General features: G+C 72.3%; 47 protein-coding genes, 1 tRNA gene and 1 pseudogene (1 of these 49 running past the window's edge). 31 read left to right on the top strand and 18 right to left on the bottom strand.

The genetic code is table 11. The features are described 5' to 3' along the window. Window positions 1-219 precede the first annotated feature (219 nt). The 6 genes from IEZ01_RS30005 (at window position 220) to IEZ01_RS30030 (ending at window position 7,047) form a co-directional block, all read left to right on the top strand. Window positions 220-1,413 (top strand): ROK family transcriptional regulator, encoded by a 1,194-nt coding sequence (locus tag IEZ01_RS30005; protein ID WP_189204864.1) that lies wholly within the window; start codon window positions 220-222, stop codon window positions 1,411-1,413. Between the two features lie 76 nt (window positions 1,414-1,489). Next, window positions 1,490-2,827 carry an ABC transporter substrate-binding protein gene (locus IEZ01_RS30010; protein WP_019886354.1) on the top strand — a complete coding sequence of 446 codons (1,338 nt, stop codon included), beginning with the start codon at window positions 1,490-1,492 and terminating at the stop codon, window positions 2,825-2,827. Next, a complete protein-coding gene (locus tag IEZ01_RS30015) occupies window positions 2,827-3,798 on the top strand; it encodes a carbohydrate ABC transporter permease (RefSeq protein WP_019886356.1) in 972 nt (323 codons plus the stop codon). Before IEZ01_RS30010 ends, IEZ01_RS30015 begins: the two co-directional genes overlap by 1 nt. 3 nt (window positions 3,799-3,801) lie before the next feature. Next, window positions 3,802-4,704, top strand: coding sequence for a carbohydrate ABC transporter permease (locus IEZ01_RS30020; RefSeq protein WP_019886358.1), 903 nt, complete (start codon window positions 3,802-3,804; stop codon window positions 4,702-4,704). A 25-nt stretch (window positions 4,705-4,729) separates the two neighbouring features. Beyond that, window positions 4,730-5,995 (top strand): 6-phospho-beta-glucosidase, encoded by a 1,266-nt coding sequence (locus IEZ01_RS30025; RefSeq protein WP_189204866.1) that lies wholly within the window; start codon window positions 4,730-4,732, stop codon window positions 5,993-5,995. A gap of 56 nt (window positions 5,996-6,051) precedes the next feature. Next, entirely contained in the window at window positions 6,052-7,047 is a 996-nt protein-coding gene (locus tag IEZ01_RS30030) for an N-acetylglucosamine kinase (protein ID WP_189204868.1), read from the top strand. Window positions 7,048-7,255: 208 nt separating this feature from the next. On the opposite strand, the gene IEZ01_RS30035 is transcribed toward IEZ01_RS30030, so the two are convergent. After that, window positions 7,256-7,477: a hypothetical protein gene (locus tag IEZ01_RS30035; protein WP_019886364.1), complete on the bottom strand. Its 222-nt coding sequence runs from the start codon at window positions 7,475-7,477 to the stop codon at window positions 7,256-7,258. On the opposite strand from IEZ01_RS30035, the gene IEZ01_RS30040 reads away from it, so the two are divergent. The 10 genes from IEZ01_RS30040 (at window position 7,377) to IEZ01_RS30085 (ending at window position 20,299) form a co-directional block, all read left to right on the top strand. Next, window positions 7,377-8,759, top strand: coding sequence for a GlnX family signal transduction membrane protein (locus IEZ01_RS30040; protein WP_052185638.1), 1,383 nt, complete (start codon window positions 7,377-7,379; stop codon window positions 8,757-8,759). The two genes, IEZ01_RS30035 and IEZ01_RS30040, sit on opposite strands and share 101 nt — an antisense overlap. Before the next feature lie 155 nt (window positions 8,760-8,914). After that, entirely contained in the window at window positions 8,915-9,868 is a 954-nt protein-coding gene (locus tag IEZ01_RS30045; RefSeq protein WP_229833292.1) for a glutamate ABC transporter substrate-binding protein, read from the top strand. Window positions 9,869-9,920: 52 nt separating this feature from the next. After that, on the top strand, window positions 9,921-11,264 hold the full coding sequence (locus tag IEZ01_RS30050) for a coiled-coil domain-containing protein (RefSeq protein ID WP_019886367.1): 1,344 nt from the start codon (window positions 9,921-9,923) through the stop codon (window positions 11,262-11,264). A gap of 41 nt (window positions 11,265-11,305) precedes the next feature. Next, entirely contained in the window at window positions 11,306-13,807 is a 2,502-nt protein-coding gene (locus IEZ01_RS30055) for a serine/threonine-protein kinase (RefSeq protein ID WP_373287683.1), read from the top strand. A 3-nt stretch (window positions 13,808-13,810) separates the two neighbouring features. Then, window positions 13,811-15,112: a PP2C family protein-serine/threonine phosphatase gene (locus IEZ01_RS30060; RefSeq protein WP_189204872.1), complete on the top strand. Its 1,302-nt coding sequence runs from the start codon at window positions 13,811-13,813 to the stop codon at window positions 15,110-15,112. Window positions 15,113-15,188: 76 nt separating this feature from the next. Beyond that, the gene (locus tag IEZ01_RS30065; RefSeq protein WP_189204873.1) at window positions 15,189-16,511 is read left to right on the top strand and encodes a vWA domain-containing protein; all 1,323 of its coding nucleotides are present in this window, start codon (window positions 15,189-15,191) and stop codon (window positions 16,509-16,511) included. Window positions 16,512-16,579: 68 nt separating this feature from the next. Further along, entirely contained in the window at window positions 16,580-17,788 is a 1,209-nt protein-coding gene (locus tag IEZ01_RS30070) for an FHA domain-containing protein (protein WP_189204875.1), read from the top strand. Between the two features lie 54 nt (window positions 17,789-17,842). Then, on the top strand, window positions 17,843-18,712 hold the full coding sequence (locus tag IEZ01_RS30075) for an IS5 family transposase (protein WP_189204877.1): 870 nt from the start codon (window positions 17,843-17,845) through the stop codon (window positions 18,710-18,712). 73 nt (window positions 18,713-18,785) lie between these two features. Beyond that, entirely contained in the window at window positions 18,786-19,082 is a 297-nt protein-coding gene (locus IEZ01_RS30080) for a hypothetical protein (RefSeq protein ID WP_189204879.1), read from the top strand. Window positions 19,083-19,177: 95 nt separating this feature from the next. Beyond that, a complete protein-coding gene (locus IEZ01_RS30085; RefSeq protein WP_308427256.1) occupies window positions 19,178-20,299 on the top strand; it encodes an IS630 family transposase in 1,122 nt (373 codons plus the stop codon). 29 nt (window positions 20,300-20,328) lie between these two features. On the opposite strand, the gene IEZ01_RS30090 is transcribed toward IEZ01_RS30085, so the two are convergent. Beyond that, on the bottom strand, window positions 20,329-20,970 hold the full coding sequence (locus tag IEZ01_RS30090; RefSeq protein WP_189204883.1) for a hypothetical protein: 642 nt from the start codon (window positions 20,968-20,970) through the stop codon (window positions 20,329-20,331). 89 nt (window positions 20,971-21,059) lie between these two features. Next, window positions 21,060-22,049 (bottom strand): methyltransferase domain-containing protein, encoded by a 990-nt coding sequence (locus IEZ01_RS30095; protein WP_189204885.1) that lies wholly within the window; start codon window positions 22,047-22,049, stop codon window positions 21,060-21,062. A gap of 118 nt (window positions 22,050-22,167) precedes the next feature. On the opposite strand from IEZ01_RS30095, the gene IEZ01_RS30100 reads away from it, so the two are divergent. From IEZ01_RS30100 to IEZ01_RS30105, 3 genes and pseudogenes are all read left to right on the top strand, one after another. After that, complete coding sequence (locus IEZ01_RS30100; RefSeq protein ID WP_019886379.1) at window positions 22,168-22,572, top strand: globin; 405 nt, start codon at window positions 22,168-22,170, stop codon at window positions 22,570-22,572. Between the two features lie 214 nt (window positions 22,573-22,786). After that, window positions 22,787-23,129: pseudogene (locus IEZ01_RS35335) on the top strand (FtsX-like permease family protein); the annotation flags it as partial. Next, a complete protein-coding gene (locus IEZ01_RS30105) occupies window positions 23,126-24,106 on the top strand; it encodes an ABC transporter ATP-binding protein (RefSeq protein ID WP_189204888.1) in 981 nt (326 codons plus the stop codon). The pseudogene IEZ01_RS35335 and the gene IEZ01_RS30105, both read left to right, overlap by 4 nt. Before the next feature lie 288 nt (window positions 24,107-24,394). Here the strand turns inward: IEZ01_RS30105 and IEZ01_RS30110 are convergent, their stop codons facing one another. The 7 genes from IEZ01_RS30110 to IEZ01_RS30140 all read right to left on the bottom strand — a co-directional run bounded on the left by IEZ01_RS30110 (window position 24,395) and on the right by IEZ01_RS30140 (window position 33,251). Continuing rightward, window positions 24,395-25,057, bottom strand: a complete 663-nt coding sequence (locus IEZ01_RS30110; RefSeq protein WP_019886385.1) for a DUF8010 domain-containing protein — start codon at window positions 25,055-25,057, stop codon at window positions 24,395-24,397. Further along, window positions 25,054-25,521 carry an acyl-CoA thioesterase gene (locus tag IEZ01_RS30115; RefSeq protein ID WP_019886387.1) on the bottom strand — a complete coding sequence of 156 codons (468 nt, stop codon included), beginning with the start codon at window positions 25,519-25,521 and terminating at the stop codon, window positions 25,054-25,056. The genes IEZ01_RS30110 and IEZ01_RS30115 overlap by 4 nt, the downstream gene beginning before the upstream one ends. Window positions 25,522-25,523: 2 nt before the next feature. Beyond that, window positions 25,524-27,188, bottom strand: a complete 1,665-nt coding sequence (gene ettA / locus IEZ01_RS30120) for an energy-dependent translational throttle protein EttA (protein ID WP_019886389.1) — start codon at window positions 27,186-27,188, stop codon at window positions 25,524-25,526. A 335-nt stretch (window positions 27,189-27,523) separates the two neighbouring features. Then, on the bottom strand, window positions 27,524-28,930 hold the full coding sequence (locus IEZ01_RS30125) for an LAETG motif-containing sortase-dependent surface protein (protein ID WP_189204890.1): 1,407 nt from the start codon (window positions 28,928-28,930) through the stop codon (window positions 27,524-27,526). 270 nt (window positions 28,931-29,200) lie between these two features. Beyond that, on the bottom strand, window positions 29,201-29,683 hold the full coding sequence (locus IEZ01_RS30130; RefSeq protein ID WP_019886393.1) for a single-stranded DNA-binding protein: 483 nt from the start codon (window positions 29,681-29,683) through the stop codon (window positions 29,201-29,203). A 254-nt stretch (window positions 29,684-29,937) separates the two neighbouring features. Continuing rightward, window positions 29,938-31,659, bottom strand: a complete 1,722-nt coding sequence (locus tag IEZ01_RS30135; RefSeq protein WP_019886395.1) for a GTPase — start codon at window positions 31,657-31,659, stop codon at window positions 29,938-29,940. Beyond that, window positions 31,656-33,251 (bottom strand): dynamin family protein, encoded by a 1,596-nt coding sequence (locus IEZ01_RS30140; RefSeq protein ID WP_019886402.1) that lies wholly within the window; start codon window positions 33,249-33,251, stop codon window positions 31,656-31,658. Before IEZ01_RS30140 ends, IEZ01_RS30135 begins: the two co-directional genes overlap by 4 nt. Window positions 33,252-33,565: 314 nt before the next feature. Between IEZ01_RS30140 and IEZ01_RS30145 the strand changes: the two genes are divergently transcribed. After that, window positions 33,566-33,638 (top strand) — tRNA-Arg (locus IEZ01_RS30145). Window positions 33,639-33,715: 77 nt separating this feature from the next. Here IEZ01_RS30145 and IEZ01_RS30150 read toward each other — a convergent pair. From IEZ01_RS30150 to IEZ01_RS30160, 3 genes are all read right to left on the bottom strand, one after another. After that, window positions 33,716-35,035, bottom strand: coding sequence for a polysialyltransferase family glycosyltransferase (locus tag IEZ01_RS30150; protein ID WP_040875129.1), 1,320 nt, complete (start codon window positions 35,033-35,035; stop codon window positions 33,716-33,718). Window positions 35,036-35,038: 3 nt separating this feature from the next. Further along, window positions 35,039-36,004 carry a glycosyltransferase family 2 protein gene (locus IEZ01_RS30155; RefSeq protein ID WP_028797537.1) on the bottom strand — a complete coding sequence of 322 codons (966 nt, stop codon included), beginning with the start codon at window positions 36,002-36,004 and terminating at the stop codon, window positions 35,039-35,041. An 81-nt stretch (window positions 36,005-36,085) separates the two neighbouring features. After that, window positions 36,086-39,139, bottom strand: a complete 3,054-nt coding sequence (locus tag IEZ01_RS30160) for a YfhO family protein (protein WP_189204892.1) — start codon at window positions 39,137-39,139, stop codon at window positions 36,086-36,088. A 210-nt stretch (window positions 39,140-39,349) separates the two neighbouring features. On the opposite strand from IEZ01_RS30160, the gene IEZ01_RS30165 reads away from it, so the two are divergent. The 4 genes from IEZ01_RS30165 to IEZ01_RS30180 all read left to right on the top strand — a co-directional run bounded on the left by IEZ01_RS30165 (window position 39,350) and on the right by IEZ01_RS30180 (window position 46,197). Beyond that, on the top strand, window positions 39,350-40,429 hold the full coding sequence (locus IEZ01_RS30165; protein WP_189204894.1) for a peptidoglycan recognition protein family protein: 1,080 nt from the start codon (window positions 39,350-39,352) through the stop codon (window positions 40,427-40,429). A gap of 137 nt (window positions 40,430-40,566) precedes the next feature. Continuing rightward, window positions 40,567-41,646 carry a magnesium and cobalt transport protein CorA gene (locus IEZ01_RS30170; protein ID WP_028797538.1) on the top strand — a complete coding sequence of 360 codons (1,080 nt, stop codon included), beginning with the start codon at window positions 40,567-40,569 and terminating at the stop codon, window positions 41,644-41,646. Between the two features lie 294 nt (window positions 41,647-41,940). Beyond that, window positions 41,941-44,754 (top strand): helix-turn-helix transcriptional regulator, encoded by a 2,814-nt coding sequence (locus tag IEZ01_RS30175; RefSeq protein ID WP_229833290.1) that lies wholly within the window; start codon window positions 41,941-41,943, stop codon window positions 44,752-44,754. Between the two features lie 408 nt (window positions 44,755-45,162). Next, window positions 45,163-46,197 (top strand): AfsR/SARP family transcriptional regulator, encoded by a 1,035-nt coding sequence (locus tag IEZ01_RS30180; protein ID WP_189204896.1) that lies wholly within the window; start codon window positions 45,163-45,165, stop codon window positions 46,195-46,197. 10 nt (window positions 46,198-46,207) lie between these two features. Here IEZ01_RS30180 and IEZ01_RS30185 read toward each other — a convergent pair whose 3' ends face one another. Then, entirely contained in the window at window positions 46,208-47,101 is an 894-nt protein-coding gene (locus tag IEZ01_RS30185; RefSeq protein ID WP_019886413.1) for an ROK family protein, read from the bottom strand. A 120-nt stretch (window positions 47,102-47,221) separates the two neighbouring features. Here IEZ01_RS30185 and IEZ01_RS30190 point away from each other — a divergent pair, with 120 nt between their 5' ends. Then, window positions 47,222-47,470 carry a hypothetical protein gene (locus tag IEZ01_RS30190; RefSeq protein ID WP_019886415.1) on the top strand — a complete coding sequence of 83 codons (249 nt, stop codon included), beginning with the start codon at window positions 47,222-47,224 and terminating at the stop codon, window positions 47,468-47,470. Beyond that, window positions 47,467-48,207 carry a 4'-phosphopantetheinyl transferase family protein gene (locus IEZ01_RS30195; protein ID WP_019886417.1) on the top strand — a complete coding sequence of 247 codons (741 nt, stop codon included), beginning with the start codon at window positions 47,467-47,469 and terminating at the stop codon, window positions 48,205-48,207. The genes IEZ01_RS30190 and IEZ01_RS30195 overlap by 4 nt, the downstream gene beginning before the upstream one ends. A 49-nt stretch (window positions 48,208-48,256) precedes the next feature. On the opposite strand, the gene IEZ01_RS30200 is transcribed toward IEZ01_RS30195, so the two are convergent. Beyond that, a complete protein-coding gene (locus IEZ01_RS30200; protein ID WP_189204905.1) occupies window positions 48,257-49,012 on the bottom strand; it encodes a thioesterase II family protein in 756 nt (251 codons plus the stop codon). A 177-nt stretch (window positions 49,013-49,189) separates the two neighbouring features. Then, a complete protein-coding gene (locus tag IEZ01_RS30205) occupies window positions 49,190-49,630 on the bottom strand; it encodes a type II 3-dehydroquinate dehydratase (RefSeq protein ID WP_019886420.1) in 441 nt (146 codons plus the stop codon). Between the two features lie 272 nt (window positions 49,631-49,902). Here IEZ01_RS30205 and IEZ01_RS30210 point away from each other — a divergent pair, with 272 nt between their 5' ends. The 4 genes from IEZ01_RS30210 to IEZ01_RS35765 all read left to right on the top strand — a co-directional run bounded on the left by IEZ01_RS30210 (window position 49,903) and on the right by IEZ01_RS35765 (window position 54,234). Continuing rightward, complete coding sequence (locus IEZ01_RS30210) at window positions 49,903-51,066, top strand: DegT/DnrJ/EryC1/StrS family aminotransferase (protein WP_019886422.1); 1,164 nt, start codon at window positions 49,903-49,905, stop codon at window positions 51,064-51,066. Next, window positions 51,063-52,361 carry a Gfo/Idh/MocA family protein gene (locus tag IEZ01_RS30215; protein WP_189204897.1) on the top strand — a complete coding sequence of 433 codons (1,299 nt, stop codon included), beginning with the start codon at window positions 51,063-51,065 and terminating at the stop codon, window positions 52,359-52,361. The genes IEZ01_RS30210 and IEZ01_RS30215 overlap by 4 nt, the downstream gene beginning before the upstream one ends. 10 nt (window positions 52,362-52,371) lie before the next feature. Beyond that, window positions 52,372-53,043 carry an HAD-IA family hydrolase gene (locus tag IEZ01_RS30220; RefSeq protein WP_019886424.1) on the top strand — a complete coding sequence of 224 codons (672 nt, stop codon included), beginning with the start codon at window positions 52,372-52,374 and terminating at the stop codon, window positions 53,041-53,043. 297 nt (window positions 53,044-53,340) lie between these two features. Beyond that, the gene (locus IEZ01_RS35765) at window positions 53,341-54,234 is read left to right on the top strand and encodes an LppU/SCO3897 family protein (protein WP_019886425.1); all 894 of its coding nucleotides are present in this window, start codon (window positions 53,341-53,343) and stop codon (window positions 54,232-54,234) included. A 78-nt stretch (window positions 54,235-54,312) separates the two neighbouring features. Here the strand turns inward: IEZ01_RS35765 and IEZ01_RS30230 are convergent, their stop codons facing one another. Further along, on the bottom strand, window positions 54,313-55,365 hold the full coding sequence (locus IEZ01_RS30230; RefSeq protein ID WP_019886426.1) for a 3-dehydroquinate synthase family protein: 1,053 nt from the start codon (window positions 55,363-55,365) through the stop codon (window positions 54,313-54,315). A 31-nt stretch (window positions 55,366-55,396) separates the two neighbouring features. Beyond that, a complete protein-coding gene (locus IEZ01_RS30235) occupies window positions 55,397-56,203 on the bottom strand; it encodes a lantibiotic dehydratase C-terminal domain-containing protein (protein WP_019886427.1) in 807 nt (268 codons plus the stop codon). 295 nt (window positions 56,204-56,498) lie between these two features. Here IEZ01_RS30235 and IEZ01_RS30240 point away from each other — a divergent pair. After that, window positions 56,499-57,671: part of a type I polyketide synthase coding region (locus IEZ01_RS30240; RefSeq protein WP_189204899.1), annotated on the top strand (this coding region is incomplete at its 3' end). 4,519 nt of the annotated region lie beyond the right edge of the window; the window shows 1,173 of its 5,692 annotated nt.

A 57,671-nucleotide genomic window follows, 5' to 3' on the forward strand; every position in this document is an offset into this window, starting at 1 on the left:
GCGCAGCTGCGGTGGGTGACGGCGGGGGCGGGACCCCGCCCAAATCCCCCGCCGGACTCTCGGCCGGAAACCGCCGGAGCAACGCTTTGATTGCCGCGGCGGCGCCGCCCCTCCCCCGCCTATTGACGCTCCCGTCCCCCACGCCCTACCTTTCGTCCAGCCAATAGGAAACTTTCCTAACAGTGCATGCGTGGCAGCAGTAAGGCAGGTGCATCCGTCATGACCCCCGGCACCCCGCGCGTCTTGCGGGCCATGAACGATCGGGCCGCGCTTGATCTGCTGCTGGAGCATGGGCCGTTGTCGCGGACGCGGATCGGGAAGCTCACCGGGCTGTCCAAGCCGACCGCCTCGCAGTTGCTCGCGCGGCTGGAGGCGGCCGGGCTCGTCGTGGCGACCGGGACCAGTGAGGGGCGGCCCGGGCCGAGTGCGCAGTTGTACGCGGTCAACGCGCGGGCCGCGTACGCCGCCGGGCTCGATGTGAATCCGCGGCGGATTCTGGCCGCCGTCGCCGATGTGACCGGCGAGACCGTCGGGGAGTTCGAGCTCAGGACGCCCGGGCGGCGGGCCGACGGGGTGGTGCGGCAGGTGGTCGAGGCGCTCGACGGGGCCGTCAAGGCCGCCGGGATCACCCGCGGCGAGGTGCACCGGCTGGTCGTCGGGACGCCGGGGGCCTTCGATCCGTCCACCGGGCGGCTGCGGTACGCCAGCCATCTGCCCGGCTGGCACGCGCCCACACTCCTGGAGGAGATCGCCGCCGTCCTGCCCATGCCGGTCGAGTACGAGAACGACGTCAACCTCGTGGCCGTCGCCGAGCAGCGGCTCGGCGCCGCCCGCGGGCACGAGGACTTCGTACTGCTGTGGAACGAGGAGGGTCTGGGCGCCGCGCTCGTGCTCGGGGGGCGGCTGCACCGGGGGTTCACCGGCGGTGCCGGTGAGGTCGGTTTCCTGCCGGTGCCGGGGACCCCGCTCGTACGGCAGGTGAGCAAGGCCGGCAGCGGCGGCTTCCAGGAGCTGGCCGGTGCGCAGGCCGTCGGCCGGATCGCCCGGGAGCTGGGGATCGGCGACGTGCCGCAGGGCCCGCACGCCGAGACCGCCGCGGAACTCCTCGCCCGGGCCTCGCGGGCGGAGTCGGGCCCGTACGCCCAGCTGCTCGGCATCTTCGGTACTGGGCTCGCGACCGGTCTCGCCTCCATGGTCGCCGTCCTCGACCCCGAACTCGTCGTGCTCTCCGGCGGGGCGATCGTGGCCGGCGGGGAACCCCTGCGCGCCCGCGTCCAGGCCGAGCTGTCCGAGCTCGCCGCGTCCCGGCCGCGGCTCGTCCTCGGCGGCGTACAGCACCAGCCCGTCCTGCGCGGCGCGCTGGAGAGCGCCCTCGCCGCCACCCGCGACGAAGTCTTCGACACCTCGCGCTAGACACCACAACACAAAGGCAACGCACGGCATCACACGGCACCGCCCATCCCCCGCCCCCGTCACAGGGAGAACCGTCATGCCCGTACGCACCCGCAGAGCCGCCGCCGCTCTCGCCTCGGCCGCTGCCATGGCCCTGTTCACCGCCGCCTGTACGGGGTCGGGCGCCGGCGGCGCGAGTGATGATCCGAAGGCGAGGACGACCCTGACCTTCTGGCACGGCTGGTCCGCCCCCGGCGAGGTCAAGGCGATCGAGGCGAATGTCCGCTCCTTCGAGAAGAAGTTCCCCCACATCAGGGTGAACATCGTCAAGAACATCACCGACGACAAGCTCAACCAGGCGCTGCGCGCGGGTGGTTCGAACGCTCCGGATGTCGTCTCGTCCTTCACCACCGACAACGTGGGCCGCTTCTGCACCACCGGCGCGCTCGCGGATCTGAAGCCGTTCCTGGAGAAGTCGAAGATCGACCCGGCCACGACCTTCCTGCCGCAGATGGCGAAGTACACCGAGCACGACGGCAAGCGCTGCGCGGTGCCGCTGCTCGGCGACGCGTACGGCCTCTACTACAACAAGAAGGCCTTCGCCGAGGCCGGGATCACCGCCCCGCCGAAGACACTCTCCGAGTTCGACGCCGTCGCCAAGAAGCTCACCAAGACCAAGGGCGACAGCTACGAACAGCTCGGCTTCATGCCCAACTTCCAAGGCTACGAGACCACCTTCGAGCACTACGCCACACAGTTCGGCGTCCAGTACTTCGACGCCGACGGCAAGTCCAACCTGGCCCGGGACCCCGCCGCGAAGGCCCTGTTCACCTGGCAGAAGAACCTCGCCGCCCAGCTCGGCGGCTTCAGGAAGCTGGAGAAGTTCCGCACCGGCCTCGGCGACGAATGGGGCCCCAAGCACCCCTTCCACACCGGCCAGGTCGCCATGCAGCTCGACGGCGAGTGGCGCGGCAAGATGGCCAAGGACGCCGGGCTGCCGTTCGAGATCGGCGCGGCGCCGCTGCCCGTACCGGACGACCAGGCCGGCGAGTACGGCAAGGGCTACCTCTCCGGCACGATCCTCGGCATCGCCAACACCAGCAAGAAGCAGAACGCGGCCTGGGAGCTGGTGAAGTACCTCTCCACCGACACCGACGCGGTCGTCTCCTTCGCCAACGCCATCCACAACGTGCCCTCGACGGTGGCGGCCCTGAACTCGCCGAAGCTGAACAGCGATCCGCTCTACCGCACGTTCGTGAAGATCGCCCAGCACCCGAAGAGCGCCCACGCGCCCTCCTCCGTCAACGGCGGAGCGTTCCTGCTCACCGCGCAGGACCTCGGGGTGCGCCACGAGGCGGGCCGTGAGCCGGACCTGGACGCCGGGCTGAGGAAGGCCGACGCGCAGGTCGACAAGGACAACGAGCAGGCGCGCTGATGACCGCCGTCCACCCCCGGCCCGCGTCGGCGGGCGGCCCGGGTCAGCGGGCCAGGCGAGCCCGGTCGGCGCTGCGGACCCTGGGTTTCCTCTCGCCCTGGCTGATCGGGTTCTGCGTCTTCTTCGCGTACCCGCTCGTGTCGACCGTCTACTTCTCCTTCATGAGGTACGACGGGTTCGCCCCGCCCACCTGGGTCGGGCTGAAGAACTGGACGTACGTCTTCGCCGACTACCCCTTCTTCTGGCCCGCGCTGCGCAACACGCTGTGGCTGGTGGTGGTGATGGTGGCCCTGAGAGTCGTCTTCGGACTCGGGGTCGGGCTGCTCATCACCAAGATCAAGACGGGGGCGGGTCTCTTCCGGACCCTGTTCTACCTGCCGTATCTCGCGCCGCCGGTCGCCGCCACGGTGGCCTTCGTCTTCCTGCTCAATCCTGGTACGGGACCGGTCAACACGCTCCTGGCCCGGGCCGGGCTGCCCGAGCCGGGCTGGTTCAACGACCCCGCCTGGTCCAAGCCGTCGCTGACGCTGCTCGCGCTGTGGTGCATCGGCGATCTGATGGTCATCTTCATGGCCGCGCTGCTGGACGTGCCGAAGGAGCAGTACGAGGCGGCAGAGCTGGACGGCGCCGGGCCCTGGCAGCGGTTCCGCCACGTCACCCTGCCGAACATCTCGCCGATCGTGCTGTTCGCGGCGGTAACCGGCGTGATCGCGACGATGCAGTACTACACCGAGCCGCTGGTGGCGGCGAAGGTGGCGAGCGGGGTGATCGGCGGCTCCGGCCAGCAGTTCGAGCCCGGCTATCCGGACCGGTCCACCCTGACCGTGCCCCAGACCGTCTACAACCTCGGCTTCCAGCGCTTCGACACCGGCGCGGCCTCGGTCGTGGCACTGGTGCTGTTCGCACTCGCGATGGTGTTCACGGCCCTTCTGATGCGCCGGCGCTCCGGCTTCATGCCGGCGGAGGACTGACCCATGACATCCATGACCGGCCTGACCCTCTCCGCTCCGAAGGAGCGCGCCGAGGCCGCCGGCGCCCGGCGCTCCGCGCGGCGCCGCGCCGCCCTGGAGTGGATCGCGGTCCACTCCCTGGCCGTCGCCGCCGCGCTCTTCTTCATCCTGCCGTTCGTCTTCGTGTTCCTGACCGCCGTGATGAGCGACGACCAGGCCCTCACCCGCGACCTGTGGCCGCGTACCTGGGAGTGGGGGAACTTCGCGACCGTCTGGAACACCCCTGGCTTCCTCACCTGGTGGCGCAACACCCTGCTGTACGCGGGCCTGGGCACCGTCCTCGCGGTCGCCTCCAGCCTGCCCGTCGCCTACGCCCTGGCCAAGTTCCGCTTCCGCGGCCGGAATCTGGCGATGATGCTTGTCATCGCGATGATGATGCTGCCTCCGCAGGTCGTCGTCGTGCCCATGTATCTCTTCTGGGCCAAGCAGCTCGATCTCGCGGGCACCCTCTGGCCGCTGATCATTCCGTTCGCCTTCGGGAACGCCTTCACCATCTTCCTGCTGCGGCAGTTCCTCCTGACGATCCCCAAGGAGTACACCGAGGCGGCCCGGATCGACGGCTGCGGGGAGCTGCGCACGCTGGTGCGGATCGTGCTGCCGATGGCGAAGCCGGCGATCGCGGCGGTGGCCCTCTTCCACTTCTTCTACTGCTGGAACGACTACTTCGGGCCGCAGATCTACGCATCCGAGAACCCGGCCGCCTGGACGCTCAGCTACGGGCTGGAGTCGTTCAAGGGCGCCCACCAGACCGACTGGAACCTCACCATGGCCGCGACCGTGCTGGTCATGGCGCCGGTGATCATCGTCTTCTTCTTCGCGCAGAAGGCCTTCATCGAGGGCGTCACCCTGACCGGAGTGAAGGGCTAGCGAAGGGCTAGGGAGTTAGGAAGTCATGAAGCTCACTGTCGTGGGGGGCGGCTCCACCTACACCCCCGAACTGATCGACGGGTTCGCGCGGCTGCGCGAGACCCTGCCCGTCACCGAACTGGTCCTCGTAGACCCGGCCGCCGACCGTCTGGAGCTCGTCGGGGGGCTCGCCCGGCGGATCTTCGCCAGGCAGGGCCACGACGGCCGTGTCGTCACCACGAGCGACCTCGACGCGGGCGTGGCCGGCGCCGACGCGGTCCTCCTCCAGCTGCGGGTGGGCGGACAGGCCGCCCGTGAACAGGACGAGACCTGGCCGCTGGAGTGCGGCTGCGTCGGCCAGGAGACCACCGGCGCCGGCGGTCTCGCCAAGGCGCTGCGGACCGTGCCGGTGGTGCTCGACATCGCCGAGCGGGTCCGGCGGGCCAACCCCGACGCCTGGATCATCGACTTCACCAACCCGGTGGGGATCGTGACCCGGGCGCTGCTCCAGGCCGGGCACAAGGCTGTCGGGCTGTGCAACGTGGCCATCGGCTTCCAGCGGAAGTTCGCGGCCCTCCTCGACGTCACCCCCGGCGAGGTGCACCTCGACCATGTGGGGCTGAACCATCTGACCTGGGAGCTGGGCGCACGGCTCGGCGGGCCGGGCGGAGAGAACGTCCTGCCGAAGCTGCTCGCCGAACACGGGGACACCGTCGCGGACGATCTGCGGATGCCGCGTGCGCTCGTCGACCGGCTCGGTGTCGTCCCTTCGTACTACCTGCGCTACTTCTACTGCCACGACGAGGTCGTACGGGAGCTGCGGAGCAAGCCCTCGCGGGCGGCCGAGGTCGCGGCGATGGAGAAGCGGCTCCTGGAGATGTACGGGGACCCGGCACTGGACGAGAAGCCCGCGCTGCTCGGCAAGCGCGGCGGGGCCTTCTACTCGGAGGCGGCGGTGGACCTGGCCGCGGCCCTGCTGGGCGGCGCCGGATCGCCGTACCAGGTGGTGAACACGTACAACAACGGCACGCTGCCCTTCCTGCCGGACGACGCCGTGATCGAGGTCCAGGCGGCGGTGGGCGGCGACGGGGCCGCGCCGCTGGCCGTGCCGGCGCTCGATCCGCTGTACGCCGGGCTGGTCGCCCAGGTCACGACGTACGAGGACCTGGCGCTGGAGGCGGCGCTGCGCGGCGGCCGTGAGCGGGTGTTCCGGGCGCTGCTCGCGCATCCGCTGGTGGGGCAGTACGCCTACGCCGAGCAGCTCACCGACCGGCTGATCGCGCACAACCGGGACCATCTGGCGTGGGCGTGAACGCGCCGGGAGCCGAGTCGGGGGCCGCATCGCGACACGCATCTGGCGCCCTTCCGGTGCTCGCGATCGACGCGGGCAACAGCAAGACCGACGTCGCCGTCGTCGCCCCGGACGGGACCGTGCTCGGCGAGGCCAGGGGCGGCGGGTTCCAGCCGCCGACGGTCGGAGTGGCGGCGGCCGTCGGCGCGCTGGCCGAGACAGTGCAGCGGGCGGCCGCGGCGGCGGGGGTGTCCGGAACGGGCGGGGCGTCGGGGCCGGGCAGGGCGGTGCGGTTCGCGCACGTCTCCGCGTGCCTGGCCAACGCCGACTTCCCGGTGGAGGAGCAGGAGTTGGCGGCCGCGCTCGGCGCCAGGGGGTGGGGCGGGTCGGTCTCGGTCCGCAACGACACCTTCGCGATCCTGCGGGCCGGTGTGGACGAGCCGCGCGGGGTCGCGGTGGTGTGCGGGGCGGGGATCAACTGCGTCGGCATGCTGCCGGACGGCCGCACGGCCCGCTTCCCGTCCGTCGGCGCGATCTCCGGCGACTGGGGCGGGGGCGGCGGACTGGCCGAGGAAGCGCTGTGGTTCGCGGCGCGCGCGGAGGACGGGCGGGGCGAGCCGACGGAGCTGGCGCGCGCCCTGCCCGCGCATTTCGGTCTCGCGTCGATGTACGCGCTGATCGAGGCGTTGCATCTGGGCCGGATCCCGTTCGCGCGGCGGCACGAGCTGACGCCGGTGCTGTTCCGTACGAGCGCGGCCGGTGACCCGGTCGCCCGCTCGCTGGTGGAGCGGCAGGCGGAGGAGGTCGTCGCCCTGGCCTCCGTGGCGCTCGGGCGGCTCGGGCTCCTCGACGAGGAGGTGCCCGTCCTGCTCGGCGGGAGCGTGCTGGCGGCTCGGCACCGGCAGTTGGACGCGCGGATCGCCGAACTCCTCGCGGCGAAGGCCCCGAAGGCGGTGGTACGTGTCGTGACGGCCCCGCCGGTGCTCGGCGCGGCGCTGCTGGGGCTCGACCAGGTGGGCGCGCCGGCCGCGGCCCGGGCGGCGCTGCGGGCGCACTACGGCGAGACGGGGTGAGAGTCGGGTCCCGCAGCCTCGAACATGGAACCGATCCGGCTCGGGCGGCGTATACACAGTGGGGGTTCGGCCGTGCCGGGGGGTACGAAAGGAACAAGATCGCGTCATTTCCGGTGTGGTCGACGGTTCCTGCGGCCATACTGCTGGCCGGGTAGTCGTCCCCCGAGCCGCCGGGGGGCGGGCCGACGTCCAGCGACCGAGGGGGAGGTCACGTGACACACCCGCCGAACGGGCACACCGCCTCGGCGCCGACGCAGCCGTACGTGCCACCGCAGCCCGCCACGCCACCGTCCGGGGCCACGCCGTCCGTGGCGACACCTGCCGCCTCAGTGCCGTCGTCACCGCCGTCACCGTCGGCGCCGTCCGGACCCGGGTCACCGCCCGGCGGGCCGGTGCCGCCCGGCGGGCGGGGGGCGTGGGCCGTGGGCAAGGAGCGGCTGCGCGCGGCGGCGACGACCGAGCCGGGCCGGCTCCAGATCCTCGGCGCCGTCCTGGCCGTGCTCGTCGTGGTGTTCGGCGCCGTCACCGCCTTCGAGATCTCCGACCGGGCGTCCTCCGCCGACGACGTGGTCAGCCGAAGTCAGCCGCTGAGCGCCGACGCGGCGAGCATCTACCGCTCGCTGGCGGACGCCGACACGGCCGCCGCGAGCGGCTTCCTGGCAGGCGCGCAGGAGCCGGCCGAGGTCCACAAGCGGTACACCGACGACATCGCGACGGCGTCCCGGCTGCTGGTCAAGGCAGCGACGAACACGGACGGTTCGAGCGAGTCCGCCCGCGAGATAGCGACGCTCAACGAACAGCTGCCGCGCTACACGGGCCTGGTGGAGCGGGCCCGGGCGGCCAACCGCCAGGGCCTGCCGCTGGGCGGCGCCTATCTGCGGTACGCCAACCAGCAGATGACGACGCAGCTGCTGCCGGCCGCCGAGCGGCTGTACGAGGCCGAGACGAAGCGGCTGCACGAGGACGACACGTCGGCGCGGGCCTGGCCGTGGCTCTCCCTCGCGGTCGGCGTGATCGCGCTGGGCGCCCTGGTGTGGGCCCAGCGGCGCACGTACCTGCGGACCAACCGGGTCTTCAACCACGGGCTGCTCGCCGCGACCGCCGCCTCGACGGTCGTGCTGCTGTGGCTGGCCGTCGGGCACACGGTGGCCCGCGCCGAGCTGAACGACGCCCGGGAGCACGGCCAGAACTCGCTCCAGGTGCTCAACGACGCGCGGATCAACTCCCTGAAGGCGCGGGCGAACGAGAACCTGACGCTGGTGGCGCGGGGCGCGGTCCTCACGGACGACGGCAAGAAGGACAAGTACGAGACGGACTACAGCACGGGCATGGGCAAGCTGGACACGGCGCTCGCCCAGGCCCGGGAGCTCGCCGACGACGACGCGGGGCGCGATCCGCTGGCGGAGGCGGCGGACCGGGTCGCGCAGTGGAAGCAGCGCCACGCGGGCGCGCGCGCCACGGACGACGCGGGAGACTACGACGGCGCCCTGGCCAAGGTCATCGGCGCCCAGGACTCCACCGGGCAGTCCTTCGACCAGGTGGACGCGGCGCTGGAGAAGGCACTCGCCCATGAGCAGCGGGAGTTCACACGTTCCGCCGGTGACGGCCGGGGCGCGCTGAGCGGGCTTCCCGTGGGGGCGGCCGTGCTCGCGGTGGTGGCCGCCGCGGGGGCCGTCATGGGCATCAACCGCAGGCTGTCGGAGTACCGGTGAGAGGAGGAGAGATGACCGACGACGCAGGCGTCCACGGGGCGGACGTGCCCGCGGGCGGGCCCGCGCGGGGCCCGGCCACGGCTGGCAGGGTCCGCTCCCGTCCGCTCGCCCGGTGGCGGGCCGTGCGGCTGAAGGGCTGGGGCGGCGTCGGGGCGATGGCCGCGGCGTGCGCGGTGACCGCCTCGCTCACCCTGCTGCCGCTGGCCCGCTCCGGCGCGGACCACGCGCTCGTGTCCGGGCCCGGTACGGGTACGGCCGTGCCGGTGCGGGCGGACACGTGCCAGGCGCCGGAGAAGTCGCTGGCGCCGTCGACGGCCGACGGGCCGTCCATCGCCGCCATCAAGGCGCGCGGCAAGCTGATCGTCGGCGTCGACCAGAACAGCTACCGCTGGGGTTACCGCAATCCGACCACGCGGACCCTGGAGGGCTTCGACATCGATCTGGCGCGGGCGATCGCCACCGACATCCTCGGCTCCCCCGACAAGATCATCTTCCGGGCGATCCCCACCAACCAGCGCATCGCCGCCCTGGAGGGCGACAAGGTCGACCTCGTCGTGCGCACGATGACGATCAACTGCAAGCGCATCCAGCAGGTGGCCTTCTCCACCGCCTACTTCCAGGCCGGTCAGCAGGTCCTCGCCCCCAAGGACTCGTCGGTGAAGGGCTACGACTCCTCGCTGTCCGGCAAGCGGGTCTGCTCGGCGGAGGGTTCGACGGCGTACGAGGCCTTGGAGCGCAACTCGTTCGGGGCGACCTTCAGGGACGAGGGTGACGGCACCCAGGCCGACGCGGACCGCTTCACGGTGCCCAATCAGCTGGACTGTCTGGTCCGGCTCCAGTTGGGCGAGGTCGACGCGATCGTGACGGACAACGCCCTGGCCGCGGGCCAGGCCGCCCAGGACCCGGCGGTGGAGCTCAAGGGCCGGCCCTTCACGACCGAGTACTACGGCGTCGCCGCCAAGCTGGGCAACGACGATCTGGTCCGCCGGGTCAATCACGTGCTCGTCCAGTACCGCAAGGGTCCTTGGATGGCCGCGTACGACAAGTGGCTGCGCAAGGACCTGCCCGGGATACCGGGGCCGCCCGCGCCGCAGTACAAGGACGGCTGACCGGCCCGCGAGGGTGACGGCACCAAGGACAGCAAGAGCGGAGAGGTGATCGATGGGCGTCGCGGGACCCCCCGGGCCGGTGATGGACCGGGACGAGGTGGACCGTGCGCTGGCGCGGCTCGGCGCGGAGCACAAGGCGGTCGAGGACTCGCTCCTCGCGCTGCAGGACCACGCCGGGCGCAGACTCCTCGAAGGCGCCGAGCTGACCGGCACCACCAAGGAACGCTGGGCCGCCACCGAGCAGACCATCACCCTCCTCTGGTCGTACTTCGACGCCTACACCGACGCCCTGGAGGCCGCGCGGGAGCTGCGGTCCCGGCGGCGCTGGCCCTCGCGCGAGGACCTGGCGGAGCTGACCGACCGGCTGCGCGGCGAGTCGGTGCTCGTCCCGGGCACACCCGCGGACCCGGCCCGGCCGCTGGCCGAGCGGTTCACGCTGGAACGCCTGGTGGCTCGGATGAACGAGCTGTACGCGTCCTCGCTCGACATGGTGGTGGCGGCGGACGCGGTGTGGTCGGCGCTGCCCGCGCGGATCGACCTGCTCGCCGCCGAGCTGGGCCGTACGCGCTCGCTCGCCCACTCGGTGGGGGTGCGCCCCGGCGAGCACCCCTCGGGGGACGACCTGGAGTCGATCACCCACGAACTGGGCACGCTGCGGGCCCAGGTGATCTCCGATCCGCTCGCCTTCTGGCGGCCCGCGGCGGGCGCCTCGGCGCCCGGTGGCGGCCGGCCCGACACGGACCGCTACGACCGGGCGGCACGCGCCCTGGAGGACGTACGGCGGGAGATCGAGGCGGTCCTTGCCGTGCGGCAGGACTCCGAGGACCGGCTGCTGCGGCTGCGGGACGTGCTCTCGCGGGCCGACCGGACGCTCGCCGAGGCGCGGGCCGCGCGCGGTGAGGTGCTCGCGAAGATCGCGGCGTCCGAGGTGCCCGCGGTGAGCGGGCCTCCGGTGACGCTCCAAGAGCGGCTGGCAACCGCGGCGGAGTACCGCCGGCACGCGCAGTGGCACCGTCTCTCGCCGCTGCTGGAGTCGCTGGAGCGGGAGGCGGAGGACGAACTGCTGCGCGCGCGTGACTCGTTGACGGCGGTCACGGCTCCGCTGGCGGTCCGCGCGGAGTTGCGGGGCCGGCTGGACGCGTACAAGGCGAAGGTGGCCCGGCACGGCCTGGCGGAGGACCTGCTGCTGATCGAGCGGTACGACGTGGCCCGCCGGATGCTGTGGAGCGCGCCGTGCGATCTGCGCGCGGCCGAGCAGGCGGTGCTGCGGTTCCAGCACGCGGCGGCGGAGGCCCTGTCCGGGCCGGCGGACGGGCGTCCGCGGCCGGGGTCCGGCGGGTTCCGGGGCGCGGGGCAGGGCGAGGGCGGTTCCGGCGACGGTTGGGGGAGTCAGTGAGCACATGCCAGCGGCCCTCGTGCGAGGGCTCGTACGAGGACATGGGCGGCGGCGAGCTGTACTGCGACACCTGCGGTCTCGCCCCGGTGGTGGCGCCGGGCGGTCTCCTGCAGTCACTGCCGACCGGGATCACCGGCGGCGGGAAGAGCAGCACCAGCGGCTCGGCGCGCAGCGGTTCGCACGCCTCCGCGCGGTCGTCGCGGTCCTCGACGTCGCGGCGGTCGGTGTCGGGGCGGCTGTCGCGTTCCCTGTCGGGCGCCACGACCGGCCGGTCGGTGTCGGTCCGTTCGACCGGGTCGACGGCGAAGGGGAGCCGGGCCAGACTCGGCGCGGGTCTGGTGACCGTGCCGGAGGTGCCGCGTCCCGACCCGCGTTCGGCTGTGATGGCCCATGCCGAGGTCCCCGAGCGGAAGCGTTTCTGCTCGCGTTCGGACTGCGGCGCGCCGGTCGGTCGCGCGCGCGGCGACCGGCCGGGCCGCACGGAGGGCTTCTGCACCAAGTGCGGCCATCCGTACTCGTTCGTCCCCAAGCTGCGCGCGGGCGACGTCGTGCACGGGCAGTACGAGGTCGCGGGCTGCCTGGCCCACGGCGGACTCGGCTGGATCTACCTCGCCATCGACCGGGCCGTCGCCGACCGCTGGGTGGTGCTCAAGGGCCTGCTGGACACCGGCGACCAGGACGCCATGGCCGCGGCGATCTCCGAGCGCCGCTTCCTCGCCGAGATCGAGCACTCCAACATCGTCCGCATCTACAACTTCGTCGAACACCTCGACCAGCGCACGGGCTCCCTCGACGGCTACATCGTCATGGAGTACGTCGGCGGCAAGTCCCTGAAGGAGATCGCCAACGAGCGCCGGGACCCGACGGGCAAGCGCGATCCGCTCCCGGTCGAGCAGGCCTGCGCGTACGGCATCGAGGCGCTGGAGGCGCTCGGGCATCTGCACAGCCGCAATCTGCTCTACTGCGACTTCAAGGTCGACAACGCCATCCAGAGCCAGGACGAGCTCAAGCTGATCGACATGGGCGCGGTCCGCCGGGCCGACGACGACGAGTCGGCGATCTTCGGCACGGTCGGCTACCAGGCCCCCGAGGTGGCGGAGGCCGGCCCGTCGGTCGCCTCCGACCTCTACACCGTGGCACGCACCCTGGCCGTGCTCACCTTCGACTTCCAGGGCTACACCAACGTCTTCGTGGACTCCCTGCCGGACCCGGACAACATCGAGGTGTTCCGCACCTACGAGTCCTTCTACCGGCTGCTCGTGCGCGCGACGGATCCGGATCCGGCCCGCCGGTTCGCCTCCGCGCAGGAGATGGCGGAGCAGCTGACGGGCGTGCTGCGGGAGGTCGTCGCCCTGCAGACGGGCCGGCCGCGTCCCGCCCTGTCGACGCTGTTCGGCACCGAACTGCGGGTGACGGACACGGAGTTGTTCGGCGAGCCGGACGAGGAGGTGTCCCGGCTCGGGGTGCGTACGGCACCGGGCTCCCTGAAGGCGCTCCGGGCCGCCCGGAGGCCCGCTGCCCTGGACCCCGCCCACGCTTCGGGGACCCCCGGCCCGGCCCACGACCCCGCCCACACCTCCGCGCTCGTCGCGGCCGGCGCCGCCACCTCCGCGCCGCTGCTCGCGCCGCTCGACGCGCGCGCCACGGCGCTGGCCCTGCCGGTGCCGCACGTCGACCCGAACGACCCGAACGCCGGCTTCCTCGCCGGCCTGCTGGCCGCCGCGCCGACCGAGCTGATCAGCGCGCTGCAGGCGGCGCCCGCCGACTCCCTGGAGCGGCGCCTGCGCGAGCTGCGGGCCCGCCTGGACATGGGCGAACCGGCCGTCGCCGCCGAGGCGTTGGCCGCCCTGGAGGCGAAGCACGCCGACGACTGGCGGGTGGTGTGGTACCGCGGCGTGGCCGCTCTCGCCACCGGCGACCACGAGAGCGCCGCGCTCTCCTTCGACGCGGTCTACGACGCCTTCCCGGGCGAGCCGGCCCCCAAGCTGGCGCTCGGCGTCTGCGCCGAGGTCCTGGGCCAGCTGGACAACGCCGCCGAGTACTACCGGCTGGTCTGGTCGACCGACCCCTCCTACGTGAGTGCCGCGTTCGGTCTCGCCCGCGTCCAGCTGGCCGCCGGCGACCGCCCCGGGGCCGTACGGACGCTGGAGTCGGTGCCGGAGGCGTCGATCCACTACACGGCTGCCCGGGTGGCGGCCGTACGGGCCAGGCTGCGCCGGCGCGAGCCGCACGAGCCGCTGATCGACGACCTGACGGCGGCCGCCGCACAGGTGTCCGCGCTCCAGGGGTTCGGCCTGGACGCGGTGCGCCGGGAGCGGTTGTCGACCGAGGTCCTCGGCACGGCCCTGGACTGGGTACTCTCCGGTAGTCCCGGAGCACGGCCCGCACAGACTCCGCTGCTCGGCAGTGAGCTGGACGAGCGCGGACTGCGCTTCGGCCTTGAACGCTCGTACCGGGTGCTCGCCCGGCTCGCTCAACGCGGCGAGGAGAGGATCGAACTGGTGGAACGGGCAAACCGTTTCCGCCCCCGGACGTGGGTGTGAGTGATGTCCCAGATGGACCAGCTGTCAGCCCGGTCGACCTGCCCCAACTGCGCGGAGCCGGTGGAGTCGGGCGACTTGTTCTGCGGCGCGTGCGGCTGCGACCTGTCGGCCGTGGCCCCGGCGGCGCCGGACCGCCCGACACTGGCCATCGGTACGCCGGTGCCGCCCCCCGCGATGCCGGGGTGGCCGGCGGCGGAGGAGCGCGCGAGCGGGGAGCCGTCGGCCCAGTCGGCGGGTGATCTGCCCGGTACGGACTCCGGCGGCCGCGACCTCCAGGCACCCGTCCGCCACGACACCCCGGCCGGGGCGGCGGACGGCGACTATCCGCTCGCCGCGCCGGACCCCCGGACCGCCGAGCACTCCCCCGCCGTGCCGCCCGGCGCGAAGCTCTGTGTCGCCTGCCGGGCCGGCCGGGTCGACGGGGACGGCTACTGCGAGAACTGCGGCCACGCCCAGCCGCGCGAGCGCGACCACATCGAGGAGGAGCTCGGCCAGGTCGCCGCCGTCAGCGACCGGGGGCTGCGCCACCACCGCAACGAGGACGCGTTCGCGGTCTCCTCCACCGCGCTGCCCGACGGCTCGCCCGCGGTCGTGGCGGTGGTCTGCGACGGGGTGTCCTCGGCGACCCGCCCCGACGAGGCGTCGGCGGCCGCCGCGAGCGCCGCCAACGAGTCCCTGCTCGCCGCGCTGCCCCTGGGCACCCACCCCCAGCAGGCGATGCACGACGCGATCCTGGCCGCGGGCGAGGCGGTCAACGCGCTCGCCGAGGAGTCCGGGGCCAGGGAGCACGATCCGCACCAGAACTCCCCCGCGTGCACGATCGTCGCGTCGGTCGTGGCGGGCGGGCTCCTGATCGTCGGCTGGATCGGCGACAGCCGTGCCTACTGGGTGCCCGACGACCGGTCCGCCCCGCCCGCCCGGCTCACCGAGGACGACTCCTGGGCCGCGCAGATGGTCGCGACGGGCCTGATGAGCGAGGCGGAGGCGTACGCGGACGAGCGGGCGCACGCCATCACCGGCTGGCTGGGGGCCGACGCGTACGAACTCGACCCGCACACGGCGGCGTTCAAGCCGGACCGGCCCGGTGTGGTCGTGGTCTGCACGGACGGGCTGTGGAACTACGCCGAGGCCCCGGAGGAGATGGCCCGGGTGCTGGCCCCGGACGCGGCTGTCCGGCCGCTGGGCGCCGCCCAGGTGCTGGTTGGCCACGCCCTGGACGGCGGCGGCCACGACAACGTAACGGTGGCGCTGCTGCCGTTCGCCGTGCCGCCGCAAGGGGCAGGATCGCCGTACCGCACGTCCTGAGCCCGAGTCACGCCCCTGAGTCCCGCTTCGTCCCTTTGCCACTGTCTGTTGTGTGAAGCACCGAGGAGCCGATCAGATGGCGAACTTCTCCAAGTCGAACGTGCCGCAGTTCTCCGTCGACGTGTACCAGAACGCCTATCTGCCCGAGGGCGGGCGTGAGGTGAACGCCATCGTCACGGTCACCTCGACCGGCGGCGGCACGAGCGGCGGAGTGTCGGCGCCGGGCGCCGCCGCAGTGGTGATCATGGTCGACTGCTCGGGCTCGATGGACTATCCGCCGACGAAGATGCGCAACGCGCGCGACGCCACGGCCGCCGCCGTGGACACCCTGCGCGACGGGGTCGCCTTCGCCGTGGTCGCCGGGACGCATGTGGCCAAGGAGATCTATCCGGGCGACGGCTCGCTCGCCGTCGCCGACGCCCGTACGCGCGCGGAGGCCAAGGAGGCGCTGCGCCGGCTGAGCGCGGGCGGCGGTACGGCGATCGGCACCTGGCTGCGGCTCGCCGACCGGCTGCTCGCCTCGGCGGACGTCGCCATCCGGCACGGCATCCTGCTCACCGACGGCCGCAACGAACACGAGTCACCGCAGGACCTGCGGGCCGCGCTGGACGCCTGTGCCGGACGGTTCACCTGTGACGCGCGGGGTGTGGGGACGGACTGGGAGGTCAAGGAGGTCACCGGTATCGCCTCGGCGCTGCTCGGCACGGCCGACATCGTCGCCGACCCGGCCGGTCTCGCCGCGGACTTCACGCGGATGATGGAGGACGCGATGGGCAAGGAGGTCGCGGACGTGGCCCTTCGCCTGTGGACACCGCTGGGCGCGGAGATCGCGTTCGTGAAGCAGGTGGCGCCGACGGTCGAGGAGCTGACCGGGCGGCGTACGGAGGCGGGGCCGCGGGCGGGCGACTATCCGACCGGTTCCTGGGGGGACGAGTCCCGCGACTACCACCTCTGCGTCCGGGTCCCGCAGGCCGCCGTGGGCCAGGAGATGCTGGCGGCCCGGGTGTCCCTGGTCCGTCCGGACCCCTCGGGCGGGGCCCCGCAGGCACTGTCCCAGGGGCTCGTACGGGCCGTGTGGACCGACGACATGGCCGCGTCGACCTCGATCAATCCGCAGGTCGCGCACTACACGGGCCAGGCCGAACTGGCACAGGTCATCCAACAGGGGCTGGATGCGCGCAAGTCGGGCGATTTCGATGACGCCACGGCGAAACTGGGGCGGGCGGTGCAGCTCGCGGCGGCTTCGGGGAACGAAGACACTGCGAAACTGCTTTCGAAGGTGGTGGACGTCGTGGACGCGGCGACCGGTACTGTGCGGCTGAAGGCGAAAGTCGCGGAAGCGGACGAGATGACTCTCGAGACGCGCTCCACCAAGACGGTTCGCGTCAAGAAGCAGTAGCAAGCTCCAAGCAGTAGCTGTGACGGTCCGGCCGCGACGGCCGGACACCGAGAGGGGGATGCACCGACATGCCGACCTGCCCGAACGGACACCAGTCGGTTTCCGACGACTGGTGCGAGGTCTGCGGCCACCGTATGGCCGGGGCGGGCGGCCCTGCGGGTGCCGTGCCGCCGCCTCCCCCTCCGCCGCCCGGCTACGGCTACCCCGGTCCGGGCAGCGGCTACCCGGGCCCCGGGGACCCGGACGCCACCGCCCAGGCGGAGCTCTGCCCTCAGTGCCGCACCCCGCGCGAGGCCATGGCGCCGTTCTGCGAGGAGTGCCGCTGGAACTTCCTCACCAACACGGCCACGTCGTACGCGCCGACGCCTCCCCAGCACCCGGGTCCGGGCGGCCCCGGCGGTCCGGGGGGTCCGCCGCCGGGGCTGAACCTGCCGCCGGGCTTCCAGGCGCAGCAGCCGCCGCGTCCGCCGGACTCGTTCGAGTACCAGAGCTCGCGGCCCTCGCAGATGAACCGCCCGGCCGAGCCGCTGTCCGGCCCTTCGGGCCGCCAGGGCCCCCCGCCGGGCATGGGCCAGGGCGGTCCCGGCATGGGCCCCGGCGGTCCCGGCCAGGGTCAGGGTCCCGGTGGTCCGGGGCGGCCCGGTTCTCAGGCGTCGCACATGCCTCCGCCGCCGCAGGCATTCCAGCGCGGTGGGCCGCCCCCGGCGCCGTTCCTCCAGCAACCGGGTCCGTCCGCGCCGCCGCAGCACCACCAGCAGCAGCCCCCGCAGCAGGGTGGCGGTGACGACGACTGGATGCTGCCGCCGCCGTCGCACGCCCAGGCCCCGCAGGGGCAGGGGCACGCCCCGCAGCCGCCGCAGTACCAGTCCCCCGTGGGCTGGACGGCGGTGGTCGCGCCGGACCGTGACTACTTCATGGCGATGATGCAGCGCAGCGGCCCCGAGGCCGCGGGCCTGAACCTGCCCGCGTACTCCCCGGAGCAGCAGGTGCCGCTCACCGGCGAGCAGATCACCATCGGCCGCCGCCGGCACTCCACCGGCGAGTCGCCCGACATCGATCTGTCGGTGCCCCCGGAGGACCCGGGCGTCTCGCACCAGCACGCGATGCTGGTGCAGTCGCCGGACGGTTCCTGGGCGGTGGTGGACCAGAACTCCACCAACGGCACCACGATCAACGGCGGTGAGGACCCGATCCAGCCCTTCGTCCCCCACCCGCTCCACGAGGGCGACCGGGTGCACGTGGGCGCCTGGACGACGATCACCATCCGGCGCGGCTAGGCCGTGTTTTAACTCGGGCTCCGGTTCACGCCTCCATACCGCGATGATCATGTTGTGGGGCGTGGGGATCTTTCTGATGAGCAGTGGTCGGTGTTGGAGTCGTTGCTGCCTGCGGCGGGTGTGAGTCGTAGGCAGCCGAGTCGGCGGCGGTTGATCGACGGAGTGCGCTGGCGGGTTCGAACCGGGGTGCCGTGGCGGGATCTTCCCGATGAGTACGGCCCCTGGCAGACCGTCTACGGGCTGTTCCGCCGCTGGCAGCGCGGGGGTGTCTGGGCCCGGCTGTTGACGCTGTTGCAGGCGCGGGCTGACGCGGCCGGGCTGATCACGTGGGAGGTGAACGTCGACTCCACCGTCTGCCGGGCCCATCAGCATGCCGCCGGTGCCCGCCGGGACGGGGCGGGGCAGAAGGAACCACCCGGCGGACTCGGCGTCGAGCCGGACGATCACGGGCTCGGCCGGTCCAGGGGCGGATTCACCACGAAGATCCATCTGGCCTGCGAGCAGGGCCAGAAACCGCTGTCTCTGCTGGTCACGGCAGGGCAGCGGGGCGACAGCCCCCAGTTCGAGCCGGTCCATGAAGCCATCAAGGTGCCCAGGCCCGGCAGCGGTCGGCCCAGGCGCAGACCGCTGCGGGTGCGGGGTGACAAGGCGTACTCGTCCCGCGCGAACCGGGCCTACCTGCGCAGGCGCGGGATCCGGTGCACCATCCCGGAACCGGCCGACCAGATCCGCAACCGCAAGCGCCGCGGGCGGTCCGGTGGCCGTCCGCCGGCCTTCGACCGGGAGGACTACAAGTCCCGCCACGCTGTTGAGTGCGGGATCAGCAGGCTCAAGCAGCATCGCGCGGTGGCCACCCGCTATGACAAGCTCGCCGTCCGGTTCGAGGCCACCGTCCAGATCGCGGCGATCCACCAGTGGCTGTGAACCACCGGCCCGACGGGGCGTTCGTGCCATCCTGGCCGTCAGCTCGATCAGCACACGCATAAGGGGAGGGCCCGTGGCCGCCGAGTACTACTGCGCCGACAGCGAGAACGGCGACCACATCGACGACCCCTCCGAGGACGCCTTGTTCATGCTGATCGGCGACCTGGACGGGACGGGCAACACCTTCGTCGTCATCCAGCCCGACGAAGACGACCCTGCCTGGTTCGCCTCCGTCGCAGTCCTGGACGAGGGCGGATACGAAGTCGTCCGCCGCGACACCACCCGCCGCGAACACGACGTCATCGTCGAGACCGACCGCGACCGCATCGCGGGCGACCTCACCAAATGGCTAGCCGCCCGCGCTTCCTAAAACACGGCCTAGTGCTCTGACCACATTGGTTCGCCGGGTTGGTGGTCGGGGCGGTTGGATGTTGCGTGACGTCCGATCCGAGTGCTGGGGGTGCGGTGGCTGAGCCTGTCCGCGTGCGCAGGTTGACCGACCAGGAGGGGCAGAAGCTGCAGCAGATCGTGCGTCGGGGCAGCACCAGTTCGGTCCGCTTCCGACGCGCGATGATGCTGCTGGCGTCGGCCGGCGGGAACCGGGTCCCGGTGATCGCCCAGCTGGTGCAGGCCGACGAGGACACCGTCCGGGATGTGATCCACCGGTTCAACGAGATCGGCCTGGCCTGTCTGGACCCTCGGTGGGCGGGAGGCCGTCCCCGCCTGCTCAGTCCTGACGACGAGGACTTCGTTGTCCAGACGGCCACCACCCGCCCGACCAAGCTCGGCCAGCCCTTCACTCGCTGTTCCATCCGCAAACTGCTGGCCCACCTGCGGAAAGTCCATGGGCGGGTCATCCGCATCGGCCGCGAGGCGTTACGCCGTCTGCTCGCCCGCCGCGGCATCACCTTCCAGCGCACCAAGACGTGGAAGGAGTCCCCGGACCCCGACCGCGAAGCAAAGCTGGACCGGATCGAGGAGGTCCTGGACCGCTTCCCGGACCGGGTCTTCGCGTTCGACGAGTTCGGCCCGCTCGGCATCCGCCCCACCGGCGGTGCGGGCTGGGCCCCGGCCAGTCACCCCGAGCGGCACCCGGCGACCAACCACCGCACGCATGGCGTCAGGTACTTCCACGGCTGCTATTCGGTCGGTGACGACACGCTCTGGGGCGTCAACCGTCGGAAGAAGGGCGCCGCGAACACGCTGGCCGCGCTCAGATCGGTCCGCGCCGCCCGACCGGACGGCGCCCCCATCTACGTCATCCTGGACAACCTGTCCGCCCACAAGGGCGAGACGATCCGCCGCTGGGCGAAGAAGAACCGCGTCGAGCTGTGCTTCACGCCGACATACGCGTCCTGGGCCAACCCAATCGAAGCGCACTTCGGGCCGCTGCGGCAGTTCACCATCGCCAACTCCAACCACCGCAACCACACCGTGCAGACCCGGGCCCTGCACGCCTATCTGCGCTGGCGCAACGCGAATGCCCGTCATCCCGACGTGCTGGCAGCCCAGCGCCGCGAGCGCGCTCGTATCCGCAGCGAGAAGGGCATCCGTTGGGGCGGACGTCCCCTCGCCGATGCCGCTTGACCAGCCCGGCGACCTTGCCCGGCCGGGTCCTAGCAGTAGCCGTCCACCCTGGTGCCGGCTGGAGCGAGGTTGGGCCAGGGCTGTCCTGCTCTGTCGGAGGCAGCGGACCGTAGGAGGTCAAGAATCGTGCACCCCGGGTAGCCCCGAAAACTCGCGTAGGTGCCCCGGTAGTAGCAGCTCCAGTAGCTCACGACCCGCCGTTGAGTGCGCGCGAAGAAAGCAGGGTTGTCCACGAGGAACTGCCCGTAAGCGAGGTGGCCGCAGGTGCCGGGCGTGGCGAGATCACGGAGCTCATCACAGATGACGACCAGGATCTCCAAGACGTACTCGCCAACCAGCTGCACGACGAAGGGGACGACCCATGGGTCCGTGGAACCAACGATCTTCTCCAGGTGGCGCTGCCTGACCATGCCGTCGCAGTGCCTTGAGTACAGGCAGTGCAGAAGCTGTTGCTGGCGCGACGAAAGCGACGCCACCCTGTCAGCTGGCGGCTCGTCGTTGTAGAGACGCCCTGGGATCAAAACCCGCTGGCCCTCGACAGCGACCGAGAACGAGGCATGCGGCTGGAGCCGAGAATCAGGCATCACCGCCAGGACTGCCTCGGCAGCGCTTGCAAGCTCGGCTGGGAACGCCGTGATCAATGGATTGCTGCGGTCGGAAAGCGGCTGCACGAGCCGAGCATAGGCGGATGCCTCGGCCAGGTAGCTGGCATTAATGGCCCCACACCCGCCCAACCCGGCGAAGGTATGCGGTCAGAGCACTAGCGCCAGTCCGGCTGGAGCGTCCCGAGGGGCCAGACGTAGGGCCCTTCGGGATCGTCCAGCCATGCCCACTGGCGGCCGCCGCTGACGGTCACCCCGTACCGCTCGCGCCGTGGCCGCCGCTCGCGCTGCCAGAGCGAGAGCGCCTCGTGCGGATCGAGGCTGCCGGCGGTCAGTTCGAGCAGGAAGGCGAAGAGGTCGTTCTGCGCGGCCCGCCGGGGCAGCCCGCTCGGCCGGCGGCGCGGGGCCGGCGGGGTCGCCCCGCGCAGCGCCACGAAGTACGCCGGGCCGGGCAGGAAGCGTCCCTCGGCGTGGTCGGCGTCCCGGACCCGCAGCAGGATCAGCCCGGTGGACAGCGGAGCGAGGATCAGGGCGCCCCGGGAGCACTGTCGCAGCCAGGCGGGCGGTACGGACGGCAGCGTGCAGGTCGCGATGATCCGGTCGAAGGGGGCGCGCTCGGGGCAGCCGCGCGCCCCGTCGCCGGTGTGGACGGCGGGGCGGTAGCCGGCCGCCGCGCAGTGGGCGCGCGCCGACTCGGTGATCTCCGGGTCCAGGTCGACGGTGGTCACCCGCTCCTCGCCGAGCCGGTGGCACAGGAGCGCGGCGTTGTAGCCGGTACCGGCGCCGATCTCCAGGACGCGCTGCCCGTCCCGTACGTCGAGCGCGTCCAGCATCTCCGCCATCAGCGAGGGCTGGCTGCTGGAGGAGATCAGCTGGCCGTCGCGGACGCGGGTGGCCAGCGGGATGTCGCGGTAGGCGCCGCGCAGCCACCGCTCGCGCCGCGCGGGGTCGGGGTCCTCCCGCCAGAGCCGTTCGTAGCCGCCGGTCCCGGCGACGAAGTAGTACGGCACGAAGAGATGGCGTGGCACGTCCTCGAAGGCGGCCCGCCAGGCCGGGTCGGAGAGCACCCCGGTCCTGGCGATCTCGGTCACCAGTGCCTGCCGCGCCCGCGCGCCGTCCTCGGCGAATACGTCCTGCTGTGGCCCCATGCCTCCACTCTCCTGCGCGGGGCGGGGCCTGGCGAGCATGGCGCGCACCTGACAGGGTCGTTCCGGCCGGAGTCCTGGTCCGCCGGTCCTAGGCCGGCCCGTCTGAGACGATGTAACCGTGAACAAGATTCCGCGCGGCACGCTTCAGGAGCAGACCTTCTACGAGCAGGTCGGTGGCGAGGAGACCTTCCGGCGTCTCGTCCGCCGCTTCTACCAGGGTGTGGCGGAGGACCCGCTGCTGCGGCCGATGTATCCGGAGGAGGACCTCGGTCCGGCCGAGGAGCGGCTGGTGCTGTTCCTGATGCAGTACTGGGGCGGGCCCCGCACCTACAGCGACCACCGGGGCCATCCCCGGCTGCGGATGCGCCACGCGCCGTTCACGGTGGACCGGGCGGCGCACGACGCGTGGCTGAGGCACATGCGGGCGGCGGTGGACGAGCTGGGCCTGGCTCCGGAGCACGAGGAACAGCTCTGGAACTACCTGACGTACGCGGCCGCGTCGATGGTCAACACCGAAGGCTGACACGGCGCGCTGAGACAGCGCGCTGAGACAGCGCCCGGAATGCGGCCCTCCGATTCCGGATGACGGTCACGATCGAGTCAAGGTCCCCGGGCAAGCGGTTTCCAGGGGCATGTGCCCTCTGAAACCATCCCAGGGCGCCCACTGCGTGTGTGGTACTCGGGGCGGTTTCGGGGGGACGGGTGACGGGGTTCGTACTGCTGCGGGTCAGGGCGCACAGCTGGCGCGGCTGCGCACGATGGGGCTGACAACACGGCAGGGACGGCAGTTGCTGGCGCTTGAGGCCCTGCCGCAGGCGCTGCTCGCGGCGGTCGGCGGGACGCTGGTGGGCTGGGCGACGATCACGCTGCTCCCCCGGTGTGGACCTGGCCCGCCTGGCCCTGGCGGCCGCGCCGGGCCTCGCGCCGCTCGACGGGGCGCCGCTGCGGGCGGACCCGTGGTCGCTGGTGATCCCGGCGGCCGGCGTGGTGGCTCTGTCAGGGGTGGCTGCCGTGGCCCAGGCGTGGTGGGCGGCACGGCGCGGATCGACGAAGGAACTCAGGGCGGCAGAGACGCGATGAGCGGTACGGCGAGCGATGCGGCGACCGGAACGGGCACGACGCTGGCGGAGCTGGAGCGACGGGCGGCGGCCCACCGCGACCGGCCGTCGTACGGACACGACGCGCTGATCGCCTGCGACCGGCTGGTGCGCATCTTCTCCACGGACGGGGTGGAGGTGCAGGCCCTGCAAGGGCTGGATCTGCTGGTGCGGGAGGGCGAGTTGATGGCGCTGGTCGGCGCGTCCGGCAGCGGCAAGTCGACGCTGATGAACATCCTGGCCGGTCTTGACGTGCCGACGGCGGGCGCGGCGAAGGTCGCCGGGTGCAACCTGCTGGCGATGGACGCGAAGGCGCGGCTGCGGTACCGGCGGGAGGCCGTCGGCTTTGTCTGGCAGCAGACCGCGCGCAATCTGCTGCCGTACCTGACGGCCGCGCAGAACGTCGCACTGCCGATGCAGCTGCGCGGCCGCCGGGCAGGCACGCGGGGCCGGAAGGCCGAGCGGGTGGGGGCCCTCCTGGAGATGCTGGGCGTCGCGGGGTGCCACGACCGCCGCCCGCACCAGATGTCCGGCGGCCAGCAGCAGCGGGTGGCCATCGCGGTCGCCCTGGCCAACTCCCCCTCGGTGCTGCTGGCCGACGAACCCACCGGCGAGCTCGACTCGGCCACCGGCGAACAGGTCTTCGCGGCGTTCCGCCGCGCCAACGAGGAACTGGGCACCACAATCGTGATCGTCACCCACGACCAGGCGGTTGCCTCCGAGGTCCGCCGCACGGTGGCCATCCGCGACGGCCGCACCTCCTCGGAGGTCCTGCGCCGCACGGAGGTCGACGCGACGGGCCGGGAGTCCCTGGCGACCCGCGAATACGCAACCCTCGACCGCGCGGGCCGCCTCCAGCTCCCGGCCGAGTACACCCGCGCGCTCGCCATGGAACACCGCGTGATGCTGAAACTGGAACAGGACCACATCGGCGTGTGGCCCGACGACAAGGAGGGGTAGGGACCGCGGGCCCTTGCGGGCACGGCCCGGGCGCCGGCATCGGCGTGGCCGGAGCCCGCCGGCTCTGCCGGACCACGGCCATGGAGGGGCAGAGACTCGCCGCCGGCGCTGCGGCACGAGGGACTGCTCGCCACCCCGCGGCGGGGCCCTCGTCGCGAGCGTCGCAGACGACGAGGCGGGATCCCTGTCCGCCGAGAACCAGGCCCGCCACGCCCCGGGCCGAGCGGCCCTGGCCCGGGCGTCGGGCGCGGCATGGGGAAGCAGGTCCCGGCCGTGCCCGTCCCGCCGTCAGGCGAGCGGGCGGACGCTCAAGGTCAGGCCCGAGCCCGGGGTGCGCAGGGCGATCGAGCCGTACGGGGTGCGCAGGCGGAGCCATGTGCCGGCGGTCAGGAGCGCCACCGGGACCTCCTGCGGCGGCAGGAAGCCGAGGGAGTGGGCCGCGTGGACCGCGCGCAGCGGCAGGGGGGTCTCCGCCAGCGTGCGGGACCAGATCTCGCGGCCGAGGCGGTCGCGCTCGGCGCGCGTGCGGCGCTCCGGCGGGAGTTCCTCGTCCCGGGCGCGGAACTCGGCGACCGCCGCGGCGACCGCGCCCCGCATCCCGGTGACGTCCGGCAGGCCCGGCAGTTCACGCCAGCCGCCGCGCGGCGGCAGGACGCCGGCCCACGGCGGGCCGGTGACCATGTCCGGGACGACCGCCTTGCCCGCCGTCTCCTCGATGCCTTCGAGGAGCTCCCCGGCCGAGACCGTACGGTCGAAGACGGCCGGGTCGGCGAGGCGGGCCGTACGGATCGCCAGGACCTCGAACGACGGCGGCCGGCCGAACACGGCGAGGGCCCCGCCCCCCGCCTGGAGGCGGACGGCGGCGGCCCGGTCGTAGTGGATCAGCCGGGCCAGGAAGGCGGCGAGGTCCGCCGCCTCCCTGGCGTCGGCGAAGTGGAGCGGCGCGGTCATGCCGCGGCGGCCTCCTTGGTCACCCGCACGGCGCCACCGGCCGCGGCGGGCCGGGCGGGCTCGTCGAGGTACTCCTGGAGGAACGACTTCTCCTCGGCGGTGATCCGCCGCGGGCGCTGCGCCTCCAGGTCGAACGGCACGACGACCGTCGAGGCCCGGACGTACACCGTCTCCGGGTCCTTGATCTCGTACGCGATCGTCAGCGACGCCGCGCCGATCTTCGTGACCCACGACTCGACGGTGACCGGCTCGTGCCGGTGCACCAGCGGCCGTACGTAGTCGATCTCGTGCCGGGCCACCACGGACCCGCCGGAGAACGACGGCGAGCCGTCCCCCGGCGCCAGGCGGAACATGAAGTCGATCCGCGCCTCCTCCAGATAGCGGAGGAAGACGACGTTGTTGACGTGCCCGAAGGCGTCCATGTCCGACCAGCGCAGGGGGCAGCTGTAGAAGTGCCGGGCCATCCTCAGCCCCGGGTCAGCTTCTTGTACGTGGCGCGGTGCGGACGGGCCGCGTCCGGGCCGAGGCGCTCGATCTTGTTCTTCTCGTACGACTCGAAGTTACCCTCGAACCAGAACCACTTGGAGTCGCCCTCGTACGCCAGGATGTGCGTGGCGACCCGGTCCAGGAACCAGCGGTCGTGGGAGACGACCACCGCCGCGCCCGGGAAGTCGAGCAGCGCGTTCTCCAGCGAGGACAGGGTCTCGACGTCGAGGTCGTTGGTCGGCTCGTCGAGGAGCAGCAGGTTGCCGCCCTGCTTGAGGGTGAGCGCCAGGTTGAGGCGGTTGCGCTCACCACCGGAGAGGACACCGGCCGGCTTCTGCTGGTCCGGACCCTTGAAGCCGAACGCCGAGACGTAGGCGCGGGACGGCATCTCGACCTGGCCGACGTTGATGTAGTCCAGCTCGTCGGAGACGACGGCCCACAGCGTCTTCTTGGGGTCGATGTTGGCGCGGCTCTGGTCGACGTAGGAGATCTTGACGGTCTCGCCGACCTTGATCTCGCCGGAGTCCGGCTGCTCAAGGCCCTGGATCATCTTGAAGAGCGTGGTCTTGCCGGCGCCGTTCGGGCCGATGACACCGACGATGCCGTTACGCGGGAGCGTGAAGGACAGGTCGTCGATGAGGACCTTCTCGCCGAAGGCCTTGGAGAGGTTGTTGACCTCGACCACGATCGAGCCCAGACGCGGGCCCGGCGGGATCTGGATCTCCTCGAAGTCCAGCTTCCGCATCTTGTCGGCCTCGGCGGCCATCTCCTCGTACCGCGCGAGACGGGCCTTGGACTTGGCCTGGCGTCCCTTGGCGTTGGAGCGGACCCACTCGAGCTCTTCCTTGAGCCGCTTCTGGCGCTTGGCGTCCTTCTGGCCCTCGACCTTCAGACGGGCGGCCTTGTTCTCCAGGTAGGTGGAGTAGTTGCCCTCGTAGGGGTGGGCGCGGCCGCGGTCCAGCTCGAGGATCCACTCGGCGACGTTGTCGAGGAAGTACCGGTCGTGGGTGATCGCGACGACGGTGCCGGGGTACTTGGCGAGGTGCTGCTCCAGCCACTGCACGGACTCGGCGTCCAGGTGGTTGGTGGGCTCGTCGAGGAGCAGCAGGTCGGGGGCCTCGATGAGGAGCTTGCAGAGCGCGACGCGGCGCTTCTCGCCACCGGAGAGGTTGGTGACCTGCCAGTCGCCGGGCGGGCAGCCCAGGGCGTCCATGGCCTGCTCCAGCTGGGCGTCGAGGTCCCAGGCGTTGGCGTGGTCCAGGTCCTCCTGGAGCTTGCCCATCTCCTCCATCAGCGCGTCGGAGTAGTCGGTCGCCATGAGCTCGGCGACCTCGTTGAAGCGCTTCAGCTTGCCCATGATCTCGGCGGCGCCGTCCTGGACGTTCTCCAGGACCGTCTTGGACTCGTCCAGCGGCGGCTCCTGCAGGAGGATGCCGACGGTGTAGCCGGGCGACAGGAAGGCGTCGCCGTTGGAGGGCTGCTCAAGGCCCGCCATGATCTTGAGGACGGTGGACTTACCGGCGCCGTTCGGGCCGACCACACCGATCTTCGCGCCGGGCAGGAAGCTCAGCGTCACGTCATCGAGGATGACCTTGTCGCCGTGCGCCTTGCGCGTCTTGCGCATCGTGTAGATGTACTCAGCCAAGAGAAACCGTCCGGCAATCCGTAGGAGTCGACATACGCTCCGCCGCCGCGGCGATCGGGACCGGTGGCCGTCGACCGGATGGTCGTGGACCGGGTGGTCGCTGATCGGCGCCAGGGCAGATACACCCCATCTTGCCGTACGTCGATCCTTCGACGGAAACCAGTACTCCGGCCAGGGGCGGCGTGTGGGGAGGAACAGGGGCTTCAACGACAGGGGCCCCTCCGGTTATTCCCGGCGGGGCCCCGACGCCCGTACGGTCACCCGAGGGTCACCGTACGCCTACTCTGCGCGCTGGTCCGCGCTGCTTGCGAGTGCTTACGACTGCTTGCGAGTCCTTACGAACCGATGCTCTTGCGCTGGCGGAGCATGAACACCGCGCCGCCGCCGACCACCACGAGGACCACGGCCACGCCCGCGATCAGCGGGGTGGCGCTGGAGCCGCCGGTCTCGGCGAGGTCCCCGCCGCCGGTGGTGCCGGTGGTGGAGCCGCCGGTGGTGGTGCCGCCGGCCGAGGCCGGGCTGGGCTGCGGGGCCGGGGGCTCGGACGGGGCCGGGGAGGCCGTCTTGCAGTCCAGGACGCCCTTGAAGGTCTTCCTGAAGCCGTTGGGGCCGGTGATCGTGAAGTCGTACGCCTGGTCCTCGGCGACCGGGATCGTGACGGACTTCGAGGCGCCCGCCGGGATCGTGTACTTCAGGCCCTTGAGCTCGAAGGTGAAGTCCTCGTCGCCCTTGTTGGCGGCGGTGATGTCGAGGCCGCCCTTGGCGCAGTTCTTCTCGACGGACAGCGCCGGGATCGGGCCCTTCTTCGCCCAGGCGGCGCCGGTCTGCGCGGAGACCGTGGAGGTGCTCGTGCCGGCCAGGATCAGGGTCTGGCTCTTGGTCTCGCTGACGAAGGCGCGGCCGATCGGTACGGTCGTGTCGGCCTGGACCGTCAGCGAGGTGGTGCCGTCGGCGGTACCGGCGGGCACGTCGAAGAAGATCTGGGCGCCGTTGGTGACGTCCGTGACGGGCTTGCCGGCCTTGTCGACCACCTTCACGCCGGCGGGGGCGCCCGCGGCGAGGGTGACGGAGGCCTTGGCGGCGTTGGTGGTGACGGTGACCGGGCCGAGGCGGCCGCCGGGGGCGCCGGCCACGGACGGCGGGTCGAGCTTCAGCGAGGCGCCGGGCTCCTTGAGGTTCTTCGCCTCCTTCTCCAGGTACGTGGCGAGCTTGCGGGCGTTGCCGTCCGTCGGCACCGCCTTGACCTTGTCGGAGAAGTGCCAGATCGCGGCCTGGGTGCCGGCGGCGGCCGTGCCCTCGGTGAGCTTGTCGGCGCCGACCTTCCTGGCCAGCGCGGCGAGGTCGTTCACCTGCGGGAAGGAGTTCTGCAGGATCCAGCGGATCTTGCCGGCGTCGGCGTTGTTGTGCAGGGAGGACTGGTCCCAGCCGACCTCCTTGTACTCCGTGCCCTGGCGGGCGGGGGTACGCAGGTCGATGCAGTAGGTCTGGATGGCACCCCCCGGCTGGACGGCCATCTCGAAGAGGCCGGCCTGTGCCTGCCACTGCCGGCCGCCGGTCTCCTGGATGGTGACGGTGTCATGGATGGCGAGCCTGCCTAGTGTGGCGCTCGCGCCACCGGAGTTCTGGGTGATCTCCTCGGCCGCCGCCGGGCCCGCGAGCGCTATGGCAGCCGCAGCGACAAGGCCGGTGGCCAGGGTCGCGGCGGCAAGGCGGGCGATGCCCGGCCTCCGTACAGAAAACATGGAATTCCCCTCTGGGCGAGGCGATCCAACGTATGAGACGCGTGAGGGGAGCGCTTCGCCGGCAGACTCAAGTGCCGCATGAGTACGCGGGAATCCTAGGGATGCGGAAGAGCCCAGTCCCCACGCATGTCATCCGACAACCATTCCGACTCAGAATCGTTATGCGCGACCGCGGTTGGGACGTGAAGGAATGGTTAACGCGGTCTCACGCGATCTCCCCAACTCGCCAACTACCAGCCACAACCAGCGAGTTTGCCGCAACGCTCCGTGTCAGTCGCCCAACGGGCCGCCCAACGGACCGCCCGCCGAAACGCCCACCGGCCCGATCGCCGGATCGCCCACGGGATCGCCCATCGGATCGCCCACCGGTCCGTCCGCCGGTTTCGGCGTCGCCGCCCGCGGGGCACGCCGGAACGCGGAGGTACCGCGGGTCAGATCGTGCCCCACCGCCAGGGCGTCGATGTCGACGGAGGTTCTGCGCTGCCCCTCCCGCTCCTCCTCACGCACCTTCAACCGGCCGTGCACCACAAGCGGTTCACCCACCGCCACCGACGCCGCCAGATTCGCCCCCAGCTGCCGCCAGGCCCACACCGTGTAGAAGCTCGTGTGCCCGTCGGCCCACAGGCCCCGCTCCCGGTCCCAGCGGCGCGCGGTCACCGCGAACCGGAACCGCGCCACCCCGCCCGTCCCGGTTTCCCGGTAGTCCACCCCGGTCGCGACATTGCCCACCAGCGTCACCGTCGTGTCGTTCATTCCCCCGCCTTTCCCCCGTGCTTTCCGATGCCCGCCTTCCGGCAAGCCCGCCTTCCAGAGGCTCGCCTTTCAGAAGCTCGCCTTGCCATCGTGGACCGCTCGGCGGAATCTCGCCGAAGCCTGTGGACAGCCGAGCGGTTGGGGAAAACTTCGCCACCCTTTCGGGCGATGGATGTTTCGGCCGATGGACGTTGACCGGTTCGTGGGCACGGAACGCGGGTCGCGGGTGCGGGGCGGGGGGATGCGGGGCGCGCTCAGCGGGTGGCGGAGACCGTCACGTACTGCTCACGCACCTCCCGGTAGCGCATCAACTCGCCCGCGATCGGGTCGAGGACCCTCGCCCGCCCGCAGGCCGCGGCGGCGTCCCGCAGGCGCCGCTCGGCCTCCTGGCCGTAGCGGCGGGCGGGCCCGCCGGCCGCCGCCGCGCACGCCCACTCGACGAGCGGACCCCCGACGATCCCGGAGGCCATCACCAGGACGGGCGGCAGCATCGCCGGGTCGAGGACGCCGATGATCTGACCCACCAGCCAGAGCGCGCCGAAGATCTGAAGGAGCGTCATGGCCGCCTGGGCGAGGACGGCGGCCGGCCACCAGGCGGGCCGCGGGGGTCTGCCGGCCGGTTCGGTGGCCGTCGCGGCGAGCTCGTCGAGCGCCTCCGGCAGCCCCTGCGCCCCCCGGACCGCCGCCTCGCGCACGGCCTGCGCCCAGGGTGCGGGAAGGCCGAGGGACGCCTCGTCGGCGACGACCCGGACGGCCTGCTCCACGCGCTGCCGGGCGGTCAGCTCCTCCTCCGCGGGCTCCTGGGGGCGCTCCGCGCCGCCGGGGGTGCGGGTGCGCTCGTACCAGCGCCACAGCCGCAGCCAGGGCGTCCCGCAGGCGCGGTTGGCGTTGCGCCGCCAGGCGCGTTCGGCGGCCTCTCCGGCGGCCGCCGCGCCGACGGCGACCGCGAGCCGGGTCGCGAAGTCGTCGCGGGAGCGCTCGTCGAGCCCGGGGCGTCCTTCGGCGACGTACACCGGCCGCAGCCGGGTGGCGGCCGCGTCGACGTCGGCGCTCAGGCGCCGGGCGGGGGCGCCGCGGCTCTGGACGAACGCGCCGAGGAGTTCGCGCAGTTCGCCGACGCCTTCGCCGGTCAGGGCGGACAGGGCGAGGACGGTGGCACCGGGCTCGCCGTGTTCGCCCAGGGCCATGCCGTCCTCGTCGAGGAGGCGGCGCAGGTCGTCCAGGACCTGGTCGGCGGCCTCGCCGGGCAGCCGGTCGATCTGGTTGAGGACGACGAAGGTGACCTCGGCGTGCCCGGCGAGCGGTCGCAGGTAGCGCTCGTGCAGGGCGGCGTCGGCGTACTTCTCGGGGTCGACGACCCAGATCACCGCGTCGACCAGGGCGAGGATCCGGTCGACCTGGTCGCGGTGGTGGGTGACGGCGGAGTCGTGGTCGGGCAGGTCGACGAGGACGAGGCCCTGGAGGGCCTCGTCACCGGCGCCGCCGGCCAGCGGCCTGCGGCGCAGCCGCCCGGGGATGGCGAGCCGGTCGAGCAGCCCGGCGGCGCCCTCGGACCAGCTCAGGGCGATGGGGGCGGAGGTGGTGGGGCGGCGCAGTCCGGTCTCGGCGATGGGGACGCCGGCGAGGGCGTTGAAGAGGGTGGACTTGCCGCTGCCGGTCGCTCCGGCGATGGCGACGACGGTGTGCCGGGCGGAGAGCCGCTGCCGTGCGGCGGCCTCGTCGAGGACGCGTCCGGCCTCGGCGAGGGTGGTGTCGTCGAGGCGGGTGCGGGAGAGGCCGACGAGTTCCTGGAGGGCGTCGAGGCGGATGCGCAGCGGTCCGCCGTAGGACCCGCCGATGGGCAGCGGGTCGAGCTCCTCGGCGGCCGGAGGTTCGGGGTCGGGCTGTGGGGCGGGCTTGTCGTTCACCCTGCGGGCGATGAGCCCGTCGTCCCAGCGGTCGCTCCAGCGCTCGCTGACCGTACTCTCCACGGTCACCTCTCCTTCTGCAGTACGGACAACGCGGCGATCAGCTCGGCCTGCGGCTCGGGGGTCACATCGAGGGCGCGGAGCGGGGCGAGCCGCCGGTCGCGTTCGGTGTGCAGGACGCGGTCGAGGTACGAGGTCAGCAGGGCGCCGCCCTGGTCGCGCAGGCGCAGTGCGCCGTGGGCCCCGAGGAGTTCGGCGAGCCGGTCGCCGGCGCCGCGGGCCCGGCGGCCGCCGAGGAGGGCGGTGGCGAGCAGGGCGGCGACGGTGTCGGGTTCGGGGGCGGGGGTGTCGAGGGCCCGTACGGCCTCCTCGGCCAGTTCTTCCAGCTCGCGCCGCCAGCGCCGGACGTCCATGCCGATCCGCTCGGTGGCCTCCCGGTCGGCGGCGGCGCCGTCCGTACGCAGGGCTCCGGCGGCGGGTTCGCGGCGCCAGGATTCCCGTACGGTCTCGTCGGCGGCGGCCACGGCGCACTGAAGGAGGGCGATCAGGGACTCGGCGAGAGCGTCGAGGAGTTCGTCGGCGGTGCTGTCGCGGGGGTAGGTGCGCCAGCGGGTGCGGGCGTCGCCGGCGAGGACGGCGCCGCCCTTGACGCGGGCGCGGACGCGTTCGGCCTCCTGCTCGTAGGCGGTTTCGACGGCGCCGCTGAGCCGTACGGCGGCGGCGTACTGGGCGGCGACGGCGCCGGCGAGCTCGGGCATCCGGGCATTGAGGGAGTCGATGACGCCGACGGCGGTGCGGACGACGGCCTGCTGCCGGGCGGCGGGGTCGGTGGCGCGATGGACGAGCCAGCCGCGCAGGGGCGCGACGGCGGTGTCGGGCAGCAGGCCGCTGCCGCCGCCGGTGGACTCGGGCAGCTCGGGGATGGTGAACCGGGGCACCTCACCGAGCCCGGCCTTGATCAGCAGGGCTTCGTACTGGCGGGAGACCTCCCCGATGACCTGGTGGGGGACGCGGTCGAGGACCGTGACGAGGGTGGCGTCGTACTCCTTGGCGGTACGCAGGAGATGCCAGGGCACGGCGTCGGCGTACCGGGAGGCGGTGGTGACCATGACCCAGACGTCGGCGGCGCAGATCAACTCGGCGGCCAGGAGACGGTTCTCGACGACGAGGGAGTCGATGTCGGGGGCGTCGAGCAGGGCGAGGCCGCGGGGCAGGGAGGTGGCGGTCTCGATCCGCAGGGTGCCTGCGGGGGGCGGCTCGGGGTCCCCGGCTGGATCGGTCTCGTCCTGCTGGGGCAGCCATACGCGGGTGAGCTGGGGCAGGACCCGCATCCCGGCGAACCAGTGGTGGTCGTCGGGGTGGCAGACGAGGACGGGCGTGCGGGTGGTGGGCCGCAGCACGCCGGCCTCACTGACGCGTCGCCCCACCAGGGAGTTGACGAGCGTCGACTTCCCGGTCCCCGTGGAGCCGCCGACGACGGCGAGCAGCGGCGCTTCGGGGTCTTTGAGCCGGGGCACCAGATAGTCGTCGAGCTGCGCGAGCAGTTCGGCGCGGGTCTGCCGGGCGCGTGGCACTCCGGGAAGGGGAAGGGGGAGACGCACGGCGGCGACACGGTCGCGCAGGGCGGAGAGTGCGTCGAGAAGCTGAGGCCGTACGTCCATGGTCACCACATGCGAAGAATGCCCAATTTTGGCGCCTTTTTGAAGCGTATAGCCTTCCCTGCGCGCCGATCGGACACTTGGGATATCAGGGACGAGTGGGCCTCAGGCATAACGAGTACACAACACCCGAGCCGTGAGGCGTGAAAAACACTGCGGGAATCGCACCTGCCTGCGATTATCGTTCCGCTTCACCGAACCTCCACATCGTGCCACGCAGGTGAAGCAGCCGGGCCGAGGCGATCGGAGCCCTATCCTTGTCCCGGCAAGGTCACGGACCACCCAACGGGGCTCCAGGCCACCACGGCCGCGATCCGGCCCCCGTAGCTCAGTGGATAGAGCAGGCGCCTTCTAAGCGCTTGGCCGCAGGTTCGAGTCCTGCCGGGGGCGCACAAGCAAGACCCTCCCTTTCGGGGAGGGTCTTTTTGCCGGTCAGGGCGATTTCCTGGCGAATTCCGGGAAGGGGCTCAGGCGCGGCGGGCGCGGAGGCGGCGGAGGCGAGGCCGGGGCAGCGGCTGGGCTCCTGGGAGGGAGAGGTTGTGGAGGCGGGCGGGCGGGAAGTAGCGCGGGTTCGCGGGGGACGTCGTCAGCAGGGACTCCGTCTCCGGGCGCAAGGACGGGTGGATCTTGGGCTGCATGCAGAAGCCGACCGCGCGGACCAGGGGCGCCAGCGTGGGCGGGACGGCGCCCGGGACCGCCGGGGCGGCGGATCCTTCCAGGTCAGGGACGAGGTGGTCCACGATCGTCAGCGGCATGCGGTTGCTGTTCTCGTACGGGGTGAGCCGGTCCAGGACCAGATCCGTGCCCACGCGCGCGATGGGGATGCCGTAGAGGACCGCCGCCGTCAGCATCGCCGTGGAGAAGCAGCCCACCACCAGGCGTGGGCGGCAGCGTTCGTAGCAGGTCTCCGCGAGTAGCGGGCCGTCCAGGACCGTCAGTTCCACGCCGGCCGCCGTCGCCTCCTCGTGCAGCGCCGTCGAGTAGCGGGCCGGGGCCGTCGGGTGCGGTTTGAAGAGGACCGACCGGTGGCCGGCCGCCGCCGCGCCGCGGAGCATGCGGAGGTGCAGGGTCTCCTCCTCGTCGGGCGTGAGGATGCCCAGCGCGGCCAGGTACTGGCCCAGCAGCAGCGCGCTCGGGGCCGCCTCGGCCGCCGCCGTCAACGCCGGGTCCGTCGCGGCCGATTCGGCGATCTCGGACAGCAACGCGCGGAACGCGTCGTCCGGTACGAGCTCCGGCTCCACCCCGTACTCGGACAGCAGCAGGGGACGCAGCCCAGGCACCAGGTCGAGATGGAGCAGCCGGCGCACCCGGCAGCCGATCGTCTGGGGCAGTTCACCGCGGGTCGGGCCGTAGCTCATGAGGCCGTCGGCGTACACGTCGAGCACGCTCTCGGCGAAGATCGCGGCCAGGGCCTTGGCGGGGTTGACCTGGATGGACTCGACGACCAGCTCGACCGGGGCGGCGCCGATCCCCCACGCCGCACGGAACATCCGCTGCCACACCGGCACTTCCTCAGGGCGCGGCGCCCATGAGCCGGGGTGGTGGGGGCGGATGACGTCGTTCCAGTCGACCACCTCGTCGAAGCGGGTGGCGATCCGGTCGTAGCCGGTCATCTCCTCCAGGCGCAGCGCCGTCTCCGGAATCTCGGCGTTGTGGGACAGCAGCAGCAGGCGCCGGGCGCCGTCCGCCGCGCCGAACTGCCCGGCGTCCAGGGCGGCCGCCACCGTCGCCGCCCCGTACAGCGTCGAGACCTGGAAGATCTGCACGCGCTCAATGTGCGTACGCATGGCTCAGGCGGCCTTTCGCGTCTCACGCAGCCGCCGCAGGAGCGTGCTGCGGGCGGTGTCCATCGTCGCCAGCGTCTCGTCGAGCACCTGCTGCGGCATCCGCCGCAGCGCGTCGCCGACATCGCGCCGCAGCCGCTTCGCCACGGCCGGCTCGTACTGGTCCGCTTTGTTCATATGGAAAGCGATCATGGCGCAGTACGTCCGTACCGCCTTCGGCAGAAAACGGTCCGCCTCGGCGTCCTTCACCACCTCGCGCAGCAATAGGTCGTACGACGGAATGAAGTCGAGCTGGCGATTGTCAGAGATCTGCGTCAGGGACGTGGTGACCCCGCGCCGGTAGAACACACCGTGCAGGGCGAGCGCCGCGTACGACGAGGCTTTCAGATGCAACCGCCAGACCCAGAGCCGGTCTTCGGCAGTTCGCAGTTTCGTCTCGAACCGGGAGGCGCCGTCGGCGAACAACCGCGCGCTGTAGATCCCGAACGGGACGAAGGGATAGTCGACCATCGTCGCCATGTGCGCGGGGGCGATCCCGTCCCGGGGGTCCATCACCGTGTCGCGCCGCTTGGCCGGGGCGTAACGGATCTGGCGGGACGTGCCGTTCGACTGGACGTGGTCGGTACGGGCGAAGTCGCAGCCCAGCGCCTCGATGCCGCGCACCAGCGCGCGCAGATGGCCGGGCGCGTACCAGTCGTCGCCGTCCAGGAACGTCACGTACTCCCCGTTCGCCGCGTCGATACCGGTGTTACGTGCCTGGGCCACGCCCTGGTTCGTCGCGTGCCGGATCACCCGCGCGCCCGGAATCCGGTCCTTCCAGTGGTCGAGGACCTCCGGCGTGGCGTCGGTCGAACAGTCGTCGACCAGAAGGAATTCGAACTCCGGATCCGCGTTGTCGGCGAGACTGCGCAGGGTGTCGGGGGCGTACGCGCCGACATTGTGGAGCGGTACGACGACAGACAATTTCGGCACACGGAATCCAAACGCTTGAACGCCAGTACGGAGAGCACGGTACCGGCGCCGATAAACGGGCGGACGATACGCGTTTGCACGTCAGGTGAATTCTTTCCGCCCGTTTCCCGGAGGGGCCGGGCTGTTCGCCGGACGGGATCGGTGGTGCCAGGCGAGGGCGAGCAGGGCGGCCAGCGCGATGCCGCCGATCCCGGCACCGAGGCGCAGCCCCGGCGGCCGGAACGAGCAGCTGATCGTCGTCGCCGTGCCGTCCAGCGGTACGGCCAGCAGACCGAGGTGGCGACGGGCGGGCGCGGGGGTCTGATCGCCTGCGGCGCAGGTCCAGCCGGAGATCCGGGGGACGGCGACGACGGCGGTTCCGGTGCTGCCGGGCGGAAGCGTCGCGGAGAGGGTGTGGCCGGAGGCCTCCACCCGGGTCGCGCCGGTCGCCGTCAACTGCCGTACGGCCGCGTCCAGACGCTCCGGTACGAGGCAGCCGACCGGCCGGCGGGGCAGGGCCGGGCGGGCGTCCGGGGAGTGCAGCGCGATCCGTACCTCGCCGGACGCCGGGACCGTACCGAGCCGCCGCATCGGGGCCCGTACGGCCGGGAGCTTGCCCGCGAAGGCCACCGGGCGGGCGTCGCCGAGCGTGGCCGTGCCCCTGTAACCCGGCGCCCAGAAGTAGACCTCGGCGCCGGCGGGGCAGGCGGCGGTCAGCGTCCCAGGGGCGGTGGCAGCTGCCGGTGTCGGTGTCGGCACGTCGTACACCCTGGCGCCGAGGAGCAGCTCCTGGTTGGCGAAGGCGTCGTCCCCGAAGCCGCTCCTGCCGTCCGTGTCTTCGCCGTCCGCGCCGGGCAGGTGCAGGTCGCGGCGGACCGTCACCAGGGGCGGCACCGGCCGGTGCGTGGCGGTGATCGTGGCCCTCGGCGGGGCGTCGAGGCGTACCGGAGCCGAGGGTGTGGCCCGCATCCGCGTACCGACCGAGAAGATCGCGTCGGTGACGGGGTTGTCGAGGCTGACCACGTGCCGTCCCTTGGCGTAGTGGCCGAAGCCCAGCGAGGAGAGCGTGCCGGAGTAGATCTCCGCGGTGAGGCTGCTGTAGTGGTCGGCGCCCTGACCGCCGGCGATCATCGAGTCGTTGCCGCCCGGTACGCCGCCGTCGGCCCCGCCCGGGTCCGTGCGGTGGCGCGGCCAGGCGTCCTCGCGGGCGGTCGCCCGCGCCATGTCCTCGTGCCAGGGCCCCAGCGGGGGCGCCCAGGACACCTGCGCCAGCTGCCGCCGCTCGACGCGTGAGCCGCCGAGGGCGCCCTCGCCCGCCTGCGCGGCGACCAGCAGGACGACCGCCACGGCCGGGAGGACCCGGGAGCCGGGTGCGTACCGCCCGCCCAGTACGACCGCGGCGGCGGCCACGGCACCGGCCGCCAGGGCGGCCAGGAGCACGGGGTAGCTCCACCGGTCGACGACGGTGCTCCCGCGCGCCGCGAACGCCATGACGGCGAGGAGCCCGCCCGCCGCGAGCAGCACGGGTGGGCGGGGCAGCCCCTGGGCGGCGGACAGCCAGGCCGCGATCAGGAGCAGGCCGCAGAGGACGAACGCCTGGCGGTAGGGGATGCCGTTCGGGGAGGCGCCCGCGTGCCACAGGAGGTGGGTCGGCTCCCACTGGGTGGAGAGCGCGACCAGACAGATCGCTGCCGTCCACACGAGCCGGGGGCGGAGCGCGAGCGCGCGGTTGAAGGGCAGCGTCAGGGCGAGCAGCAGGGCGAGGGTGCCGATGTGGAGGGCGGGTGACGCCACGCTCGCCGTCCCCGGCAGCAGCCGCGCGAACACCTCCGTCCAGTCGACGGCGGCGAACGTCACCGCGGGCGTCGGATCCGCGACTTGCGTCCCGGCGTGCACGACGACGAACACGGGCGAGGCGAGCCCGACCCCGATCCCGACGGTCCGCACGGCCCGCATCAGCGCGGCGACCTTGCCGGGCCGGGGCCGGGGCCCGGTGCGAGGGCCGCCCTTGTCTGCCGCTCGGGCTGTCGGCCACCAGCCGGGACGGGAGGGGCGGAGGGAGCGGGAGGGACGGGAGCGGTCCTCGCCGCCGCCGTCGCCGGACGGGCGGGACCGCGTCCCGTCGCCGCAGGAGAGCAGACCCGCGAGCCGCGGGCCCTTGCCGGGGCGGCGGGGCACGACGCCTTCCACCGCAGGTCCGGCGCCGTCCGTCGGACGACCATCTTCGTACGGACGGGCACGGCCCTCGCCGCCGCCGGACCGGCGGAGCCCGGTCCCGGTCTCCCCCGCGCGCTCGGCGGCGTGCGAGCCCGTGAGTCGCGAGCCCTCACCGTACCGGCGGGGGCGGGCCCCGCCCGGGTGGCCCTCGCCCTCACCAGGGCGGCGAAGTCCGGTCCGGGTCTCCCCCGCCGGCAGGCCCGGCGCGCCCTCCTCCGTCGTCAGCAGGCGCACCGCCAGGACGATCGCCGCGCCGATCGTGGCCATGTACGCCGTGTAGAAGTTCGCGATCCAGGCCAGCGCCACCACCAGCGGGCCGAGGACCGGGCGGCGGGCGGTGCGGGACCATTCGGCGGCCAGGCAGAGCAGGGGGAACGCGATCAGGCCGTCCAGCCACATCGGGACGTACGCGCCGTAGTTGAACGTCCAGCCCGACAGGGCGTACGCCGCGCCAAGCACCGCCGCCACCGGCCAGGGGCCCCGGCGCAGGGTCAGCAGGGCCGTGGCCATCGCGGCGCCGGCCGCCGTCACCTTGGCCGCGGTGATGACGTACAGCGCCGGCTCCAGGCGGTCCGCCGGGAACGCCACCACCAGCAGGTCGAACGGGCTGCTCAGATACGTACCCACGTCACCGAGGAAGTTCGAGCCGTAGCCGGTCGTCCAGTTCAGGAACAGATCGCCGTCCGTCCGGCCGAGCAGCAGGTCGCGCCAGTAGGAGTGGTACGGCAGGTACTGGTTGCCGAGATCGACGATGTTGCGGGTCGTCGGCCCGAAGGGATGGCTGCCCGCCAGGACTCCGCCGAGGCAGAAGACGACACAGGACAGCACGGCGGCGCCGACCGCCGCCCTCAGCCGGAGACGGCGCGGGCGGGGCCGGTGGTGCGGCGCGCGCTCGGCCTCGGCCGGCACGGCCTCGGTGGTAAGGAGCACGAAGGCCATGACACTCCAGCCACACGACCCGCGTCCCATCACGGGGCGGAGCCCGGGCGCACCCGGGGTGAATTCCGGGTGACGCGGCGGGCCCCGGCCGCGTCCCGCCCGGCGGCGCGACACGGGCGCGAAACGCTGGGGGTTGGCCGCCGCCCCACGTACTACTGGTCCCTCACGCGCCGTCATGGACCGTTACGTCAGGGACTGCGAGGACTTCACATGACTTCGTCAGATACGTTCCGCCTCCGGCCGAGCCGCCGCTCGCTCCTCACCGGCGCCTTCGCCGTGGGTGCGGCCGGGCTGCTCCCGCTCGGGGCGGCGGGCTCCGCCCGGGCCGCCGCGGGGCCGGAGATCCTCGGCTGCGCCGGGTGGGGGGCACGCCCGTCGCGGAGCCCTGTCCGGGTGCTCACCACAGCGCCACACAAGATCATCGTCCATCACACCTCGACCCCGAACACCACCGATCTCTCGCCGGCGGCGGCGATCGACCTGGCGCACATCATGCAGAACGACCAGATGGACGTGCGCGGCTGGATCGACACCGGGCAGCACTTCACCATCAGCCGGGGCGCGTACATCCTCGAAGGCCGCCACGAGAGCGTTTCCGCGCTCCAGGGCGGCACGCGCCAGGTCGAGTCGGCGCACGCGTACGGCCAGAACCAGGTCGCCGTCGGCATCGAGAACGAGGGCACGTACATGAAGGTCGGCCAGCCCGCCGCCCAGTACGCCGCGCTGCTCGAACTCTGCACGCACATCTGCCGGCAGTACGGCCTGCGCGCCTACCAGATCTACGGGCACCGGGACTTCAACGCCACCGACTGCCCCGGCGACCGGCTCTACGCCATGCTGCCCCAGCTGCGGCGGGAGGTGGCGGCGCGGCTCGGCGGCGACCCGACGGCGCCGGTGTGGCCGGTCGTCCGCAGTGGCGACTCGGGGCGGCAGGTGGTGGCGTTGCAGCATCTGCTGGTGCGGTACGGGCAGCCGGTCACGGTCGACGGCGCGTTCGGTCCGGCCACGGAGGCAGCCGTACGGGAGGTCCAGACGGTGAACCACGCGACGAAGGACGGGATCGCGGGGAACCAGGTCTGGCACCAGGTCGTGGTGCCCGTACGGCTCGGCGACACGGGCGCGGCCGTGTCGGCCCTCCAGACCCTGCTCGCCACGGGCGGTGTGCCGACGGCGGTCGACGGTGTCTTCGGCGCGGCGACGGAGACGTCGGTCACGGGTTTCCAGTCGGCGCGGCAGCTGCCTGCCGACGGGGTGGTCGACGCGCGGACGTGGGGGCGGCTGCTGGAGTGACGGGGAGGGCGCGCGGCGAGGACGATGGCACACTGACCGCCCATGTCCGTCGGCGGTCATCCGTCATCTGTCAGTTGTCATCGGGCAGCAGTCATCTGCCATCTGTCATCCGCCGCCCCGAGGAGCCCGTCGTGCCGATGATCCGTAACCTCCGGCGTGTCGTGCGTCGTGCCTACCGCCGCACCGTCGACCTGAGCCACCCGGCGCGCTCTCCGCTGGGCAGCTCGGTGGTCAACTGCGTGGTGTACGACGACGGTCTGCGGCAGACGGGGTCCTGCGGCGCGGAGGAGGCGGTGCGCAAGGCCCGTAAGTCGGGCGGCGGGTTCGTCTGGATCGGGTTGCACGAGCCTTCGGCGGAGGAGTTCGGGGGGCTGGCCGAGCTGTTCGGGCTGCATCCGGTAGCGGTGGAGGACGCCGTGCAGGCGCATCAGCGGCCGAAGGTGGTGCGGTACGACGAGACGCTGTTCGCGGTGTTCAAGACGGTCCGGTACGCGGAGCACGAGGAGCTCACCGCGACCAGTGAGGTGGTGGAGACCGGGGAGCTGATGGTGTTCACCGGGCCGGACTTCGTGATCACGGTGCGGCATGGGCGGCATGGTTCGCTGGGGCCGTTGCGGGAGACGCTGGAGGCGGAGCCGGAGCAGTTGGCCAAGGGGCCGACGGCGGTGCTGCACGCGATAGCGGACCATGTGGTGGACGATTACATGGCGGTGGCCGATGCCGTGCAGGACGATCTGGACGCGGTGGAGACGGCGGTGTTCAGCGAGCATGCCAGTCGGGGTGACGCGGGGCGGGTCTATCAGCTGAAGCGGGAGTTGCTGGAGCTGCGGCGGGCGGTGGCTCCGCTGGACCGGCCGTTGCAGACGCTGGCCTCCGGGACGGGTCCGGTCGGGCCGGACATGCAGCCGTACTTCCGGGACGTGGCGGATCATCTGTCGCGGGTGAGTGAGCAGATCACGGCGTTCGACGCGCTGCTGGACTCGATCCTGCAGGCGCATCTGGCGCAGGTGACGGTGGCGCAGAACGAGGACATGCGCAAGATCACGGCGTGGGCGGCGATCGTCGCGGTGCCGACGATGGTGTGCGGGGTGTACGGGATGAACTTCGATTACATGCCCGAGCTGCGCTGGACGTTCGGGTATCCGCTGGTGGCGGGGGCGACGCTGGTGGCGTGTGTGGTGCTGCACCGGACGTTCCGGCGCAATGGCTGGCTCTGACTGAACGGCCGGATCTGGGCGAACGGGCGGCTCTGACCGAACGGCGGATCTGGGTCAACGGGTGGCTCTGAGCCACTCCTTGCCGGATCGAGTGCGTGGCCGGTGCGGGGGTGTGGGGTGGTGGCGTACCCCCCTACCCCTGCCCCACCTGGGGGGAGGATGGGCGATTACTGAGGGGTGGCATCGCAGGGCTGGTGTGATTACCAGCCATCCCTAGTCTCAATTCCCGTGATCTCGAACCGATTTCCGTGCGAGGCGCGGAACCAGGCGAGCCAGGGGGGAATTGTGGGACTCGTGGAGCGGACCGTGCATACGGAATTGCTCGACCGTCTGTTGGCCGATTGTGTGGCGCGTAGGGGAAGCGCCGTGGCTCTGGACGGTCCGGGGCCGAACGGGAAGACCGAGCTGCTGCACTATGCGATCGCACAGGCGGAAACGGCCGGGGTGCGGGTGCTGCGGGCGGTGGGCGCGCGGGCGGAGCGTGCTCTGGGGTTCGGGGTCCTGAGCCAGCTGTTCCATGGGGCTTCGCTGCCGTCGGAGGTGGCGCGGGAGGCGGACGCCTGGCTGGAGGAGGGGGCCGAGGCGCTCGCGGCCGGTGAGGGTGCGGGGGACGTGCCGGGGCCGGGTCTGGTGCGGGTGCTGGACCGGCTGTGCCGGGTGCTGCTGGAACTGGCTTCGGAACGCCCGCTGTTGATAGCGGTGGACGACATACATCACGCGGACGCGGCGACGCTGCACTGTCTGCTGCATCTGGTGCGGCGGATCGGGCCGGTGCCGGTCGTGCTGGTGCTCGCCGACGACACCAGCACGCGTCCCGAGCTGCCGCTGTTCCGGGCCGAGTTGCAGCGCCGGCCGTACTGCCACCGGCTGCGGGTGGAGCCGCTGTCGCTGGAGGGCGTACGGGAGTTGCTGGCGGGCCGGCTCGGGGAGGAGCGGGCGGGCGCGCTGGCGCCGGAGTTCCATGTGGTGTCGGGTGGCAATGCGCTGCTGCTGTCGGCCCTGGTGGCGGACCATCTGGAGTGCGGAGGCATCCGGCCGCAGGGTTACGGTCTCGCGTTCGTGGGTCATCTGGACCGTGGGGACGCGCGGGCGCTGGCGGTGGTGCGGGCGCTGGCTGTGCTGGGTGGTGGCTCCCCGGGTGGTGGCTTCGAGGGGGGTGCGGTCGACGAGGCCGAGCTCGCGGAGCTGTCGGGGGTGCCGGCGGTGGAGGTGGCGGCGGTGCGTGCCGCGATGAACGGTGCGGGGCTGCTGGAGGGCGGCTGGTTCCGTTCGGAGGTGGCGCGTCTTGCGGTGCTGGAGGCGCTGTCGCGGACGGACCGGGATGCGTTGCAGTTGGCCGCGGCGCGGATGCTGCATGGGCATGGGGCTGCGGTGCAGCGGGTGGCGGCACATCTGGTGGAGGCGCAGTCGGCGCCGGGTGTCTGGGCGGTGGAGGCGTTGCGGGAGGCGGCGGAGCGGGCTCTGCTGGCGGACCGGCGGGGTGTGGCTCTGGGGTGCCTGGAGCTGGCGCATCGTTTCTGCGAGGACGAGTCGGGGCGTACGGAGGTGCTGGCGCGGCTGGTGCATGTGGAGTGGCTGGCCAATCCGGCGGCGGCGGGTCGTCATCTGGGGACGTTGACGGCGGCGGCTTCGGCGGGTCGGCTGGGTCAGCAGGAGCGGGTGTCGCTGGTGCGGCGGCTGTTGTGGCATGGCCGGACGGAGGAGGCGGCGCGGCTGTTGCAGCGGCTGCGGGCGAGTGGCCGGGTGCCGGTGGCGGGTGGGTCTTCGGAGCTGCCGGACTTCGAGCACTGGGTGGCGTGGACGCATCCGTCGTTGGCGCTGGAGAGCCGTCCGCAGGCGGCGCCGGTGGCGGAGGGTGCCTTGGTGGGGGCGGGTTTCCCGGCGCGTACGGGGCCGTTGCTGCGGGCGACGGGGCTGTTGGCGGACGCGTTGACGCGGGGGCGGGCGCATGAGGCGGCGGAGCGTGCGGAGTGGCTGCTGGCGGATCTGGACCGGGCGCGGGGGGACGAGTGGTCGGACGAGGCGGCGTTGACGGCGTTGTCGGTGTTGACGGCGGCGGGTCGTCCGGCGGATGCGCTGGCGTGGTGTGAGCGGCTGACGGCGAAGGATGTGCATCGGCTGCCGGCCACCCTGCGGGCGTTCCTGGCGGCGGCGCGGGCGGAGGCGGCGCTGCGGACGGGTGAGCTGACGACGGCTCTGGCGCAGGCGCGGCTGGCGTTGACGGTGTTGCCGGCGAAGGCGTGGGGTACGGCGGTGGGGTTGCCGCTGGGGACGTTGATCGTGGCGGCGACGCGGACGGGTGATCATGCGGAGGTGGCGCGTCGGCTGACGCAGTCGGTGCCGGAGGCGATGTTCGAGACGCGGCATGGTCTGACGTATCTGTATGCGCGGGGTCAGTATCAGCTGGCGACGAATCACTGTCATGCGGCGCTGGCGGATTTCCTGGCGTGTGGTGAGCGGATGCGGGCGTGGGGTCTGGATGTGCCGGGGTTGCCGGCGTGGCGGATCGGGGCGGCGGAGGCGTGGCTGCGGCTGGGTAATGCTGATCAGGCGAAGAAGCTGGCGTATGAGCAGTTGGGCCGGCCGGAGGCGGCGGGGCCGTATGTGCGGGGGTTGGCGCTGCGGTTGATGGCGGCGTCGGGGCCGGTGAAGCGGCGGCCGCAGTTGCTGGCGGAGGCGCTGGATCTGTTCGAGGAGTGTGGTGACCGGTATGAGCAGGCTCGGGTGCTGGCGGACTTGAGTCATGCGCATTACGCGGTGCGGGACAGTCGTCGGGCGCGGATGTTGTTCCGGCGGGCGCGGCATATGGCGCGGTTGTGTGAGGCGGGGCCGCTGGCGGCGGAGTTGATGTCGGCGCCGGAGGAGTTGGGTGGTGATGCCGGGGTGAAGGAGTCGGCGGATGGTTCGGTGCTGACGGAGTCGGAGCGTCGGGTGGCGGCGTTGGCGGTGCGTGGGTACACGAACCGGGAGATCGCGACGAAGTTGTATGTGACGCCGAGCACGGTGGAGCAGCATCTGACACGTACGTATCGGAAGCTCGGTATCAAGCACCGGAGGGAGCTGCCGGCGGGTCTGGGTACGGAGGCGGGCAGTGGACGGGCCGCGTGAGGGGGCGTCGTCCGGGGCTCGGGATCCGTCCGCGGGTGGTGGGTCGTCTGCGGGTGAGGTGGTGATTCTGCGCCCGCCCAGCCGCGATACGAGACCGGTCAGTTGGTACGTTTCCTGGGTGGGGCGGGAGGGTGTGCGGCAGGTGTGCAGTCGGCCGCCCGGGGTTGAACGGCCCCACCCGTCACCGCCCTCACCAGGCAGTTCGGCGTCCGCCTCGGAGGATGGAGGTAGCTGAGCCGGAGGGTGGACGGCCCGTAAGGCAAGGGGCACATGGTCAGATCGTCTGCGAGATCGGCACTCAATCACCCCTGACACATTGACAAAAAGACCGGGCGGTTGGTTTCCTATGGGTGTGCAGTTGATGCTGCCTTACCAGCCCAGCCAGCCCAGCCAGAGACGGTGGTCACGGTGAAGTTCGGAATCCTCGGTCCGGTCGAAGTCATCAGCGGTGGTCAGCCCTTGGCGCTGGGCGGACTCGTCCAGCGCGCGGCGCTCGGCTATCTGCTGCTGCACTGCAACAAGGTCGTCGCCACCAGCGCGCTGGTGCGCGCGGTGTGGGGCCATGACGCGCCGCCCACGGCCCGCAAGATGGTCCAGAACGCGGTCTCGCGGCTGCGCCGCACCCTCGCCGAGGGCGACGGCGATGGCCAGGTCGAGCTGGTCACCTGCTCGCCCGGCTATCTGCTGCGGGTCGACCCGGACGCGGTCGACGTGCACCGCTTCCGGACCCTGGCCGAGCGGGGCCGGGCGGAGCTGTCCCAGGGGCGCGCCGAGCGCGCTGCCGCCACGCTCGGCGAGGCGCTGGCGCAGTGGCGCGGTCCGGCGCTCTCGGACCTGACCGAGACGGGGATCGACTGGCCGCAGACGGCGCTCCTCGAGAACGAGCGGCTGGCGGCGTTCGAGGACAGCGCGGAGGCGGGTCTGGCGCTCGGCCGGCATTTCGAGATCGTGCGGGAGCTGGAGGCGATGACGGAGGCGGAGCCGGCGCGGGAGCGGCTGTGCGGTCAGCTGATGCTGGCGCTGTACCGCTGCCACCGGCAGCGTGAGGCGCTCGCCGCGTACCAGCGGACCCGGATGGCGCTGGTGGAGACCTTCGGGCTCGACCCCGGGCGGGAGCTGCAGTCGCTGGAGATGAAGATCCTCCAGCACGACGAGTCGCTCGCCGTCCCGGGCCGCCCGCACGCCGCGCCGGCGCCGGCCCCCGTCCTGACTCCGGCCCCGGCCCCGGCCCCGGTCCTTGCTCCGGCGCCTGTTCTGGCTCCCGTGCCCGCGCCGGCTCCGGTGGCGGCGGCCGTCGGGCCGCGGTCGCGCCCCGACCTCTTCTCCTCCCCTACGGGCGGGGTGAGCCCGCATGCTCGTACGGCCGCCCGGGCCCGCGGCGAGGAGCTGGCCATGGCCCACCGCTGGCGGGGCGCGGACCCGCTGTGGGCGTCGCTGTGGTGAGGCGCGCCGCTCACGGCCTGCGGGCGAGCAGGAGCGCGCCGCGCAGGGAGGAGAGGCCGGCGAGCCGGGCCGGGTGGACCGGGGGCGGGGTCCAGGCCGGGCGGGCGAGGCGGGTGACTTCCTGGGCGACGGTCTCGACGAAGCCGGGGACGCCCGCGGCGAAGCCGCCGCCGACGACGATCCGGGCGGGGTGGACCAGTTCCGCAAGGCTCACGGCCGCGGCGGCGAGCGCGGCGCAGCTCTCCCCCACGGCGTCGACGGCCCAGCGCTCCCCTGCGGTGAAGGCGTCCCGCAGGTCCGTGAACTCCAATGGTTCTCCGCGTAGTTCGGCCGCCCGGCGCAGGGTGGCGGGGCCGGAGGCCACCGACTGGACGCAGCCGCGCCGGCCGCAGTCGCACAGGTCGCCCGCGCGCCGGTCGACGACCATGTGGCCGACCTCGCACGAGCCGCGGTGCGCGCCGGGGACGAGGCGGCCGTCGAGGACGATGCCGCCGCCGATGCCGGTGCCGACGCCCAGGTAGACCAGATCGCCGCAGTCGGCCGCGTCCGCCTCGGCGAGCGCCGCGAGGTCGCCGTCGTCGGCGCAGCGGACCTCGGCGCCCGGCAGGAGCGCCGCCAACTCGGCCCGTAGGTCGACTCCTTCCCAGAACGGCCGGCCTGGCCAGGTCAGCACCCGCCCGTCGGGGGCGAGGGTGGCGGGCATCGCCACGCCGACCGCCTCGACCGGACGTTCCAGACGTGACCGCAGGGCGTGGGTGTGCTCGGCGAGCGCGGTGAGGTCGTCGCGTACGCAACGGGTCCTGGGCCAGCGGAACGACGACTCCGTCTCTTCACCGATTCCGGCGGCATTCTCCGTACGGAATGCGACCTTGGTGCCGCCGACGTCAATTCCTAGATAACTCATGGATTCTCCTCCGACTGTGTTCAGGGCGCCGTTGGGGGGTGTGTAGGGGACCGTTCGCGCATGGCCCGGACTAGCTTCTGACCAGGTACTCGTACGAGATGGGCGGAAGCGGGAGGGAACATGTTCACCGAAGAAGTGCGAATGGCGGTTGCGGAATCGGGCACGGCGGATTCCGGGTATTCCTGCGAGGCGGCTCTGCGTGTTTTCGCGGGTGGTCTCGGCGAGCCGGCCGTGGCGGCCGGGTCCGCTTCCGCCCCGGCGCCGCTGGAGGCGCTGCGCGCGGTCGTGCTCCAGTCGGTGGAGGCGGTGATCGCGGCCGCGGCCGGGGTGCCGCCGGTGCTGGCGGACGGCGGGGCCAAGGCGCCGTGATCGGGTCGCTGCTGCCGGGGTCCGTCGCCTGGGCGGAGGCCTTCGGCGACGATCCCGGACGCGTGCCCGCCGACGAGCTGTACGCCGAGGAGTGGGCGGTCGTCGCGGACGCGGTGCCCGCCCGGCAGCGGGAGTTCGCGGTCGTACGCGGCTGTGCGCGGCGCGCGCTCGCCGAGCTGGGGCTGCCGCCGGTGCCGTTGCTGCCGGGGCACCGCAATGCCGTGGTCTGGCCGGAGGGTGTGGTCGGCAGCATGACGCACACCACCGGCTACCGGGCGGCGGCGCTGGCGCGGCGTGCGGATCTGGCGGGGATCGGGATCGACGCCGAGCCGGATCTGCCGCTGCCGGACGGGGTGCTGGGGAGTGTGGCCCGGCCTGCCGAGCTGCGGCATGTGGCGGCGCTGACGGCGGCGCGACCCGCGGTGGCCTGGGACCGGCTGCTGTTCAGCGCCAAGGAGGCGGTGTACAAGACGTGGTTTCCGCTGGCGCGGCGGGAGCTGGACTTCCCGGATGCCGAGATCGTCTTCGACCCGGCCGACGGTCGGGCGGGGACGTTCTCGGCGCGGCTGCTGGTGCCCGGTCTGCCGCTGGGCGGCGGGAAGGTCACGCGTTTCGAGGGACGTTGGGCGGCGGACGGTGGCCTGCTGGTGTCGGCGATCGCCCTCGCCGCCCCAGGAGACCGGTCCGCCCCGGAGGACCGGTCCGCCTCGGAAGACCGGTCCGCGCCGGGCGCCTGACGCGCGGCGGGCGATCCGGCGTGCGGTGCGGCGTCCGGGGGCCGGCGGGTCAGCGGGTGTACGGGGCGAGGGCATCGCGTACCAGGGCGGTGATCGCCTCCTGGTGGTCGGCGAGGTAGAAGTGGCCGCCGGGGAAGACATGGAAGTCGATGGGCCGGCTGGTGTGCTGGTCCCAGGCCGCCGCGTCGTCCGGGGAGACGCGGGGGTCGCTGTCCCCGACGAGGACGGTGACCGGGCAGTCGACGCGCGCGCCGGGTGCGCAGCGGTAGGTCTCCACGGCGCGGTAGTCGCCGCGGACGACCGGGATCATGAGCTGGAGCAGCTCCTCGTCCTCGAAGACGCGCGGGTCGGTGCCGCTGAGGGTGCGCAGTTCGGCGAGGAGGCCGGCGTCGTCGAGGCGGTGGATCAGGTGCTTGCGGTCCAGGCCGGGGGCAGGGCGGCCGGAGGCGAAGAAGGCGACCGGCGGGGTGCCCAGGCGCTCCAGGCGCTGGGCCACCTCGAAGCCGACGGTGGCGCCCATGCTGTGGCCGAAGAGGGCGAGCGGCCCGTCCGTCCAGGGGGCGAGGGCTTCGGTGATGTGGTCGGCGAGGGTGGCGATGTCCGTGACGGGCTCCTCGCGGAAGCGGTCCTGGCGGCCGGGGTACTGCACCGACAGGACCTCGATTTGCGGGGAGAGCGCGGCGGAGAACGGCCGGAACCAGGGGGCGGATCCGCCGGCGTGCGGCAGGGTCACGAGGCGGATGCCGACGTCCGGCGCCGGGTGGTAGCGCCGGATCCAGGCGTCCGTCGATGCGGTGGACGTCACCGGAGTCGCGGGCGCCGCCGGTGTGGCGGGAGTTGCGGGTGCTGCGGGAGACATGGGGGTTCACCTCACGAAGGCGGTCCGGCCGTGTGGCCGGACCGGTGGTGTGCCGGGGGCCGGGGGCCGGGGCCGGTGCGCGGGGCCGGCCCCCGGTGGGCGTTGCTGCCGGTCACGCGCGGGTCACACGGCGGCCGGGGTCATGTTGAGCAGGGCGCGGGCGGCGAGCGGGTAGCCCAGGGCGCCCATGCCGACGATCACGCCGTTGGCGAGCGGGGCGAGGACGGACTCGTGCCGGAACTGCTCGCGCGCCCAGACGTTGGAGAGATGGACCTCGATCCAGGGGCGGGGGTAGCTGGCGAGCGCGTCCCGCAGGCCCCAGCCGTTGATCATGAGGGCGCCGGGGTTCACGATGGCGCCGACGGTGTAGTAGTGCTCCTGAATGGACTTGATGAGTTCGCCTTCGGATTCGCGCTGTACGGACACCAGGTCCCAGCCGCGTTCGGCGAGTTCTTTCTCGATGGCCTGCTCGATGTCGAACAGGGTGGCCGTTCCGTAGACCTCGGGCTCGCGTCGGCCGAGGATGCCCAGGTTCGGGCCGTTGACCATGAGTATCGCGGGCACGTTCCCACCTCTCTGCATCGGGAGTTTGCCTCTCGATTTCTAGCACCCCTTTTGTTGTTCGAGAAATGCAAGGGGGTACGCGGCGGAATCCCTGGGGGCAAATAGGGGGGCACGTAGGGGATGGGAAGCGTCGTCATCCCTGGGGTAGCGTGATAACCCGGCGTGGGGAATCACCCCGTCCAGCCGGTTGAATTCTATGCCGAATGAACATTCCCCGGCACAGGCCTCCTCGAAAAGGCACAGGCCTCCTCGAAAAGAAGGATTGGTTGAGCATGTCTGGTAACCGACAGCCTCTCGAACTCCCCCAGTGGCCCCAGTACGGCGACGAGGAGCGGGCCGGGCTGATCCGTGCGCTGGAGCAGGGGCAGTGGTGGCGGATGGGGGGCAGTGAAGTCGACTCCTTCGAGCGGGAGTTCGCCGCGTTCCACGGCGCCGAGTACGCGCTGGCCGTCACCAACGGCACCCACGCCCTGGAGCTGGCCCTGCAGGTGCTCGGGGTCGGCCCCGGCACCGAGGTGATCGTGCCGGCCTTCACCTTCATCTCGTCGTCGCAGGCCGCGCAGCGTCTGGGTGCCGTCGCGGTGCCGGTCGACGTCGACCCTGAGACGTACTGCCTGGACATCGCCGCGACCGAGGCCGCGATCACCCCGCGCACCAAGGCGATCATGCCGGTGCACATGGCCGGTCACTTCCCGGACATGGACGCGCTGGCGAAGCTCGCCGCCGACAAGGGCATCGAGATCGTCCAGGACGCGTGCCACGGCCAGGGCGGCGAGTGGCAGGGCCGCGGCTACGGCGAGCTGGGCTCGGTCGCCGCGTTCAGCTTCCAGAACGGCAAGCTGATGACGGCCGGTGAGGGCGGTCTGGTGCTGTTCCCCAACCGTGAGCTGTACGAGGAGGCGTTCCTGCGTCACTCCTGCGGCCGGCCGCGGACGGACCGTAAGTACTTCCACCAGACGTCCGGTTCGAACTTCCGCATGAACGAGTTCTCGGCGTCGGTGCTCCGGGCCCAGCTCGGCCGCTACCCCGCGCAGCTGGCCACCCGCCAGGAGCGGGCGGAGCTGCTCGGCTCGCTGCTGGCCGAGATCCCGGGTGTGGTGCCGCAGAAGCACGATCCGCGGGTCACCTCGCACCCGCACTACATGCAGATGTTCCGGATCCCGGGCATGGCCGAGGAGAAGCGCAACGAGCTGGTGGACAAGCTGATCGAGCGGGGTCTGCCGGCGTTCATCGCCTTCCGCGCGATCTACCGTTCGGACGGTTTCTGGGAGACCGGCGCGCCGGACGAGACGCTGGAGCAGGTGGCGGCGCGCTGCCCGAACACCGAGGCGATCAACAACGACGCGATCTGGCTGCACCACCGGACCCTGCTCGCCACGCCGGAGCAGATCCACCAGGTCGCCGAGATCGTCGCGGACACGCTGGCGGAGGCATGAGCGGCGCCCCGCACGGGGTCGTGCGGGTCGCGGTCGTCGGCCTCGGCTGGGCGGCCAAGTCGATCTGGCTGCCGCGGCTGAGGGAGCACCCCGGTTTCGCGGTGAGCGCGCTGGTCGACCCGGACCGGGCCGCGCTGGCGGCGGCCGTGCACGACCGTACCGGCACCCTGCTGCTGACCGACGTCGACGAACTGACCCCTGACGTGGCCGATCTGGCCGTGGTCGCGGTCCCCAACCATCTGCATGCCGCGATCGCGTGCCGACTGCTGGTCAACGGCGTCCCGGTCTTCCTGGAGAAGCCGGTCTGTCTCAACTCCGAGGAGGCGGAGCAGCTCGCCGCGGCGGAGACCGGCGGGGGGTCCCTGCTGCTGGCGGGCAGCGCCGCGCGCTACCGTGCCGATGTTCTCGCGCTGCGGGAACTCGTCGCGAACCTCGGGCACATCCGGCACGTCGATCTGTCCTGGGTGCGGGCCCGGGGCATTCCGGACGCGGGCGGCTGGTTCACCCAGCGTCAGTACGCGGGCGGCGGCGCGCTGGTGGACCTGGGCTGGCATCTGCTGGACACGGTGACCCCGCTGCTGGGTGACGTCAGGGGTGACATCACCTTCGACCAGGCGCTCGGCACGGTCTCCGACGACTTCGTCCGCAGCAGTGTGGCGCGGGCGTCGTGGCGTGAGGAGCAGAGTCTGCACGCCTACGACGACGACTCGGCGGGCGACGTGGAGGACACCGCGCGCGGGTTCCTCGTCACCGACACCGGGGTGTCGGTGGGGCTGCGGGCGAGCTGGGCGTCGCACGAGCCGCGTGATGTCACGGTGATCCGGGTGGACGGCAGCGAGGGTACGGCGACGCTGCGGTGCACGTTCGGTTTCAGCCCCAACCGGGTCGAGTCGGCCGAGCTGACGCTGACCAAGGACGGCGTGGTCACGCAGGTGCCGTTCCCGGTGGAGCCGATCGGCGCGGAGTACATGCGCCAGCTCGACGAACTGCCGGCGCTGCTCGCGGCGCCGGAGAGCCGTGGCCGGGCGGTGCGTGAGACGCGGCGGACGATCGCCGTGATCGAGCGGATCTACGAAACCGCCCGCGCCGCCCGGGCGACGCGCACGGCGCGTGCGGCGGCGGGACGGCGGGCCACGGCGGCTCCCGGCCCACTCGCCTCCGCCCCGGCCGCCCCGGCGGCGGCCGCCACTTCCGATGAACCGGCTGTCGCCGTACGTATCGCATCCCCGGTACGTGTCGACGGCGCCGATGTCTCCACGAACGGGCGGGCGATCCCCGCCCCGACACACCGGTGAGGAAAGCCCCATGACCGAGAGCATGAACTGGCACAGCCGCACGACCCGGGCGGTCGTCTTCGACCTGGACGGTGTCCTCGTGGACAGCTTCGAGGTGATGCGTCAGGCCTTCACGGTGGCGTACGCGGAGGTCGTGGGTGACGGCCCGGCGCCCTTCGAGGAGTACAACCGCCACCAGGGCCGATATTTCCCCGACATCATGCGGATCATGGGGCTCCCCCAGGAGATGGAGGAGCCCTTCGTCCGGGAGAGCTATCGCCTGGCACATCAGGTGCCGCTCTTCGCCGGCGTGGTGGAGCTCCTGGGCGAGCTGCGCGGGCGGGGCATACGGATGTCGGTGGCCACCGGCAAGAGCGGGCCGCGGGCGCGGTCGCTGCTCAGCTCGCTCGGGGTGCGTGACTTCTTCGACCATGTCATCGGCTCGGACGAGGTCGAACGCCCCAAGCCGGCCCCGGACATCGTGAAGCTCGCGCTGTCGCTGATGGGCGTGGAGCCGGGCGAGGCGCTGATGGTGGGTGACGCGGTCACCGACCTGACCAGCGCCAGGGGCGCCGGGGTTGCCGCGGTGGCGGCGGTCTGGGCGGACGTAGAGGAGGCGGAGCTCGCGGCGGCGGGCCCGGACGCGATTCTCCGCCACCCCTCCGAACTCCTCGCGCTCCTCCCGGTCCTGGACACCGTCTGACGTCGCGGGCCCCGGCCCCGGCCCCCCACCTCGGGGGCCGGGGTCCGTGTCATGTCCCGGACGATCTGCCCCGAGGGGCGGTTGATAGCTTGGCACCCCCTGCCCTTCCTTGCTCGACGGGGGACCATGAGCCAGCACCAGCCCCATCCGCCGCAGTACCACCCGTACCACCAGCCACCCAGTCAGCCGCCCGGTCAGCCGCCCGTACCGTCGTGGCAGCCGCCGGCGCCTGTCCCCGGCGGAACGTTTCCCCCGCATCAGGCGCCTTACGGCCAGCAGCGAAGGCCCGGCCATCCCGTGGGCGCCTTCTTCCTCGGGCTCCTCGTCTCGGTCGTCGTCTCGCTGCTCTACACCGGCGTCGTCCTGTTCACGTACAAGGAGCAGTCGGTCGAGACGGCCCAGATCCTGTACGTGGCCCACGGCCTCCTCAACGGAGCGGCGGTCGGCCTGGTGACCGGCCTGATGGCCCGTGGCAGGGCCGGTGCCTGGGCCGCAGGGGCGCTGGTCGCCGCGCTCGGGGCCTTCTTCGGTTACACCAACGCCGTTCCGCTCATCATCGCCGAGCAGGACGGTGTCCCGGCCATCGGGGACATGATGGAGATCGACCCCCTTATTCCGGCCAAGGCGTGGTGGGGCGCCAACGGCGACGCCGAGTGGATCGCCCTGCTCGGTCTCGTCGTCGCGGCGGGAACAGCCTGGGTCCTCGCCCACCTCGTCGGCAAGCGGTCCACTCCCCTCCCGCCGCCGGCGCCCGTCATGCCGTCCGGTCCGGTCATGTCCTCGGGGCCTGCCATGCCCCAGGGTCCTGGCCCGGTCCCGCCGTCCGCTCCCGTCCCGCCGTCCGGCAACGGGGGCGGGGGCGTCGGTGCGAAGACGATCCTCAAGGGCGTCGGTGTCGTGGCCGGCCTCGTGGTGTTGGCCGTGGGCTACTTCCTCAGCCAGGACGACGCCGACCACGCGAAGGCCGGCGACTGCCTCAAGAACAACGGCACCACCGTGGCTCCCGACCTCCAGGTCGTCGAGTGCGGTGGCGCCGAGGCCGTGTACAAGGTCGTCGAGGTGATCCCCGACACCCTGGAGACCTCCCGGTGCGAGGGCCGGTCGGACATCGGCTACCAGGAGCAGACCCGCGGCGGCCGGCGGAGCTCGGGCAAGCAGTTCGTGCTCTGCCTGGACGAGATCAAGAAGTAGCCGCCGAAGCGGACGACGCGACGAGGCCCCGGACCTGAGCGGTCCGGGGTCTCGTGCGCATAGGGGGGGAGCCGGGGTTCAGAAGCGGCGTCGGGGCATCGCCTCCAGGGTGTGGCGGACCACCTCCTCGGGGACGTCCTGGATGAGTTCCGCGCCGTCGGGGCCGTCGAGGACGAAGGCGAGGCCGTGGGCGGCCTTCTTGTCGAGGCGCATCAGGGCGATGAGTTCGTCCGGGGACGGGCCGAGGGGAAGCTCCGTGGGCAGGCCGTATCCGGCGACGATCTCGTGGTGCGTGGCGACGCGGCCGGCGTCGATCCGGCCGAGCGCTCCGGCCAGGCGGCCCGCGAAGACCGTGCCGATGGCGACCGCCTCGCCGTGCTTCAGGGCGAAGTCGGTGGCGATCTCCAGGGCATGGCCCAGGGTGTGGCCGTAGTTGAGCAGGTGGCGCGGGCCGGAGTCGCGTTCGTCGGACATGACGACGGACGCCTTGAGCGCGACGCTGGTCGCGATCTGCTCGTGGAGGGGGAGATGGCGGATGTCGCCGGCGCCGATGAAGGCCGCGCGGGCCAGCTCGCCGTAGCCGTTGGTCAGTTCGCGCTCGGGCAGGGTGGCGAGGAAGTCGGTGTCGCACAGGACCGCCTTGGGCTGCCAGTACGCGCCGACCAGGTTCTTGCCCTCGGGCAGGTTGACCGCCGTCTTCCCGCCGATGCTCGCGTCGACCTGGGCCAGCAGCGAGGTGGGCAGGTGGATGACCGGGACGCCGCGGTGGAAGAGCGAGGCGGCCAGGCCGACCGTGTCGGTGGTGGTGCCGCCGCCGCAGCTGATGACGGCGTCGTGGCGGGTGAGCCCGAAGCCCGCGAAGGCCCGGCAGAGCTCCTCGACGGTGACGAGGTTCTTGTCGACCTCGCCGTCCCTGGCGCGGACGCGCAGGGACGGCACACCGGGATCGGGCACCCAGTCGTCGGGGCGGGCGGAGACGATCACGACGCGGTCGGCGCCGGTCTCCGCCACGATGCCGGGCAGCAGATGCCGTACGCCCGGGCCGATGTGCACGGTGTACGAGCGGTCTCCGAGGTTCACGGGGACGCTGCGCCGCTCGGTCGCGGCCGACGACGTGGTCGTCAGGGTCATGGAGGTCCTCCCATGCGGGTGTCGGTGCCGGTCACACCCTTTGGAGGACCGGCGTGGTGAGGAACGCGGACTCGGGTGCGGTCCGCAGGACGAGGGCGGCGAGCGCCTCGGCCTCGCGGGATATACCGAGTCTTCGGTGCGTCAGGTGGGCGTGCTCGAAGAGGAGGTAGGTGCCGGGCAGTTCGCAGCTGACCTCCTGGTCGCTGACGGCGGTGTCGAGGGTGCGGAGGTAGCCGCGCCAGGTGTCGGCGGTGCGGCGGCCCCCGACGAGGGAGACCGGCAGGGCGGTGGCGAGTTCGAGGAGGGCCGCGCCGTCGGCGGTGGCCCGGCGGCCGAGCGCGAGGCGCTGGTCGGGGTCGATGCCGGCGGCCCAGTGCTGCCAGCACAGGAAGAGGAACGCGGCGCGGTCGGCGCTGGGGACGAGCGCGGCGACGTGCCGCAGGTGCAGGACGGCGAGGGTGAGCCGGTCGGCGACGGGCAGTCCGCCGGCCTCGGCGACGGCCAGCGCGAAGGCGCTGGAACGCATGGAGAGTTCGTCGGTGAAGGCGGCGGCGCGCTCCTCGTAGCGGTGGAACATCCGGCTGCCGGTGCGGTCCGCCTCGGCGAGCAGCGCGGTCAGCACGTCCTGGGTGATCGACGCGTCGGCGTCGAGCCAGAGTTCGGTGCCGGGGGTGCCGGAGGCCTCCCGCAGCGGGTGGAAGAACCAGTGGCCGGCCCGGCCGTTGAGCACCGGGGCGAGCGCCCCCGCCACGGCGGCGGGCAGCCGCGGCGTCAGGGCGGCGCCCTGATCGGCCCAGGCCTGGCCGGACAGCCGGCAGTACAACCAGTTGCGCGTCACTGCGGATCACCTCGGTATGGAGTCGGACGGTTCGATTCGGGGCAGCCTTGGAATTTGTTCGGGTGACATCTTGCGTTTCACCGGCGAGCCGGTAATCTCCCAGCCGGGACAGGGCCCCAGAAGTGAGACTAAGGTCCGGGTGAATCGGCTTCCATTCTCTGGGGTGGAAAGCTTTCGGCCCCGGTGAATGAGGGCGGTCCTAGGGGGGTCGTCTGGGGTCCCCGCTCCTCCCTGCCGGTCAAGACTGAGCCACACAGCGTGTCTTTGTCTTTTCCGAACAAGGGGTGGATCGGTAATGCTGCGTACCGAACTGATACGGCCGTTGCCCGAACTGCTGAAATCACATGCGCTTTCCTTCGGGAACAAGACGGCATTCAGTGACGGTCGGCGGAGCATCGGATACGCCGAATTGGAGGCCCGTACGGGCCGGCTGGCCGGCCATTTCGCCGAGCTGCGGCTGCAGCCGGGCGACCGGGCCGCGATCCTGCTGGGCAACCGCGTGGAGACGGTGGAGAGTTATCTCGCCATCACGCGGGCGAGCGCGATCGGCGTGCCGCTCAACCCCCGTTCCACCGAGGCGGAGCTGTCCTATCTGCTCGCCGACAGCGGCGCGCGGCTGCTGATCACCGACGCCGCCCATCTGGCGCAGGTCCGCCCGCTCCTGGAGAGCGGCGGGCTTCAGCTCCGGGTCGTCGTGGTCGACGACGAGGGCGCGGTGCCCGCGGACTGCGTCGCGTACGAGCGGCTCGCCACCACCGAGCCCGCGCTGCCCGCCCGGGACGACCTGGGCCTGGACGACGTCGCCTGGCTCCTCTACACCTCCGGCACCACCGGCAAGCCCAAGGGAGTGCTCTCCACCCAGCGCAACTGCCTGTGGTCCGTGGCCGCCTGCTACGCGCCCGTGCCGGGGCTCACCTCCGAGGACCGGGTGCTGTGGCCGCTGCCCCTGTTCCACAGCCTGTCGCACATCTTCTGCGTGCTCGCCGTGACGGCGGTCGGCGCGTCGGCGCGGATCGTCGACGGCTTTTCGGCGGAGGAGGTCCTGCGGGGCCTGGCCGAGGACGACTCGACGTTCCTCGGCGGTGTGCCGACGATGTACCACTACCTGGTGCGGGCCGCCCGTGAGCGCGGCTTCCGCGCGCCCGCGCTGCGCATGTGCCTGGTCGGTGGCGCGATCACCACGGCGTCGCTGCGGAAGGCGTTCGAGGAGTCGTTCGGCGCGCCGCTGCTCGACGCGTACGGATCGACGGAGACATGCGGTTCCATCACCATCAACTGGCCGACCGGCGCCCGGGTCGAGGGCTCCTGCGGTCTGCCGGTGCCCGGACTCAACGTCCGCCTCGTGGACCCGGAGACGGGTGCGGAGGTCGGTACGGACGAGGAGGGCGAGGTCTGGGTCTCCGGCCCCAACGTGATGGCCGGCTACCACAACAAGCCCGAGGAGACGGCGGCCGCGCTGCGCGACGGC

The organism is Streptomyces purpureus, assembly GCF_014648195.1.
GTDB lineage: Bacteria > Actinomycetota > Actinomycetes > Streptomycetales > Streptomycetaceae > Streptomyces > Streptomyces purpureus.

Coding starts and splice junctions, on each gene's coding strand:
- IEZ01_RS30160 (WP_189204892.1), bottom strand. CDS start 39,139: ATGGCCTTCGTGCTCCTTACCACCGAGGCCGTGCCGGCCGAGGCCGAG.
- IEZ01_RS30140 (WP_019886402.1), bottom strand. CDS start 33,251: ATGGACGTACGGCCTCAGCTTCTCGACGCACTCTCCGCCCTGCGCGAC.
- IEZ01_RS30210 (WP_019886422.1), top strand. CDS start 49,903: ATGTCTGGTAACCGACAGCCTCTCGAACTCCCCCAGTGGCCCCAGTAC.
- IEZ01_RS30025 (WP_189204866.1), top strand. CDS start 4,730: ATGAAGCTCACTGTCGTGGGGGGCGGCTCCACCTACACCCCCGAACTG.
- IEZ01_RS30065 (WP_189204873.1), top strand. CDS start 15,189: ATGGCGAACTTCTCCAAGTCGAACGTGCCGCAGTTCTCCGTCGACGTG.
- IEZ01_RS30070 (WP_189204875.1), top strand. CDS start 16,580: ATGCCGACCTGCCCGAACGGACACCAGTCGGTTTCCGACGACTGGTGC.
- IEZ01_RS30105 (WP_189204888.1), top strand. CDS start 23,126: ATGAGCGGTACGGCGAGCGATGCGGCGACCGGAACGGGCACGACGCTG.
- IEZ01_RS30130 (WP_019886393.1), bottom strand. CDS start 29,683: ATGAACGACACGACGGTGACGCTGGTGGGCAATGTCGCGACCGGGGTG.
- IEZ01_RS30020 (WP_019886358.1), top strand. CDS start 3,802: ATGACATCCATGACCGGCCTGACCCTCTCCGCTCCGAAGGAGCGCGCC.
- IEZ01_RS30045 (WP_229833292.1), top strand. CDS start 8,915: ATGGCCGCGGCGTGCGCGGTGACCGCCTCGCTCACCCTGCTGCCGCTG.
- IEZ01_RS30060 (WP_189204872.1), top strand. CDS start 13,811: ATGTCCCAGATGGACCAGCTGTCAGCCCGGTCGACCTGCCCCAACTGC.
- IEZ01_RS30165 (WP_189204894.1), top strand. CDS start 39,350: ATGACTTCGTCAGATACGTTCCGCCTCCGGCCGAGCCGCCGCTCGCTC.
- IEZ01_RS30220 (WP_019886424.1), top strand. CDS start 52,372: ATGACCGAGAGCATGAACTGGCACAGCCGCACGACCCGGGCGGTCGTC.
- IEZ01_RS30230 (WP_019886426.1), bottom strand. CDS start 55,365: ATGACCCTGACGACCACGTCGTCGGCCGCGACCGAGCGGCGCAGCGTC.
- IEZ01_RS30185 (WP_019886413.1), bottom strand. CDS start 47,101: ATGAGTTATCTAGGAATTGACGTCGGCGGCACCAAGGTCGCATTCCGT.
- IEZ01_RS30125 (WP_189204890.1), bottom strand. CDS start 28,930: ATGTTTTCTGTACGGAGGCCGGGCATCGCCCGCCTTGCCGCCGCGACC.
- IEZ01_RS30095 (WP_189204885.1), bottom strand. CDS start 22,049: ATGGGGCCACAGCAGGACGTATTCGCCGAGGACGGCGCGCGGGCGCGG.
- IEZ01_RS30170 (WP_028797538.1), top strand. CDS start 40,567: ATGATCCGTAACCTCCGGCGTGTCGTGCGTCGTGCCTACCGCCGCACC.
- IEZ01_RS30150 (WP_040875129.1), bottom strand. CDS start 35,035: ATGCGTACGCACATTGAGCGCGTGCAGATCTTCCAGGTCTCGACGCTG.
- IEZ01_RS30190 (WP_019886415.1), top strand. CDS start 47,222: ATGTTCACCGAAGAAGTGCGAATGGCGGTTGCGGAATCGGGCACGGCG.
- IEZ01_RS30005 (WP_189204864.1), top strand. CDS start 220: ATGACCCCCGGCACCCCGCGCGTCTTGCGGGCCATGAACGATCGGGCC.
- IEZ01_RS30110 (WP_019886385.1), bottom strand. CDS start 25,057: ATGACCGCGCCGCTCCACTTCGCCGACGCCAGGGAGGCGGCGGACCTC.
- IEZ01_RS30050 (WP_019886367.1), top strand. CDS start 9,921: ATGGGCGTCGCGGGACCCCCCGGGCCGGTGATGGACCGGGACGAGGTG.
- IEZ01_RS30015 (WP_019886356.1), top strand. CDS start 2,827: ATGACCGCCGTCCACCCCCGGCCCGCGTCGGCGGGCGGCCCGGGTCAG.
- IEZ01_RS30215 (WP_189204897.1), top strand. CDS start 51,063: ATGAGCGGCGCCCCGCACGGGGTCGTGCGGGTCGCGGTCGTCGGCCTC.
- IEZ01_RS30055 (WP_373287683.1), top strand. CDS start 11,306: ATGGGCGGCGGCGAGCTGTACTGCGACACCTGCGGTCTCGCCCCGGTG.
- IEZ01_RS30010 (WP_019886354.1), top strand. CDS start 1,490: ATGCCCGTACGCACCCGCAGAGCCGCCGCCGCTCTCGCCTCGGCCGCT.
- IEZ01_RS30115 (WP_019886387.1), bottom strand. CDS start 25,521: ATGGCCCGGCACTTCTACAGCTGCCCCCTGCGCTGGTCGGACATGGAC.